Genomic DNA, 43,778 nt, shown 5'->3' with positions numbered 1-43,778 from the left:
CGTGATCGCCGCCGTCAGCGTCGTCTTGCCGTGGTCAACGTGACCAACAGTCCCGATGTTCACGTGCGGTTTGCTGCGTTCAAACTTTTCCTTTGCCATCCTTCGGACGCCTCGTGGTTTGGGGGGCACGCCATGGCCCGGTTCATACTCCGCGCGGCATTTATTGGCTTGCGCGGGGAAAATCAAGCATTGATGGGCTATCCCTCGCTTTCCGTGACCTCGTCGCCCGCATCGGCGGTTTCGGGTGCTTCAACGCTGTCGCCAGCGCCACCGAACCAGCCTTTTTCCCGCTTCATCCTGATCATGTAACTCTGGATCTGCTTTGCCGCGTTGCGGCTGAGGTTTTGCAGCTGCTGTTCCTTGGTTTGCGTCAAGCCCGAGCTCAACAGGGTCTCGCCCGACATGCTTTCGAAAACGGTGATCTGCTCGACTTCTTCGTTCAGCTTCTTGCCGGCGGCGTCATCCCAGATCGTCAGGTTGAAAATCAGGATCGACTTGGGGTTGGCCACCACCGGAATCCCCGGCTGGGCCAGCACGTACCCTTCGACCGAGATGCCGAAATGATACAGTTTCTCGCCCTCGTAGCGATCGAACCGTTCGCCCAGGGCGTCCAGCATCGCCTTTTCCCATTCTTCCGCATCGGCCTCGCGCGACAGCGGGCCCTTTGTCAGATTGGGGGAAACGACAACCCTGTGACCCAGTTGGAAATCACCGAGATCCGCGGCCGGGCCGGCAAGGTCATTGGCGTTTGTGCACGCAACAAGCGTGACAAGACCGGCGATCAGCGCAAGAACTCTGAACATCTGAAATTCCCCCAAGACATGCAATACGTCCTCGGCATAGCCCAGCAACACGACCGGCGCAATCTGACGGCGGGGAATTGTCGATCGGGGCCCGGCGCCCTACCTTGAACCGGCAGGAGGTCGTCCGACATGCATCCCGATACTCTACCCGTCCATGTACCCCTGGTGCGCGAGCCCTGGGGGATCTTGAAAAGCCTTAACGCTGCACGCCAGAACGTGTTGTCGATCATCCCCGAAATCGCCACGCGACAACCGATGGTGTCGGGCAAGACCGGCAAGCGCTGGCACATGGTCATGGACCCGGACGCGATAAAGCACATCCTGCTTGAGGCGTTGGATGACTACCCGAAATCGGACGTCACCAAGAACCTGCTACGCCCGGCAATCGGCGAGTCGCTGTTCATTGCCGAAGGCGCGCATTGGCGTTGGCAACGGCGTGCGGCCGCACCGGTGTTTTCCCATCGCAACGTGATGAACCTTGCGCCGATCATGACCCACGCCGCCGAAGCGGCAAGCGCACGGGTGGCCGCGGCCGGCCCGCGCGCGGTCAACATGGCCGAAGAAATGGTCCGCGCCACATTCGACGTGATTTCAGACGTGACCTTCTCCGGCGATGGCGGGTTCGACCGCGACGCCGTGCATGGTGCGATCGACGCCTATATCGCCGAGGCCGGCAAGATCAGTCTGTTCGACATACTGGGTTTTCCCGACTGGGTGCCGCGTCCGGGGCGGATGGTTTCGGGCGCGGCGCTGCGTGAAATGAAAAAAGTGGCCGACGACGCGATCGACGCGCGGCGCGATGGGTCGGGCGACGGCGTGCCCGACCTGCTGGACCTGTTGCTTGAAGGCGAAGACCCCAAGACCAAGCGCCGGATGGACACGGGCGAGTTGCGCGACAACCTGCTGACCTTCATCGTCGCGGGGCACGAAACCACCGCGCTGACATTGGCCTGGTCGCTATACCTGTGCGCCTTTGACCAGGTCGTGCAGGATCGCGCCCGCGCCGAAGCCCACACCGTGCTGGGCGACCGTGCGGCCACGGGCGATGACGTGGCCCGCCTGCCCCTTGTCAGGCAGATCGTGGACGAGGCGCTGCGCATGTATCCGCCCGCCGGCATCATCAGCCGCACCGCGCAGAAACATGATGTTCTGTGCGGGCGCGAGGTTCGCCCCGGCGACACGATCATGATTCCGATCTATGCGCTGCATCGCAACCACCTGCTGTGGGACGCGCCCGACACCTTTCGCCCCGAGCGCTTCGCCGACCCGAAAGCGATTGATCGTTATGCCTACCTGCCGTTCGGCGACGGGCCGCGGATCTGCATCGGGGCCAGCTTCGCGTTGCAGGAATCGGTGATCATTCTGGCGACGCTGCTGGCGCGCCACCGCTTCACGCCGGTGCCGGGAAAAGACCCAAGGCCGGTGATGATCCTGACCCTGCGCCCAGAGGGCGGCGTGTGGCTGGAGGCCGAGCCGGTCGCGGCGCCTGCCGCCCCATCCGGCCGAGCGCAGGGCGCGCCCGTTACGTGAACCGGTTGTCCCTTGGAAAACCGCGCGGGGCCATGCGGCCCGCGCTGGCGCGCTTGCCCGTCCATTCGGTCAATTCCGTTTCGGTGCGGGTGCGCCCGGCCGGGTCAAGCCAGCTAAGCCCTTCGGCTCGGGCAAAGGTGCGCGCGTCGGACAATCCGCCATCCTTGTATTTCTGCAAGCGAACGCCCTTGCCGCGGGTCATTTCCGGCAGTTCGTCAAGGTCAAAGACCAGCACCTTGCGGTTCTCGCCCACCACCGCCACGCTGTCGCCGGAAACCGGGGTGCAGACGCGGGCGCGCACGTCACCCTTGACATTCAGCACCTGCTTGCCGCTGCGCGTCTGGGCCACGATCTCGTCTTCGGGCACGATGAAACCGTCCCCCGCCGACGACGCGACCAGCAGCTTTCGGCCCGGACGATGGATGAACAGGTCGATGATCTCGACCTCGTTGGGCAGGTCCACCATCAGGCGGACCGGCTCGCCCATGCCCCGCCCTCCGGGCAGGTTGACGGCTTGCAGCGTGTAGAACCGCCCGTTCGAGCCAAAAACCAGCAGCCGGTCGGTGGTTTCGGCGTGAAAGATGAACCGAGGGCCGTCACCATCCTTGAATTTCAACTCGCGCGAAAGGTCGATATGGCCTGTCATCGCGCGAATCCAGCCCATCTGCGAACAGACGACGGTGATCGGCTCACGTTCGATCATCGCTTCGATCGGCACCTCCTCGACCACGCCCGCCTCGGCGAACCGGGTGCGGCGCGCGCCGCTTTCGGATTTGGCGCCGAATTTCTTGCGCACTTCGCGCAGTTCTTCGGCCACGCGGGACCATTGCAGGCTGTCGTCTTCCAGCAGGTCCATGATGTCGGCGCGTTCAGCCATGAGCTTGTCCTGCTCGGCGCGCAGTTCCAACTCTTCAAGCCGGCGCAGGCTGCGCAGGCGCATGTTCAGGATCGCCTCGGCCTGGATGTCCGACAGCCCTTCGTCGCGCCGGTCAAAACGGTAGGGCACGCCACGGGGCACATCGCTGTCATCGGTCAGCGCCTCGGGAAGAACGGCGCCGGGGTCGCTCACCAGCGTCAAGGCCTCGCGGTCGACCCCCAGCAATGGCGAGACGTAATCGGCCTCGGACGTGGCGCGGCGGATCGTGCCCTGATGCGCGGTCGACCAATCCTCGTACATCAGCGCGGCCTTGGGATCTTCGTCATAGCGGATGATGTCGATCACCCGGTCGAGGTTCAAAAAGGCCACCATCAACCCTTCGAGCACCTCAAGACGGTGGTCGATCCGCGCCAGCCGGTGGCGGGCGCGGCGCATCAGAACCTCGCGCCGATGATCGAGGAAGGCACGCAACACCTGTCTCAGGCTGCAAACCCTTGGCGTGACCCCGTCGATCAGCACGTTCATGTTCAGGCTGAACCGAGTTTCCAGGTCGGAATTGCGAAACAGCGTGCCCATCAAAACATCGGCGTCGACATTTTTCGAGCGCGGTTCCAGCACGATACGAATGTCATCGGCGCTTTCGTCGCGCACATCGGCCAGGATCGGCACCTTCTTGGTCTGAATGAGCTCGGCCAGTTTTTCGATCAGCTTGGATTTTTGCACCTGGTAGGGAATTTCGGTGACGACAATCTGCCATTGACCACGGCCCAGATCCTCGGTTTCCCACTTGGAACGCAGGCGAAAGGCCCCACGGCCAGTGCGATAGGCCTCGGCGATGTTCTCGGGCGGTTCGACGATGATGCCGCCAGTTGGGAAATCGGGGCCGGGTATGTATTGCAACAGCGTGTCATCGCGCGCATCGGGCGACTTGATGAGGTGGAGACAGGCGCCGATCAACTCGTCGATGTTATGCGGCGGAATGTTGGTTGCCATGCCCACCGCGATGCCGCTGGCACCATTGGCCAGAAGGTTGGGGTAGGCTGCCGGCAACACGGCGGGTTCGGTCAAGCGGCCATCGTAATTGGGCCTGAAATCGACCGCGTTCTCATCAAGCCCCTCAAGCAGCGCCTCGGCCATCACGGTCATCCGGGCCTCGGTATAGCGGCTGGCGGCAGGGTTGTCGCCGTCGATATTGCCGAAATTCCCTTGCCCGTCGACCAGCGGATAACGCACGGCGAAATCCTGCGCCAGGCGCGCCATCGCATCATAGATCGCGGCATCGCCATGCGGGTGGAAATCGCCCATCGTGTCACCGCTGATCTTGGCGGATTTGAGGAACCTTCCATTTGCCGACAAGCGCAGGCGGCTCATCGCGTAAAGGATGCGCCGATGCACGGGCTTCAGCCCGTCGCGCGCATCGGGCAGCGCGCGGTGCATGATCGTGGACAGCGCATATGTCAGGTACCTGTCGCCGATCGCACGGCGCAGAGGTTCAGACATCGCGGGCAGGCCGCCCTCGGGGGTGTCGGTGGTGTCGGTCATTCCCAAGCTGATAAACGGCGCACGAATCTGCGTAAAGCGATTTGCAGGTAATTTCGCGGGAAATCCCCTGCGACACACGCGAATCGTGTATAAGGAACATAAGCGGATTTTTGCTGCCGCGTGTTTGTGTGTTTCTTTGCCTGGGGGCGGTATGTGGCGCTTGATATTGGTGACGTTCGGTTTTCTGGGGTGGAGCTTTTACGAGCTTAGCGGAGGTGGCGATTACGCGCCGCGTAGCGGCTCGTTGCAGGCCGGGGGGTTCTCGGTGTTTGCCCCGGTCGCGCCCGCCGCCACGATCAATCCCGCGCCACCGTCATCCGGCGACGAGGTGGCGCGTGCCGCATTCGACCCCGGCGAATTGCCCCGTGTGAATGTCAGCCTGCCCAGCATTGCCGCACCAGACAGAACCAAGCCCGTTTTCGAAAAGGCCCGCGTGGTAAGCGCGGCCACCACGCCCACCGCCCCTGCCCCCGAAGCGGTTCCCGCGCCCGAACCGCAATCCGACCTGCGCGAAATCTCGGGGAACGTGGTCAACATGCGGATGGGGCCGGGCACGAAATTCAACGTCGCCACGACATTACGCCGTGGCGACCTGGTCGAGGTGCTGGATGACCCTGGCACCGGCTGGCTGAACTTGCGGGTCGTTGATACCGGGCGCGTCGGCTGGATTGCCGATTTCCTGGTCACGGCGGGCTTAGACTGATTGCCAAAGCGCGCGGTTTTCCCCACTAATCGCGCGCATGAAACCATCCATCCTGATCACCGGCTGCTCCAGCGGCATCGGATACGACGCGGCGCATGGCCTGCGCAGCCGGGGGTGGCGCGTATTCGCTGCCTGCCGCCAAGCCGCCGACGTGGCACGGTTGGCCGACGAGGGGTTCGAGGCGGTGCAACTTGATTATGCCGCGCCCGACAGCATCGCCCAGGCTTTGGACGAGGTTCTGGCCGCGACGGGTGGCACGCTGGATGCGCTGTTCAACAACGGCGCCCATGCCTGCCCCGGCGCGGTCGAGGATCTGCCCACCGGCGCGCTGCGCGAGATATTCGAGACCAACCTGTTTGGCTGGCACGACCTGACCACCCGCGTGATCCCGGTGATGCGGGCGCAGGGACACGGGCGAATCGTCAACTGTTCGTCCGTTCTCGGGCTGGTGGTGATGCCGTGGCGCGGCGCCTATGTCAGCACCAAGTTCGCGCTTGAAGGCCTGACCGACACGCTGCGCGTCGAAATGCGCGACACCCCGATTCATGTCAGCCTGATCGAGCCAGGGCCGATCACCTCGAAGATCAGAGTGAATTCGATCCCGTATTTCGAACGATGGATCGACTGGGAGAACAGCCCGCGTGCCGCGCAGTATCGTGGCAAGCTGCTGAAACGGTTATACGAATCGCGCGGCCCCGACAGGTTCGAACTGCCCCCGGGCGCGGTCACCGCGAAATTGTTGCGCGCGCTTGAGGCAAAAAACCCCCGCCCGCGCTACTACGTGACGACGCCCACGTATATAATGGGCGCTCTACGACGCGTGCTGCCGGCCCGCGCGCTTGACTGGATTCTCGCCAAGGGGTGAATTTCCGGTTCGCTTTTTGCGCACAGGCCCCTACATGGCCCAGCACTGAACAAGAGGGACGAACAAGCAGATGATGAACGATCCGCTGTTTTACGTGGTTGCCGCCGCCTGCCTGGCCGTGCTTGGCATACTGGTGCTGGGTATTTCCAACTTCGGCAAGGGCACGCTTGAGGCCGCCAAGAAATCCAACCGGATGATGAAACTGCGAATCGTGGCGCAATTCATCGCGGTTGTTCTGCTTTTGCTGTTCGTCTGGCTGCGTAGCGGGGGATAAGACATGGTCGTTCTTAACAAGATCTACACGAAAACCGGGGATCACGGGGAAACCGCCCTTGGCAATGGCACGCGGGTGGCCAAGCATGCGCTGCGGGTCACGGCATATGGCACCTCGGATGAGCTGAATGCTTTTGTTGGCGTGGCGCGGCTACATGCCGACGGCGAGATCGACGCCGGCCTGATGCGCATCCAGAACGACCTGTTCGACCTGGGCGCCGACATGTGCACCCCCGACATGCACAAGGATTCCGAGCGCGAATATCCACCACTGCGCATGGCCGCCGAACAGGTGGCGCGGCTGGAATCGGAAATCGACGCGATGAATGCCAAGCTTGAACCCCTGCGCAGTTTCATCCTGCCCGGCGGATCGGCGCTGGCCGCGCAATTGCACGTGTGTCGCACGGTAGCGCGCCGGGCCGAAAGGCTGACGGTTGAGCTTGCGACCATGGAAACGGTCAACCCCGAGGCGGTGAAATACCTCAACCGCCTGTCGGATTGGTTCTTCGTGGCCGGCCGCATCGCCAATAACGACGGCAAGGACGATGTCTTGTGGGTTCCGGGCGCGAACCGCTAAGCTGCGAACTAGCGCGGCGTGGCATGGTGAGAATTGCGGCAAAACGCGGCGTCGCAACGCCGCAACATGACGTTTTTGCCCTGTTTCCCGCGCGCTCAAGAATATATCAAGCGCCAGAGAGCATTTGGGGGAGTCGACCTCGGCGCCCCGTAACCTAATAGGGAGACCACGCCAATGAAGGTACTTGTGCCTGTTAAGCGCGTGATCGACTACAACGTGAAGGTCCGCGTCAAGGCGGATGGCAGCGGTGTCGATCTCGCCAACGTCAAGATGTCGATGAACCCCTTTGACGAGATTGCCGTCGAAGAGGCGATCCGCCTGAAGGAAAAGGGTGTCGTCGAAGAGGTTGTCGCCGTGTCGATCGGCGTCAAGCAGGCGCAGGAAACCCTGCGCACCGCGCTGGCCATGGGCGCCGACCGCGCGATCCTGGTCGTTGCCGCCGATGACGTGCACCAGGATATCGAACCGCTGAGCGTCGCCAAGATACTTGCCAAGATCGTCGAGGAAGAGCAGCCCGGCCTGGTAATCTGCGGCAAGCAGGCGATCGACAACGATATGAACGCCACCGGACAGATGTTGTCGGCGCTGATGGGCTGGAGCCAGGCAACGTTTGCCTCAGAGCTGGACATCGACGGGGACAAGGCGGTTGTCACCCGCGAGGTCGATGGCGGCCTGCAGACCATCAAGGTGTCGATGCCCACCGTTGTCACGGTCGACCTGCGCCTGAACGAGCCGCGTTATGCCACGCTGCCGAACATCATGAAGGCCAAGAAAAAGCCGCTGGATGAAAAGACGGCCGAAGATTACGGCGTCGATGTCAGCCCGCGCCTGACGATCGTCAAGACGTCCGAGCCGCCCGAGCGCGCCGCCGGCGAGATGGTAGGGTCGGTCGACGAGCTCGTGTCCAAACTCAAGGAAAAGGGGGCGGTGTAATGGCTGTTCTTCTGCTTGCCGAAGTGAACAATGGCGAATTGGCGATGGATGCCACGGCCAAGGCCGTGACCGCGGCAAAGACGCTTGGCGACGTGACCGTGCTGTGCGCGGGCGCATCGGCTGCGGATGCCGCGAAAGAAGCTGCCACCATCGATGGCGTCGCCAAGGTTCTGGTTGCCGAGGATGAAGCACTGGGCCATCGCCTGGCCGAATCCACCGCTGACCTGATCGTGTCGCTGGCCGGTGATTACGATCACATCGTCGCCCCTGCCACCACCGATGCCAAGAACGTGCTACCGCGCGTGGCCGCGCTGCTGGATGCGATGATGCTGACGGATGTGTCTGGCGTCGTCGATGCCGACACGTTCGAGCGCCCTGTCTATGCCGGCAACGCGATCCAGACGGTGAAATCGTCGGATGCGAAGAAAGTGATCTCGTTCCGCACGGCCAGCTTCGACGCGGCAGGCACCGGCAACTCGGCCACGGTTGAAACGACAAACGGTGCCAAGGCATCGGGCCTGTCGGAATGGGTCGAGGACAAGGTTGCCGAGAGCGACCGGCCTGAACTGACCTCGGCCGGCGTTGTCGTATCGGGGGGCCGCGGTGTCGGCTCGGAAGACGATTTCGCGCTGATCGAGAAACTGGCCGACAAACTGGGCGCCGCCGTGGGCGCATCGCGCGCGGCAGTCGACTCGGGCTTTGCCCCGAACGACTGGCAGGTGGGCCAGACCGGCAAGGTGGTTGCACCCGACCTGTATATCGCGGTCGGCATCTCGGGCGCGATCCAGCACCTGGCCGGCATGAAGGATTCGAAAATCATCGTCGCCATCAACAAGGACGAAGAAGCCCCGATTTTCCAGGTGGCAGATTACGGCCTGGTGGCTGACCTGTTCGACGCCGTGCCCGAACTGATCGAAAAACTGTAAGCGCCCCGTGCGACAACAGCGAAAGGCCCGCCCTTCCGGCGGGCCTTTTTCGTTCAGGCATAGGCTGTCAAGGCAGGCAAAAGCCGCGCGGCGACCTCAAGATGGGCTTTGGGGCCGGGCAAAGTGGCGGCGGCGGCCTGTTCGCCTGCGGGGAAGATCATGCCATCGGTCCCCGCGGCCTTCACGGCGGCGCTTGTCGCCACTTCGACAATATCGGCCACGTCGGGGCGCAGGCTCTCGATCATTTCGCGCGTAATGAATAACGGGTCCGGGCCCAGTCCCGGCACGCTGTCGGACAGGGGTGGATACCGGTCGGCGAACCACAGCAGGATAACCCGGCCGTCCAACCGATCGGCCAACAGTCTAGTGCGCGCAACCCAGGCGTCTTGCAACTCGTCGCGGAGCATTTGAAAACGGGCCGGTGCGAATTGCGCCAGGCTTTCCAGCATGTGCCGCGTAAAGATAAACTCGGTGAAGTCGACATCGCGAAATATCTGGCGCATCAGATTGGATGCCTTGACGAAGCGATCGTTGCGCCTTGGATGAACCGTGTAATAGCGGTTCGACATGTTCTGCGCCCCACCGATCTGCAGCACGCAGACCCGCGCGCGGCTGACGATTTCCATGATGCTGGGATCATGAAGATAAAGATCGTGACCGGCATTCACGCAGCCGAGGTTCACGCAGGACAGGGCCAAACGGTCACGCAGCAACGCGGGAAATGGCCGCTCGATGAACTTGCCATAGGTTTCCGTGCCACCCAAAAATGCCGCGTAAGGCCTGTGCAGCGACTGCGCGGGGCCCCGAAAGGTCACCCGCGAAGCCCCGTAACGGCACGGCTCGTAGTCGAGGCCAAGCGGCCCCGTCATCTGGAAAGACATGGTTCCCACCAATCGTTTCGTTACTCACCCATGCCAAGATTCGGACAAAGCCATTTACAATGGCTTAAACCCGCAATTCTCAGAGAATTGCGCGGGCCTCCGGGCCTTGCAGCCGGTCGCAGGGCGTGTCTATGGTGCGGGCGCATAGCAGGATAGGAGAGCGTACATGGAGATTCAGACCATCGGCGTCGTGGGCGCAGGACAGATGGGCAACGGGATCGCCCATGTCATGGCGCTGGCCGGATTTGACGTGCTGATGAGCGATATCAGCAAGGAAGCGCTGGATGCCGCCATCGCCAAGATTGACAAGAACCTGTCCCGCCAGGTCAGCCGCGAAAAGATTGGCCAGGCCGAGAAAGACGCCGCGATGGGCCGGATCAAGACAACGCTGACACTGACCGACCTGGGCCCATGCGACCTGATCATCGAGGCCGCGACCGAACGCGAAACCGTGAAACAGGCGATCTTCGAAGACCTGCACCCGCATCTCAAGCCGCATACCATCCTGACTTCTAATACCTCGTCTATTTCGATAACCCGCCTGGCCAGCCGCACGGACCGGCCGGAAAAGTTCATGGGTTTCCATTTCATGAACCCGGTACCGGTGATGCAACTCGTGGAACTGATCCGGGGCATCGCCACCGATGAAGAGACCTACAAGGCCTGCCTGGCGGTGGTGGAAAAGATCGGCAAAACGGCGTCGAGTGCCGAGGACTTCCCGGGTTTCATCGTCAACCGCATCCTGATGCCGATGATCAACGAGGCCGTCTATACCCTGTACGAGGGGGTGGGCAACGTGCGCTCGATCGACGAGGCGATGAGGCTGGGCGCGAACCACCCGATGGGGCCGCTGGAACTGGCCGACTTCATCGGGCTGGATACCTGCCTGGCCATCATGAACGTGCTGCATGACGGGCTGGCCGATACGAAGTATCGCCCCTGCCCGCTGCTGACAAAATACGTTGAGGCGGGTTGGCTGGGCCGCAAGACGCAGCGCGGTTTCTACGACTACCGGGGCGAGGTTCCTGTTCCGACGCGCTGAAGCGCGGGCACGCCCGCGCTGGGGGGGGGCGCTGCCCCCCGGCACCAATGGTGCCTCCCCCCGGGGTATTTGCAGCAAGAGGAAGATCAGGCCGCCAACGCGCGAGCCAGACGGGTCTGACGTTCGACAACGGTTGGCAGGTCGATCGTGGTGATCTGCCCGTCACGCACGATTTGGCGACCTTCGACAAACAGGTGTTTGACGCGGCTGGGGCCGGCCAGCAGCAGCGCGGCTTTATCCCAACTGCCGGCGCTTTCTATCCCGCTCGTGTCCCAGATCGCGATATCGGCGCGTTTTCCCGGCTCAAGCCGTCCGCAATCTGGCCGGCCCAGTATGTCGGCCCCAGCTCGGGTGGCAATTTCCAACGCTTCACGCGCGCTCATGGCATCCGCGCCTTGGGCCACGCGCTGCAAAAGCATGGCCTGCCGCGCCTCGGCGATCAGGCTACCTGCGTCGTTGCTGGCCGAACCATCCACGCCCAGCCCCACGGGCACGTCGGCATCACGCATCGCGCGCAACGGGGCGATTCCGCTGCCCAGGCGACAGTTGGAACAGGGGCAATGGGCCACGCCGGTGCGGCTGCGCGCGAACAGGTCGATCTCGGAGCCGTCCAGTTTCACGCAATGGGCGTGCCAGACATCGTTACCCGTCCAGCCCAGGTCTTCGGCATATTGACCGGGCCGACAGCCGAATTTTTCCAGGGAATAGGCGATATCCTCGTCATTCTCGGCCAGGTGGGTGTGCAGCATCACGCCCTTGTCGCGCGCCAGGGTCGCGGTTTCACGCATGAGCGCGCGAGTGACCGAGAAAGGCGAGCATGGGGCCAGCCCGACGCGGCACATCGCGCCTTCGGCCGGATCGTGGAAGGCGTCGACCACGCGGATCATGTCGGCCAGGATCGCCTCTTCGCGTTCAACCAGGCTGTCGGGGGGCAGGCCACCCGCGCTTTCACCAATGCTCATGGCACCGCGGGTGGGGTGGAACCGCAGCCCCGTTTCGGCGGCGGCATGGATCGTGTCGTCGAGCCGTGCCCCGTTGGGAAAAAGATACAGGTGGTCCGAGGTCAGGGTGCAGCCCGACAGCGCAAGTTCAGCCAGACCCGCCTGCGCGCTGGTGAACATGTGCTCGGGAGTGAACCGGGCCCAGATCGGGTAAAGCGTTCGCAACCAGCCGAAAAGCAAGGCATCCTGTGCCCCGGGCACCGCGCGGGTGAGCGTCTGGTAGAGATGGTGATGGGTGTTGACCAGGCCGGGAGTAACGACACCCCCGGTCGCAAGGATCGTTTCACCCGTGCTTTCCAGACCTTGCCCGATCTGGGCGATTACCCCGTCACGTATAAGAATGTCGGCACCTGACAATTCACGGCGGTCTTCATCCATTGTCAGGATGGTGTCGGCATTACGGATCAGAATTTCTGTCATGGTTGGCCCCTCGGCAGATCACCCCCTCGGGACAACGGGGCGCGCCGGAAAGGGGCAAGAGACGCGCGGGGCATTTTAGCATGCCGTTTGCGCCGCGCAAAATTCCATCACGGAAATTCAGCAACCGATCAGGGCGCGCGGGACAGAATGGCCAAAGCGGCATCGTGCTGCTGACGACCGGCCGCGGCAATCACGCGGCCACCTTGATGGGCCGGGCCACCCTGCCAGTTGGTGACGATGCCTCCCGCGGCTTCGATAACCGCCATCGGTGCCTGGATATCGTAATTGGAAAGGCCCGCTTCGATCACCAGGTCGATCTGGCCGGCGGCGAGCAGCGCATAGGCATAACAATCCATGCCATAGCGGGTCAGCTTGACCAGGCGGGCCACTTCGGCAAAAGCGGCCGCTTCACGCGTCGTTCCCAACTCGGGGAAGGTGGTGAAAAGCACCGACTGGTCAAGCGGCCTGTCGCCGCGCACGGCCAGATCACGCGCGCCCATCGGGCCGTGCATGGCGGCCTGCCCGAAACCGCCCCAGAAACGTTCGCCGATGTAAGGCTGATCAACGATGCCAAAGATGGGAACACCGTCGCGGGCTGCCGCGACCAGCACGCCCCAGGTGGGCGTGCCCGACATGAACCCGCGCGTACCATCTATCGGGTCAAGCACCCAGGTGATACCGCTTTGGCCGGGTGTATTGCCGAACTCTTCGCCAATGATGCCGTCACCAGGGCGCCTTTGTTGCAAGACGGCGCGCATGGCCTGTTCCGCCGCGCGGTCGGCCTCGGTCACCGGATCGAACCCCGAGGCGTCCTTGTTTTCGGTCGCCAGGTCGGCACGCCGGAAATATGGCAGGATCGCCCTGCGGGCAGCGTCGGCCGTCGCATGGGCTGTCTCGATGATCGCTGCGTCCTGTGTCGCCATGACCGGGCCTTTCCAAGGGAAGTTGCCTGCCCCTACCCCAGTGCGCGGCGGGCCTCAAGCCACGTCGGACAGCACCCGCGCCAGTTCGAACAGCCGGCGTCGCTGGTTTTCCGGTATCGCGTAATAAGAGCGGACGAGGTCCATCGCTTCCTTGTCGCCGATCAGATCTTGAGGCAGATCGTGCGGCGCACCCTCGGTGCCAGCCCCCTCGTTGCCATGTTCGGTGTTGAGCCCTTCGAAGAAAAAGCTGACGTCGACGTCCAGCGCCTCGGCAATGTCCCAAAGACGCGAGGCGCTGACGCGGTTGGCCCCGGTTTCGTATTTCTGGATTTGCTGGAACTTGATCCCGACGCTTTCCGCCAGTTTCTGCTGTGTCATCCCAACCAGCCAGCGACGCTGACGAATGCGTTTTCCAACGTGAACATCCACCGGATGCGCCATTTTTCCACTCCAATCAATTTGCTTCAGAAAAGCCCGGCCCCGGCCAATCGAATAGAAAGGCCAGGCCAACCTCTTGGCCTGGCGGCCATATTGATACCATTTCTGCCACACGATCAACGGGTTTTACACGCCTTTTGGGCGACCCTATACCTTTGCACCACAATTTATGGGTGATTGCCCTTCATCGCGCCGTTTGACACCATGCCTGCACCTGCGCATCCTGCGCCAAAGACCCGTTCAGGAGAAGCAGATGCGTGCATTCACGGTGCCCGGCACGGGGGCGATGGCCTCGGTCACTGACAGGCCCGTGCCCCGGCCCGGCCCCGGTGAGCTGCGCCTGAAGATCGAGGCATGCGGGCTGAACTTCGCCGATCTGCTGATGGAGCAAGGCAAGTACCAGGACATGCCCGAGCCACCCTTTACCCTTGGCATGGAGGTGGCGGGCGTGGTCGACGCGCTTGGGCCCGATGTCGAAGGACCATCACCGGGCACCCGCGTGGCGGTTTTCGGCGGACAAGGCGGTTTGGCCGAATTTGGCTGTTTTCCCGCCAAACGGACCGTGCCCCTGCCCGATGGCATGAGCGCGACGCACGCCGCCGCTTTCCAGGTCGCCTATGGCACCAGTCACGTGGCGCTGCACCACCGCGCGCAGATGCAGCCGGGCGAAACCTTGTTGGTGCTGGGCGCGGCTGGCGGTGTCGGGCTGACCGCCGTCGAGGTGGGCAAGCTGATGGGCGCCACGGTGATCGCCTGCGCGCGCGGGGCCGACAAGCTGGAAATCGCGGCCAAGGCTGGGGCCGACCACGTGATCGACGCGACAAGCGATGATATCCGCGCCCGCGTCAAGGCGCTGGGGGGCGCAGATGTGGTGTATGACCCGGTGGGCGGAGAGCAATGGCAAGCGGCCTTTCGCGTCTGCAAGCCCGAGGCGCGGCTGCTGCCCATCGGCTTTGCCAGTGGCGAGGTGCCGCAAATCCCGGCCAATCACCTTATGGTCAAGAACCTGAGCGTGCTGGGCGTCTACTGGGGCGGTTACCTCAAATTCCGCCCCGAGGTCGTGACAGACAGCATCCGCACGCTGCTGGGCTGGTATGCCGAGGGTCGGCTGAAACCCCATGTAAGCCACGTTCTGCCGCTTGAACGCGCGCGTGACGGGCTGGAATTGCTGCGGGCGCGCAAATCCACCGGCAAGGTGGTGATCACCCCGTAAGGCGCAGATCGTCGGGTTTTGCGGCAAAGGCCTTGCGCAACGACTGTCGCAGTTCATCGATTATGCCCCCCCGATCAACGCCCGGCGCGTACATGTTGATCTGTTGCACACCCAGGTCGGGCAGGCTGCCACCATGAGGCACGGCCTCTTGATGCGGGGGGATGCTGCCTTCCAGCAGGGCGCCGATGGCAAGATCGGCGCTTATCAACGCCTCGACCGAGCGGTCGTCATTGGAATCGACAGTCATTTCCCAATCGATCCCGGCGGCGTCCAGCGCCCGGATCGCCTGCGGACGAAAGGCGCACTTGGTACAAAAGGCCAGCCGCAACGGGCGCAAACGCCAGCTTTGCCCGCCCTTGGCCCCGGCCCAACGCAGCGGAACATGCGCCAGCGTTTCGCCCCCCGGCCGCGGAGCCGATTCCGTGGTCAGGATCAGGTCGACCTGACCGTGGTCCAGCGCATCATGAAGCTCGACCGTGCTGGACGAGCGCAGCGTGACCTTGACCCGCGGGAACGCCACGTTGAACGATTTCAGCACCTGCGGGATCACCGGATAGACGATGTCATGCGGGGCGCCCAGGATCACCTCGCCTTCAAAGGCCTGGTCGGTCAGGCGCATCATCACCTCGTCATTCAATTGCACCATGCGCCTGGCATAGCTGAGCATCTGTTCACCGTTCTGCGTCAGCGCGATCCGCCGCGCGGATCTGTCGAACAGGGCCAGCCCCAACAGGTCTTCCAGCCGCTTCAGCTGCATGGACACCGCCGATTGCGTCAGGTTCAGATGCGCGGCGGCGCGTGTGACACCGCGCAGTTCAGCTACCGCGACGAACGAGCGGAGCGTGGTGATGTCCATGTTTCTCATATCACGAATCCTGATGACGAAGTGCAAAAACATTCGTTTTTCAAATTAGACCATCTGGCGTATCAGATCAACAGAACTGATGGAATCGCACCGTGCATCACGAAAGGAAAATGAATGACCACGCTGCAACATACCGCAAGCCGGCGGCTTGCCGGCCTGCCCCGCCCCCGCCGCAGCCTGGCACAGTTGTTCGACCTCTATCGCCAACGTCGCGCGCTGGCCCAGCTCGACGATGCAGCCCTGCGCGACATCGGCAAAACCCGTGCCGAAGCCCGCGCCGAGGCACGCCGGCCCGTCTGGGACGCACCCGCGCATTGGCGCTGATCGGGCATCACCGCCAATTCATGACCATAACAGTCATATTAAGCGCGCAAGACACTTGAAACAGAGCGCCACCCGACCGATATTCGAGGCAAGACCCGACAATCCGTCCGGGTCAAAAAGTTCCGCATCGGAGGGATGAATGGCTGAATATGAAACAATCCGGACGGCAGCTGGTAGCCGCACCGCCCAGGTTGACGAGGGCCTGCGCGCCCACATGAACAAGGTCTACGGCACGATGTCCGTAGGCATGCTGGTGACATTTGCCGTGGCTTGGGCCGTCGGCACCAGCCCGCAATTGCTCAGCGTGTTCCGCGATCCGGTCACGCTTAGCCCGAATATCCTGGGCTGGATCGTGATGTTTGCCCCGCTCTTGATGGTGTTCGGCTTCGGCGCGGCCATCAATCGCCTGTCGGCGGCTGGCGCACAGCTGTTCTTTTACGTCTTCGCAGCCGTCATGGGCCTGAGCCTGTCGTGGATTTTTGTGGCCTTCACCGGCTTTTCCATCGCGCAGGTGTTCCTCGTGACGTCGATCGCCTTTGCCGGCCTGTCTTTGTGGGGATATACCACGAAGAAAGACATTTCGGGCTGGGGCAGCTTCCTGATCATGGGCGTGATCGGCCTCATCGTGGCGTCGATCATCAACATCTTCCTCGGCTCGCCCGCGATCATGTTCGCGATCTCGATCCTGGGTGTCCTGATCTTTGCCGGCCTGACGGCCTATGACACGCAGGATATCAAGAACGAGTACCTGGCCCATGCGCAGCATGGAGACAGCGAATGGCTGGGCAAGTCCGCGATCCTGGGTGCGCTGCGCCTGTACCTGGACTTCATCAACATGTTCATGTTCCTGCTGCAACTGCTGGGCAATCGCGAATAATCCAGCGAAAGAAGCAGTCATGCGAAGGGCCGGTCATTTGACCGGCCCTTTTTCATTTACTCTGACACCAGTGTGCCCCACATCCCGATACACCCGCGCCACACGCGAAAAAGCCGCGCAGGCGGGGCCAGCGCGGCTTTCATTCTGATCGGGTCAGGCGATCTTACTTGATCTTGCCTTCCTTGTATTCGACATGCTTGCGCGCGACCGGGTCATACTTGCGAACGGTCATTTTCTCGGTCATCGTGCGCGCGTTTTTCTTGGTCACGTAGAAGTGGCCCGTGCCCGCGGTCGAGTTCAGGCGGATCTTGATTGTGGTCGGCTTCGCCATTGTCGCTCTCCTGCACAGGGCGGAGTGCTGCCGCCCGTGAAATCCTTTGAAGCCCGCCTTTTACCCGTGCCCGCCGCAGAGTCAACACCGAAACCCGGTGTGAGGCCGAGAATTTGCGCACGGCCGTCACAGCGGCGGGCGGCCCATGCCCCGGTGCAGCGCGCCAATCGTATCATCATCAAGCTGCAACGCCTGCGCCAAACCCCGCAGATAGGTGCGTTCGCCTTCGGTATCGGCGGAAATGGCCATCAGCGCGGCGGAATAGACCTGGGCGCGCATCGCGTCGCCGGTATCGCGTGCCAGCGCCATCGGATCGACAGGCGCATCCAGTGCCGTCTCGACAAAGGTAATCTCGTCTACGCTTGCATCCGACAGATGATCGAGGATTTTCTTGCGTTCATCGGCATCAATATCGCCATCGGCCTTGGCGGCCTGTATCATGGCGCGGATCATCAGGCGGGCGTTTTCCTCGCTCGCGGCGCCTGCCGCGGTGCCTTGGGTCAGGGTTGCCATCATGTCTGACACGCCGCGGGCACCCGCGCCGGCGGCACTCGTCATCGCACCCATCAAGCTGGCCAGTCCCTGTTCCGTGGCATCCGTTGCCTCGGCCGCCTGCCCACCGAAGCGGTTGAACATGTCTCGCATGTTCTCCTGTTTGACGGGCATCCCCATTTTCCCGGCCATCTCGGCCATCTGGTCGGCCATGCCGCCGGGTGCCCCGGCGCTGCGCATCGCATCCTTGACGCCCGAAAGGCCGCCCATTTCCTTGACCTTTTGCACACCGCGCGCGGCGGCGAACCCCACGGTCAGCGCGGCCAGTGTCTTGACGAAGCTCATGATCTGTTCCTCCTTGTTGGAGGCAGTCTAACACGCCTTTCACAACAGTCACTTCAAGACACTCGGCGCGACCCGGCCTCCAAGCCGAGCGAGGAAACCGCTAATGCAGGCAGACAGATACGCGCGGAGGGCCTGTAAGCCGGATTTTGTCCAAGGGGTGACCCTTTGGATGACCATTCATCTACGGGCACCGTTACCGGGGCCCTTCAGCTGCCAACCCGATCCCCTGGGTCGAGACGTACCCTGCGGCGATATCGGTTGCCCGATCAGCCCGCGCGGAGATCCTATTCGGCATTGCTCCCGGTGGGGCTTGCCATGCGGAGGCTGTTGCCAGCCTCCCGGTGGGCTCTTACCCCACCGTTTCACCCTTGCCCGCCGCGTGGACGGGCGGTTTATTTTCTGTGGCGCTTTCCGTCAGGTTGCCCTGCCCGGGCGTTACCCGGCACCGTTGTCTCGTGGAGTCCGGACTTTCCTCGGACGTTGCCGCCCGCGGTCATCCAGCCCTCCGCGCGTGGCCCAGATAGGCGCTTTACCCGGTCAGGTCCATAGCGCAGGCTGGTCTAGCGGCGAAAAATCGGCAGGCACCAAGGGCCCTCGCGCTCCAGGCCGGTAGCGCAAGCGCACGGCCTGCAGCAGGGTCGCGTCATCCACATCGGCCGTGTAACCCACCTCCGCGGCCAGGCGACGAAACCGCTCCGGATCTGGGGTTTCGGGCGGGGCGCCCGTGCCGCGGGCTGCGGCCAGACCCAGCCGCTCCAATCGCGCCCAATCGAACCTGGGACCGGGGTCGTGCTTGCGACCCGGGGCCATGTCGGAATGGCCGATCACACCATCGACGGGAATACCCCACCGTTCAAGGATCGTCGGCAACAAGCCTTCCAGCGTGTTCATTTGAGGGGCGGAAAACGGATGATCCCCGCAATTGTCCAACTCGATTCCGATCGAGCGGGAGTTCACATCAACGATGCCCCGCCATTGGCCCGCGCCCGCATGCCAGGCGCGCATGGTTTCGTCGACCATTTGCCAAAGCGTGCCGTCGGCGCCTATCAGGTAGTGAGCCGAAACTTCGGCCGTCGGGTCGCATAAACGGGCAAGGGCTGCATTGGCGCCATCCATCGCGGTGTAATGAAGCACGACCAGCTCAGGCAATGCCCCATCGCGCCTTGGCCCGAAATTGGGCGACGGATGCCAGATTGCGCGCGGCAGGGGAATTAGCCTCCGCGCACCATGCGGAACGGCGTCGGATCCCAAGAACAGGCAAACCCGTCACCATCGGGATCAAGCCCCAAACGGTCACGCTGCGGGCCGCCACGGGCCAGAAAATCTTCTTGTGCGCGGTCGGACGACGCGTATTTCGCGCAATTGCGCTCATAACGGGCCTGGCTGTTCAGCCCGGAGCGACGATACAGCGCCGTGCCCTTCGGGTTGGTAGTGCGCAATGCGAAATCGACGATATTCGGCCCGCGCGACCCGGGGCGGCTCGGCAGGGCCTCGGGTTGAACAACCTGGTACTGGGCACGGTTTCGGGCAAGGCGCTGTGCATCGCTTTCGATGCTGCGTAGGTTCGAAACGTTCTCGAAATCGTTTTCCTCGCTGATGCCGGCATCGTTCACGGCCTCGGGTGGCGGATTCGACGGGTCAGCCTGAACCGGGGTCACCCCGGAATTGAGCAACGCTGCCGTATCGGCGGCCAGGCGCTCGGCCTCGGTCGCTGCCTCGGGTCGCGCCTGCGTGGCGGGTGCAGTGCCCTGGGTGACCTGGGCCTGCGCTTGCGGCGTGTTGCGCCCGGTGCCGGGCACCTCGTCGGAAATGACGCCTGCCGGCGGGGTGGCCGTGCCAATCAGGGCCGCGTCGCGCGCGGCTTGCTGTTGCTGGTATTCACTGTAGTCGCCGAATCCGACGCCCGCGCCGCTATCGGGAACGGCGGTCATACAGGCGGAAAGCGAAAGTGCCGCCGCACAAAAAAGAAAAACACGCATTGTCTGCATCCTGCCTGACCTGATTTTCAGGCGGTTTACCACCATTTCGCGGGCTTTGCCACAAAGCCGGCCGCACGTTCCAGTGCATAGGCGGTATTGAGCAGATCGCCCTCTTCCCACGGCCGGCCGATCAGTTGCAGCCCCAGCGGCAAACCCTGCTTGTCAAGCCCGGCTGGCAAGCTGACACCCGGCAGCCCCGCCAGGTTGACCGTCACGGTAAACACGTCATTCAGATACATTTGCACAGGGTCTGCCTGCGCCATCTCGCCCAGGCCGAAGGCTGCGCTGGGAGTGGCTGGCGTCAGGATGGCGTCGATGCCGCTGTCGAAAACCTGTTCGAAATCGCGCTTAATCAACGTGCGAACCTTACGCGCGCGATTGTAATAAGCGTCATAAAAACCTGCCGACAGAACGTAAGTGCCAACCATCACGCGGCGCTGCACCTCGTGGCCAAAGCCTTCGGCGCGGGTTTTCTCGTACATCTCGGTGATACCGTCGCCCTGCGCCAGCTTGGCGCGGTGGCCATAGCGCACCCCGTCATAGCGTGCGAGGTTCGAAGACGCCTCGGCCGGGGCGATCACGTAATAGGCGGGCAGCGCGTATTTCGTGTGCGGCAAGGAAATGTCGCGGATCTCGGCCCCGGCATCTTTCAGCATCGCGGTACCATCAGCCCAGAGCTTTTCGATCTCTTCGGGCATGCCATCCATGCGATATTCGCGCGGAATCCCGATGACCTTTCCCTTTACATCGCCTGTCAGCATCGCCTCGAAATCGGGCACGGGAATGTCGGCGCTGGTCGAATCCTTCGGGTCATGCCCGCACATCGCCTGCAACATGATCGCGGCGTCGCGCACATCCTTGGTCATCGGGCCGGCCTGGTCGAGGCTGGAAGCAAAGGCCACGATGCCCCAGCGCGAGCAGCGGCCATAGGTCGGCTTGATACCCGTGATGCCGGTGAAGGCGGCAGGCTGGCGGATCGAACCGCCGGTATCGGTGCCGGTTGCCGCAAGGCACAGATCGGCCGCCACGGCCGCGGCCGAACCACCGGACGAGCCGCCGGGCGTCAGCGCGCGGTCATCGACTTTCCAGGGGTTCACCACGTTGCCGTAAACGCTGGTTTCGTTCGAGCTGCCCATGGCGAATTCATCCATGTTCAGCTTGCCCAGCATCACGGCGCCATCGTCAAGCAACTGCTGACTGACGGTGGATTCGTATTCCGGCTTGAACCCTTGCAGGATGCGACTCGCGGCCTGGCTGTCGACACCTTTTGTGCAGAACAGATCCTTTATGCCGATGGGCAAGCCGCACATGGCGGGCGCGTCGCCCTGCGCAATGCGGGCATCGGCGGCGCGGGCGCGCTCCAGCGCGATCTCGGGTGTCTTGTGCACGAAGGCGCCCAGCGCATCGGCGCCCTCGATTGCATCGAGGCAGGCCTGCGTCAGCTCGACGCTGGTCACGTCGCCCGCGCGCAGTTTGTCACGCGCCTCGGCCAGGGTCAGTTTGTTCAGCTCAGTCATGGCTTACTCCATCACCTTGGGCACCGCGAAGAAGCCTTCGCGGGCATCCGGTGCATTCGACAGGATCTTTTCGGGCATGTGGCCATCGGTCACCACGTCCTCGCGCCGCTTCAGGCGCTGGGGGGTGACGCTGGTCATCGGTTCGACACCGTCCACATCCACCTCGTTCAGTTGCTCGATGAAACCGAGGATGGTGTTGAATTCATCCGCCAGCGCCGGCAGCGCATCGTCCTCAACCTTGATGCGGGCGAGCTTGGCCACCTTGGCGGCTGTTTCGAGGTCGATCGACATGGGTGATCTCCGGGGTTTTAAAGGTCACACCGCGTTTAGCGCCGTGCGCCTGCGCCCGCAAGCATGTGGCGGCGATAAACCGCGATCATCCAACCCAGCATGGTGGCATTCAGGACGTGCCACAGGAAATGCGTGCCCGTGGGTACGGCGCGGCAGACCTGCATATCGATCGTTCGGAAAAACAACGACACGACCAGGATACCCGCCCCGATGGCCAAGCCACGCGAAACCCGTGGCAGGCGGCGGCGCAGCAGAAGCGCGTAGACCAGTATCAGCAATGGCACAGGCGCATACCCCGCCGAGCTGCCCAGCCCCGGCACCATCTGGAACAATGGCACCGTGACGGCTGCATAAGGAAAGAACAGCGCGGTCAGACCAAGCGCGGGCCAAGGGCGCAGGCCCCAATAGGCGCGGTTGGCGGTGTAAATATATAACAGGATGAACCCCAGGATCGGCAGCACATCGGCCATCGCCGCCCAGGCGGTGGCGTGGGTGTGAAACAACCAGCTTCCGACCCCGATGACCGCCAGCACGGCGCACAACGCGCGCGCCAGCGGCAGGCCCCGCACCTGCGGCCAAAGGATGGCCGCGGCAATGATAAAGGCCAGGTTGGTCAGCGCGTTTACCGGCTCGGCCCAGTAGTCGGGGCCAAGTCTTTCGCAATAGCTGTCGATCTGCCGCGTCCAATCCATCACACTCCTCCGCCCGCCAGAGATACGCCGCCACGCCCACCGTTCAATGCCCCTTTTCAGCGCGGCCTGCCGTGTTACCCTTTCGCCGACAAGACAACGCGAGGGAGACAACACGATGAATATCACATGGCTGGGGCACGGCTCGTTCCGTATCGAGATCGCGGGGCAGGTTCTGCTGGTCGACCCATGGCTGAGCGGCAACCCGATGCTGCCCGAAGATCAGCACGAGGCCGCGGTGCAAGGCGGCACGCATATCCTGCTGACGCATGCGCATTTCGACCACATCGTTGACGCGCTGGCACTGGCGCGCAAGCTGGGCGTGCCTGTCGTGGGCCAGTATGATCTGATGACGCACTGGGAAGAGCACGAAAAGATCGAGACCATCGGCTTCAACAAGGGCGGAACGATCGACCTGGGTGGGCCCAAGGTGACGATGGTGCACGCGGTCCACTCTACCTCGATGGCCACGGACGATGGGCCAAAGGTCGTCGGCACCGAATGTGGTTTCATGATCGAGGGCGACGGCCACACCATCTACCTGTCAGGCGATACCGACGTGATGGCCGACATGAAGGTGTTCAACGACCTGCACAAGCCAGATATCGGCATCCTGTCCGCAGGCGGACATTTCACCATGGACATGAAACGCGCAGCCTACGCGGCCAAGACGTTCTTTGACTTCAAGACGGTGATCCCCTGCCACTACAAGACGTTCCCCTTGCTGGAACAGTCGGCCGACGCGATGAAAGAGGCGCTGCCGGACGTCGACGTGATAGAGGCCGAAGTGATGAAACCCATCAGCTTCTGATCCGGGTCGGGCACGCATGGGCGCGTGCCGGGCAGCGTTACGGGCGCGCCATCCTTGCCGGCGCGCCCGGCCCACCGTCAGGGCCGCAGGTAGGCGTAACCGTCGTATTGCAGCTCCATCAGGCGCACTGCGCCCGAGGCAACCTCGGTCGCTTCGTCGACCAACGGTACGTCCTTTTGCAGTTTCTGCTTCATCGCCTGCACCGTGTTCAGGCAGGCAGAAAACTTGATATTGTCCATTTCCAGAGACATCATCGAAATCCGGTCTTTCACCGGCGAGGTGTCCTCGCGCAGCATGTGGACGCCGGGGCCGTAGGTGACGATCTCGATCACCACGTCCTGGCCCATGCTGTTATAGTGCTTGGCGATGTTGGCCGCATTGTTCAGCGCCATGTTCATGGTCTTGACGTTATCCTCGTCCACGTGGATCGCCACCTTGGCTGCCGGTTCGGCCCAGGCCAACGTGGCCGAAAGCGTCAACGCCGCTGCGGCGAGGGTCGCGCGTTTCTTCAGTGACATTATAGGTTCCTCCCTTGGTCAGAAGGTCATGAAACCTGCAGATGGCGGTTGGGGCAAGCCTTCATTGTCGGCGCGACTTGAAGAACGCGCGCAAAAGCGCCTCGGCCTCGGTCGAGCCGATCCCGTCATAAACCTCGGGTGCGTGGTGGCACTGGGCGTGCGAAAACACCCGTGCGCCATGGGCCACGCCCCCCGATTTCGGGTCGTTTGCCGCGTAGTAAAGCCGCCGGATACGCGCAAAGGATATCGCCGCGGCGCACATCGGGCAGGGCTCCAGCGTGACATAGAGGTCATGCCCCGGCAGCCGTTCCTGGCCCAGCGCGGCACAGGCCGCGCGGATGGCCAGCACCTCGGCATGGGCCGTCGGGTCGTGCAACGTGCGTGTGCGGTTGCTTGCCCGCGCGATCACCTGCCCGCCCGGCGCCACCACGACGGCCCCCACCGGCACCTCGCCCCGGTCGGCGGCGGCGCGCGCCTCGTCCAACGCGGTCTGCATGTGGCTTGCGAACTCCATCCCTTGCACATGCCGTGCAAAGGGCGCTTTCGCAAGGCTGCGCTTTGCGGCATACACCGCGCATGAACGACACAAGCAAACAGGGCGAACGCATCGCCAAGGTCATCGCCCGTGCCGGCCGCGCCAGCCGGCGCGAGGCCGAACGCCTGATCGCGGAGGGCCGCGTCACCGTCAACGGCAAGACGATCGACAGCCCCGCGCTGAACGTCGGAGCCACCGACGCGATCACCGTGGACGGCCAACCCCTGGCCGCGCCCGAGCCGCCGCGCCTGTGGCTGTATCACAAGCCGACGGGCCTGGTGACGACCACGAGCGATGAACAGGGCCGCGAAACGATTTTCGACAAACTGCCTGCCGACATGCCCCGGGTGATGAGCGTTGGCAGGCTTGACCTGAATTCCGAAGGGCTTTTGCTGCTGACCAACGATGGCGGAATCAAGCGCCAACTGGAATTGCCCAGCACGGGCTGGCTGCGGCGCTACCGCGTGCGGGTCAAGGGCCGGGTGGATGATGCCACGCTGGAGCCCCTGCGCCGCGGCATCGAGTCCGATGGCCAGACCTTCCAGCCGATGGAGGCATCGCTTGACCGCCAGCAGGGCGCCAACGCATGGCTGACCGTGGGCATCCGAGAGGGCAAGAACCGCGAGATCCGTCGCGCGATGGAGGCGGTGGGCCTGACCGTGAACCGCTTGATTCGCGTCTCTTACGGGCCATTCCAACTGGGCAAGCTGGCGCGTGGCCAAGTCGAAGAGGTGCGCCGCCGCATCCTGCGCGACCAGTTGGGCCTGACGCCCGAGGACATGGGCGAAACGCAACCCGAACGCAGCGTGCGGCGGGGCCCGCGCAAGCCGGGCAAGCCTACGCGCGGCGCCGCAGACCCGTCGCGGCGCCTGTCACGGCCGGGCCGAAAATCGGACAAAGGCCGCCGCTAATGGCACCTCCGCTATCTTCCCCCTAGCAAGCGTGGCATCCATCCCCTACCTTTTGGTAACGTTCACGCCAAAGGGGGGCGCATGTCCGACACCGGGTTGCAGAAGCTTTCATATGTTCTGCTTGTCATATTGATCCTCTATGCCGCCCTTGCAGGAGGCGCCTGAGTTCATGGCACAACGGTTTGGTGGAAAATACAGCCCCGACGGCACCCCGAACGCACCGGGCAATTATCGCGGCTCCAACCCGACACGTGCAGGCGCGCGAGTGAACATGATGTTCATCGTGCCGTTGCCGCTGATCTGGACGGCCTTCACCTCGCCACCCGTGCAAATGGCGCAATACCTTGGTGCGCTGGCGCTGCTGCTGCTGGCGGCTTGGATGACGCGCGAGGGAATCCTGGCGCAAGAGGCCTATGATGCACGCAAGGTCGCGCGCCGCCCCGGCGCGCCGCGCAAGCTGTTTGGTTCGGCCCTAACAGGGCTGGGGCTGGGGCTGGCCGGAATCGCGGGTTTCGGCGTGATCGAAGCGATTATCTTTGCCCTGCTCGGCGCGGGGTTGCACGCGTTCTCGTTCGGGCTAGACCCGATGCGCGACAAGGGCATGGATGGCATCGACCAGTTCCAGACCGACCGCGTGGCCCGCGCCGTGGACGAGGCGGAAAAACACCTTGCCGCGATGACGGATGCCGCGAAGCGCGCAGGCGACCGCGGTGTCGCCGACCGCGTGGCGCGTTTCCAGGCCGTGGTGCGCGACATGCTGCGCACTGTCGAGGATGACCCCCGTGATCTGACTGCCGCGCGCAAATACATGTCCGTCTATCTGATGGGCGCGCGCGACGCGACGATGAAGTTTGCCGATATCTACGCGCGCAACCAAAGCACGCAGGCGAAATCTGATTACTTGATGCTGCTGACCGACCTCGAAGAACAGTTCGGCGCGAAGACCAAAAGGCTGCTGCTTGACGATCACAGCGATCTGACCGTGGAAATCGAGGTTCTGCGCGATCGTCTACAGCGCGAAGGAATGCGGTCAGATTGACCGCCAGCAACACGTGAGGGAAAGCCCATGTCTACCGAAACACAACAAAAAGCCGAGGAAACGCTGACGATGGTCGACGAGGTCAACGCCGTCATACTGCCAGATCCCGGCCAGGCCGATGAAATCGTGCCGCTCGCCAAGGCGGACGCCCAGCAAAGCGCCGAAATCCGCCAGCGGATGGGCGAGATCGACATGGCCGACACCAATTCGATCGTCGCCTTCGGCTCGGCCGCGCAGGCAGAGTTGCAGGAAATCAGCCAATCCATGCTGCAAGGGGTGCGCAACAAGGATGTGGGCCCCGCCGGCGACAGTTTGCGCGGTATCGTCACCACGATCCGCGGTTTTTCCGTCAGTGAGTTGGACGTGCGTCGCGAACGTTCGTGGTGGGAAAAGCTGCTGGGCCGTGCCGCGCCCTTTGCCAAGTTCACCGCGCGCTTCGAAGAAGTGCAGGGCCAGATCGACCGCATCACCGAAGACTTGCTCAAGCACGAACACACGTTGCTGAAAGACATAAAGTCGCTCGATATGCTCTATGAAAAAACGCTTGCCTTCTATGACGAGCTTGCGCTTTACATCGCGGCAGGCGAGGCCAAGCTGGCCGAACTGGACGAAACCGACATACCCGCGAAAGAGGCCGAGGTGCAGGCCGCGCCCGAGGACGACCAGGTGATGAAGGCGCAGGAACTGCGCGACCTGCGCGCCGCCCGCGACGACCTGGAACGCCGGGTGCACGATCTGAAACTGACGCGCCAGGTGACCATGCAGTCGCTGCCCTCGATCCGGCTGGTGCAGGAAAACGACAAATCGCTTGTCACCAAGATCAACTCAACCCTGGTGAACACCGTGCCGCTGTGGGAAACCCAGCTGGCGCAGGCCGTCACGATCCAGCGCAGCGCCGAGGCCGCCGCAGCCGTGCGCGACGCCAACGACCTGACCAACGAGTTGTTGACGGCCAATGCCCAGAACCTGCGCGAAAGCAACCGCATGATCCGCCAGGAAATGGAGCGGGGTGTCTTCGACATCGAGGCGATCAAGCAGGCCAATGCCGACCTGATCGGCACGATCGAGGAATCGCTGCAGATCGCCGATGAAGGCAAGGCCCGCCGCGCCAAGGCCGAGGAAGAGTTGAAGAAGATGGAATCCGAGCTGCGCGATACGCTGGCCGCGGCCAGCTCGCGTCGCGATGGCGTGGGCGACAACGCCGGCACATCCGTGCCCGGGGCCTGATCCGTCATGCGGCAAGGTGTGCTGGCGACCATAGCTCTGGCCGGGGCCCTGGCCCTGGCCGGCTGTAATGACACGACACGGCAAACATCGGTCCGTCCGGAACTGCGGCCCGAGAAACGCGTTGCGGCACGCCCGCCCAGTGAAACGCAACCGTCGGCGGCCAGCAACGCGCTGACGCGTTATTACAGGAAGGTGCAGGCCGATCTGTTGGCACAGGGGTTGCTGCGCACCGATGGCGGTGGCGTCGACACGCCCTATGACGCCGAAACACTGATCCGCAATTTCGAGCGTCTGGCCTTCTACGACGAGTACGAACGCGGGCGCGGTCTGATGTCAGCCCGTAACACGCCCGGCCATTTACGCCGCTGGACCGAGCCCGTGCGCCTGACGGTCGAATTCGGCGCCAGCGTTCCGCCCAAGCAACGCAGGGCGGACCGTATGATGATAGAAGACTACGCCGGCCGTTTGTCGCGGATCACGGGCCACCCCATCAATGCCAGCTCAAACGGCAATTTCCATGTCCTGGTTTTGGGTGAGGATGACCGCCCCGCCGCCATGTCGCGCATCCGGCAACTGGTGCCCAACATCAATTCCACGTCAATGGGCGTGATCCGGAATATCCCCCGCTCGATCCATTGCCTCGTGGTCGCTTTCTCGGATGCCGACAACGATCACGTCTATCGCCGCGCCATTGCCATTGTGCGGGCTGAACACCCCGATCTTTTGCGCCGCTCCTGCGTGCACGAAGAGCTGGCACAGGGGTTGGGCCTGGCCAATGACAGCCCGCTTGCGCGGCCTTCGATCTTCAACGATGACGACGAATTCGCGCTGCTGACGACGCATGACGAGAAGCTTTTGAAAATGCTATACGATCCGCGCCTGTCACCCGGCATGACGCCGGAACAGGCGCGCCCGATCTTTTCCGCGCGTGCGCGCGCCCTGGCCGGCGGGCCATCGTAATCAGGCACGCCCGCCAGGGCGGCAAGAAAAGGACGACAAGAATGGGTATTCTGGATTTTCTCAGCGGTGAATTCATCGACGTCATCGAATGGACGGATGACAGCCGCGACACCATGGTCTGGCGGTTCGAGCGCGAGGGCCACGAAATCAAGTATGGCGCCAAGCTGACCGTGCGCGAGGGGCAGTCGGCGGTCTTTGTCCACGAGGGCCAGTTGGCCGACGTGTTCACACCCGGGCTGTACATGCTGGAAACCAACAACATGCCCGTCATGACCACGCTTCAGCATTGGCATCACGGGTTCAAATCGCCCTTCAAGTCGGAAATCTATTTCGTGAACACCACCCGGTTCACCGATCTGAAATGGGGCACCAAGAACCCGATCATGTGTCGCGACCCCGAATTCGGCCCGGTGCGTTTGCGCGCCTTCGGCACCTATGCCGTCAAGGTGAACGACCCGGCGCGCTTTCTCGTGGAAATCGTCGGCACCGACGGCGAATTCACGATGGATGAAATCAGCTACCAGATCCGCAACATCATCGTGCAGGAATTTTCGCGCGTGATCGCGGGCAGTGGTATTCCGGTGCTCGACATGGCCGCCAACACCCGCGAGCTGGGCAAGCTGGTCGCGACCGAGCTGTCCTCCAAGGTAGCCGAATACGGGCTGACCACGCCCGAATTCTATATCGAGAACATCAGCCTGCCGCCCGCCGTCGAACAGGCGCTGGACAAGCGCACCAGCATGGGGCTGGTGGGCGATCTGAACAAGTTCACCCAGTATTCCGCGGGCGAGGCAATGGCCCGCGGTGGCGAGGCAGGCGCCGGCATGGGTGCGGGCCTTGGCATGGGTATGGGTATGGCGATGGCCAACCAGATGGCGCAGCAGGGCCCCTGGGGTGCTGCCCCCGCACAGGCCGGCGCCCCCGCAGCCCCGCCGCCCCCGCCGGTAGAGCATGTCTGGCATATCGCCGTGAAAGGCGAGACAAAGGGCCCGTTCTCCAAGGCCGATATGGGCAAGATGGTCGGCCAGGGCGAGCTGACGCGCGACACCTATGTGTGGACACCCGGCCAGGATGGCTGGCTGCGGGCCGAGGACGTGGCCGAGCTGGCACAATTGTTCACCATCCTGCCACCGCCCCCGCCGCCCGGCGCATGACGCGAGTACTTGGTGCCACGCGCGCAGTCGGGGCTGCGGCGTGGCGGGCCTATCGTCACCGGGGATCATGGTGGCTTTTGCGGGCCCGGCCCTTTTCCACCGCGCCGCATCGTGCAATCCACCTCTTGCGGCACCTTGGGCCACAGCGCCCCACTCCCCCGCACGCGCGACACATATACCTTTAGGCTCATGACCGACACACCCGCCTCTGCCCCGCTCCAAGAGCACCGGTTTCCATGCGACCAATGCGGCGCCGACCTTCGGTTTGATCCGGCTGCCGGACGGCTGGTCTGCGACCATTGCGGCGCCAGCCAGGAAGTCACCAACCACGGCCCGTGGCGGGGCGGCATCCGCGAGCTGGATTTTCAAAAGGCGATCGACGAACAACTGCCCGCCCAGGAGATCGAGGAAACCCGTGTCACCACCTGTCCAAACTGCGCGGCCCAGGTCGAGTTTTCGGAAACCGTCCATGCCAAGGAATGTCCGTTCTGCGCGACCCCCGTTGTCACCGATACCGGCACGCACAGGCATATCAAACCGCGCGGTGTTCTGCCCTTTGCACTGGACGAACGGGCAGCGCATGATGCAATGAAAACCTGGCTGGGCGGCCTGTGGTTCGCGCCGAACGGTTTACAGCAATACGCGCGCAAGGGCCGAAAGATGAATGGCATCTACGTGCCTTACTGGACGTTCGATGCCCAGACCCGCAGCCGCTATCGTGGCGAACGCGGCACGATCTATTACGAAACCCGCCATATCACCGTGAACGGCAAGCGCCAGGCACAACGCGTGATGAAAATCCGATGGTCACCCGCCTCGGGCCGGGTACAGCGGTTTTTCGACGATGTTCTGGTGTTGGCCTCGCGCAGCCTGCCCAAACGCTTTACCGACGCGCTCGAACCCTGGGATTTGGCGGCGCTGGAACCCTATCATCCCGAATTCCTTGCAGGTTTCCGCGCCGAAGGCTACGCCGTGGGCGTTGAAGAAGGCTATGGCGAAGCGCGCCGGACCATGCATCGCGTGATCGAACGCGATGTTCGTTTCGACATCGGCGGCGATCGCCAGCGCGTGCACGATATCGACACCGATGTCAGTGACGTGACGTTCAAACATATCCTGCTGCCGGTGTGGCTGGCCGCCTACAAGTATCGCGGCACCACCTATCGCTTCGTCGTGAATGGCCGCACTGGCCGGGTGCAGGGCGAACGGCCCTGGTCGACGTGGAAAATCGCGGTCGCCGTGTTGGCCGGGCTGATCCTGGCCGGGGCGGTGGGCTATCTCGTGGCGTTGAACCAGGGGGCGCTGTAATGCGATGCGTCCGCTTTGGCAGGCTCCCCCGGCAGGGCCGCGCCATCCCGAACGGGCTGGCCTAAGTCCTCCACGCTTCCCATCGCCCAAACCCACCACCGCAAAGGAAACCATATGACCGCAGCTCACGCCACGCTTCTCGACCTGCTGAGCCAGCGCCACAGTTGCCGCGGCTTTCGCCCGGACCCGCTGCCGGCGGACACGATCACCCGCATCGTTGAAACCGCCCAGCGAGTGCCGAGCTGGTGCAACGCCCAACCGTGGCAAGTCAGCGTGACCCAACCACCTGCCACCAAAAGACTCAGCACCGCATTGCTTGAGGCAGTGGAACACGAGGCGCCAAAGCCCGATCTCGACTGGCCCAGCCAATACACCGGCATCTACCAGGAACGTCGCCGCACCTGCGGTTTTCAGCTTTACGAGGCAGTGGGGATCGCGCGTGACGACCGTGCCGGGCGCACGCAACAGATGCTTGAGAATTACCGTTTCTTCAACGCACCCCACGTCGCGATCATCTCGTCCGAGGCCGATCTTGGCGCCTATGGCGCGATGGACAGCGGCGGCTTCGTCGCGGCCTTTACCCTTGCCGCGCAGGCCCTTGGCGTAGCCACGATCCCACAAGCCGCCATCGCCGCATACGCCCCCACCGTTCGGGCCGTGCTCAACATTCCCGACACGCGCCTCATCCTGTGCGGCATCGCACTGGGTCTTGAAGACCCAGACCACCCGGCCAACACCTTTCGCACCGAGCGCGCCGACCCTGCGCAGGTTATCGATTGGGTTGAAAACTGATCATCGTCTTTCACACGAAAAGCCCGCTACGGGCCGCAGCGGGCAGAATCCCGTCCAGCAGCCGCAGGTAACGCACCCGCCCGCCTGCGGTTGCGGGGTGCGCGGGCGGGCGCGACCTCAGGCGGGCACCGCGATGTCAGGCGCGGTTGATCTTCACCTTGGTGGCCTTGCCGGCCGCGGGCGCCTTGCGCCCCACCTCGATCAGCAGAACGCCGTCTTTCAGTTGCGCGGCAACCTTGGCCTCATCCGCATCTGCAGGCAGGCGAAAACTGCGGCTGAAACTGCCATATTGCCGTTCGCTGAAATACCAGGTGTCGCCCTTTTCCTCGCGGCTGTCCGTCTTTTCGCCTTTCACGGTCACCATCCCGTCATGCACCGATAGGTCGATATCGTCCTCGCCGACGCCCGGCAATTCCATCGTGATGCGATAGATGTTGCCATCGGTCGAGGCATCCGACGCCGGCGACAGCCACTCGGCCAGCTTGTGGCCCATCTGCCGAAGCGGATCGTAAATCGCGGGCCAAAGGCCCCCGGACTGATTCTTTTCAACCATTCCAAAGCCTCCTTTCTGCTTTCACCTAATGCGGGAATCATAGCTTCATGCAGCGCAACGCACATTGACCAGGGTCAATATCGCGCCGCCAAAAGCGCCGCCGCGCCCGCGCCATTGGCGTGGGTGATTCGCCCGCCCGCCATGGTCAGGCAGACGCGCCCGGCCCTGTCCAGCACCACCAGGTCGGCACGCAGCCCGAGCGCGATCCGGCCCCGGTCGGGCAGCCCAAGCAACCGCGCGGGCCCGTCCGATACCAACGCCCAAGCGCGTTCAAGGCCGATCTCGACTGCCATGATCTGCGCCGCCCGTAGCGGCGCGGGGTAAAAGTAATCCGATGCCAACGCATCGCACAGGCCAAGACCGATCAAGTGGCGGGCCGACACCTTGCCGGCATGGCTGTTGCCGCGCATCACGTTGGGCCCACCCAAAACGATACCGTCATCGCCCGCCCGTGCGGCATGCGCGGCCTCTTCGGTTTCGGGAAACTCCGACAGGGTCACCCCCCGTGCACGCCACCACTCGCGCGTTTCGGGAAGGGCGTCATCATGGCTGCCCAAAATCACCCCGGCCGCACCCAGCCGCGCCGCCAGCGCGGCCACGGCATCCGGCACCTCGGCGCCGCGTGCGTGCAGGCCCTGCATCATGGCCAGATGCGCATCGGGGTTACGCCCCGATTTCAGCGCCTGGCCAGTCAGGCGCGGCGGCCGCTTGCCCTTGTTCAACGCGTCATGCGGCAGATGGTCGTTGAACACCACCTGCCCCACGCCAAAGCGCGCGACGGTTTCGTGCAGCGCGGTGTAATCGTCCAGCATATGGGTCTCGAACCGCAACTGCGCGCGCATATCGGTGCCAAACCCCTGATATGCGTTCAACGCCTCCAGGAAACGAAGGGCGAAATCAGGGCTGCGCAACCCGCCTTCCCAACTCCAGAATTGCGCCAGCATGGCGGTCGTGATGCCATTGGCGGCCAGTTCGGCCTCGACCGCGGCCAGCCCGACGCCCATGTCGGTCATCGCCCCCCGGCGCGGGGCCAGGTGACGCTCGAACCCATCGCCGTGGATATCTACCATGCCGGGTAGAACCGTGCAGCCGGGCATGTTGACAACGGCGCCCTCGCCCCGGTCGGCGATCACGCCGTCGGCAACCCCGACAGGCGCATCGCTCATCCCGTCCGGGCGCAGCACCTGCGCCCCGGTGATGGTCAGGTGCGGCGCGCTCATTCCTGCCGCCCCATGTACTCGACCGCGGCGGCAAGCGTCATGTCCGGGTCAAATGCCCCTTGTTCAAGGAAATACATCACCTGAGCGATAACCAGTGGGCTGTTCATCATGAATGTATGCGTCACCGGCAAGACCAGGTGGTCGGCCATGCCCGCCACCCGCGTCGACGAGACGCCCACCTTGCCATCGTCCGGCCCCTCGATCATCATCGAGAAGAACGGGTTGAGCGACCGATCCCCCGCGATCACGCCAAGGTCGAAATCCACCGGCGGCAGATGTGCCGGCATACCCTTTTCGTCGCTGCGCAATTGCTGGCCCGCCGGTCCGTTCATCCAGCCGAATGCCTCGATTTCACCCAACGCATCCACGATTTCAGACCCCTTGTTGGGCGGCGACAGCATCACAACGCGGCCCAGATTGTCCGGTCGGTTCCCGATCAGCCAATAACGCGTCAGGATACCGCCCATCGAATGGGTCACTATATGCACCCGGTCGTCACCGCATTGCGCCACCGCCTGCGGCAGGGTGTTGATCGCCAGGTTGGCAATCGTCTCTTCCGTCGACGGATAGCCGGGTGCAACCACCGTGTACCCACGCCGTGTCAGCGATTCCTCCATCAAAAGGAACGACGACTGCGTGCGTGCCAACCCATGCAGGAGAACGACGCACTCTCCCGCGGTGGCGGGCAATGGCATCAGCATCAACAAAAGGGTGGCGAGGCGTTTCATGCACTTGAGATAGCGGGCCATGCGTGCCTACAAAAGCCCTGTTCTTGCGAAAGGCGCTCATATGCCCCCGCCCCGCATCGCCGTACGCGCTGTGATACTCGACCAATCCGACCGGTTGCTACTGGTCAATGCCTGGCCAGATGGGCTGTCGGACCTGTGGTGCGTGCCCGGAGGGGGCGCGGAGCGGGGCAGTTCGCTGCCCGACAACCTGGTCCGCGAGGTGTACGAGGAAACCGGCCTGCGCATCGCCGTGGGCGCACCCTGCCTCGTGAACGAGTTTCATGACCCATCGGGCGATTTTCACCAGGTCGATATTTATTTTCGCTGCTCCGTTACAGGTGGGCAACTTGACGAGACCTGGAAAGACCCAGAGGGCATTGTGACGCAACGGCGCTTTTTCACGCGCGACGAAATGGCCGGTATCCGGTTCAAACCCGACAGCCTGCCCGAAGTCGCCTGGGGTGATGGGCTGCTTTACGATCCGCTGGAACCGATCCTGCGCTAGTGGCGCTGTCCCGGCGCGTGCGGGCTTTTCACCCGGCGCGCGCGCAAGCCCAACGCCACCCCGCCCAGAACCAGGGCCGCGGCAAGCGCAAAGCGCAGGCTCAATGGTTCCGACAGGAAAAGGCTGCCACCGGCCTGCGCAATCACCGGCACGGTAAGTTGCGCCAAGGCGGCCGTGCTGGCCGCGATGCGGGGCAATACCTGGTACCAAAGGGCGTAGCCTAGCCCCGACATGACGGCCCCCGACAGCACTGCAAGGATAAACCCACGCGATGTCATGCCATCCGGCCAGGCCAGGAACAGGGCGACGCCTGCGGGCACGGCCCAGACGAAGCTCCATGTCGTATCGACCAGCGGATCTGCCACGCCCTGCCCGCGCAACGAGTACATGCCCCAGCCAAGCCCCGCCGCCGCCATCATCGCCGTGCCCAGCGGGTCGGGCGCGGCCACGCCTTGCGGCCAGACCAGCACCGCCAGCCCCGCCATGGCCAACACCGCCCCGGCATAGCGCAGCGGCGCAACATATTCGCCGCGCATCAGCGCGCCCGCGAACATCACAAGTTGCACCACGCCGAACAAGACAAGGGCACCCAGCCCTGCATCAAGCCAGCGATAGGCCAGTGAAAACCCCACGACATACAGCGCCAGCATCGCCGCGCCGGCCGGGCGCCACCGGGGTTGCAGATGGCGCCTGTTGCGCCACCCCAAAAGGATCAGCAAGATCGCCGCGCCTGCCATCAGGCGCACCATTGCAAAACTTGACGGCCCCGCGTCACCCGCAGCCACCGCCACGCGAGTCAGCACCGAGTTTCCGGCAAAAGCCAGCATTGTCACGGATATCAGCAGGAAAAGACGCATACCCGCCGTTGTGACCACCCCGCGCGACAAAGGCAACGGCCAAAAGAAAGGGCCGCCCTCTGCAAGGGAGCGGCCCGAACTTTCACGCGATTGGCGCGGCTGATTACATCATGCCGCCCATGCCGCCCATGTCGGGCATGCCGCCACCGGCGCCTGCACCCTCTTTCTGGGGCAGGTCGGCAACCATCGCTTCGGTGGTGATCAGCAGACCGGCGATCGAGGCCGCATCTTCCAGCGCGGTGCGCACAACCTTGGCCGGGTCGATCACGCCGAACTTGAACATGTCGCCATATTCATCGGTCTGGGCGTTGTAGCCGAACTTCAGGTCGTCGCTTTCGCGGATCTTGCCCGCCACGACCGAGCCGTCCACACCGGCGTTCTCGGCGATCTGACGCAGCGGTGCTTCAAGCGCCTTGCGCACGATGGCGATGCCGGCGTTCTGGTCGCTGTTGGCACCAGTCAGGCCGTCGAGCGCCTTCGCACCCTGCACCAGCGCGACGCCGCCGCCGACCACGATGCCTTCCTGAACCGCGGCCCGGGTCGCATTCAGCGCGTCATCGACGCGGTCCTTGCGCTCTTTCACCTCGGTTTCGGTCATGCCGCCAACGCGGATGACGGCCACACCGCCGGCCAGCTTGGCCACGCGTTCCTGCAGCTTCTCACGGTCGTAGTCGCTGGTGGTTTCCTCGATCTGGGTACGAATCTGCGAAACGCGTGCCTCGATCTCGGACTTTTCGCCATGACCGTCGACGATGGTGGTTTCGTCCTTGGTGATGGTCACCGTCTTGGCGGTGCCCAGCATGTCCATGGTCACGTTTTCCAGCTTCATGCCAAGGTCTTCGCTGATGACCTGACCACCGGTCAGGATCGCGATGTCCTGCAGCATGGACTTGCGACGATCGCCAAAGCCCGGCGCCTTCACGGCGGCGATCTTCAGGCCACCGCGCAGCTTGTTGACCACCAGGGTTGCCAGGGCTTCGCCTTCGACGTCCTCGGCAATGATCAGCAGCGGCTTCTGCGACTGGATCACCTGCTCGAGCAGCGGCACGAGCGGCTGCAGCGACGAGAGTTTCTTCTCGTGCAGCAGGATCATGCAGTCATCCAGCTCGGCAATCATCTTGTCCGGGTTGGTGACGAAGTAGGGCGACAGGTAGCCACGGTCGAACTGCATACCTTCGACCACGTCGGTCTCGGTTTCCAGGCCCTTGTTTTCCTCGACGGTGATGACACCCTCGTTGCCGACCTTCTGCATCGCATCCGCGATCTGCTGGCCGATCTCGGCTTCGCCGTTGGCGGAAATGGTGCCGACCTGCGCAACTTCGGCGCTGTCGTTCACTTCGCGGGCGGCATTCTGGATGTGCTCGACCACTTTCGAGGTGGCCAGGTCGATCCCGCGCTTGAGGTCCATCGGGTTCATGCCGGCGGCAACCGCCTTCATGCCCTCTTTCACGATGGCCTGGGCCAGCACGGTCGCGGTTGTGGTGCCGTCGCCGGCTTCGTCATTGGTGCGGCTGGCGACTTCTTTCACCATCTGCGCGCCCATGTTCTCGAACTTGTCTTCCAGTTCGATTTCCTTGGCAACCGACACACCGTCTTTGGTGATGCGCGGCGAACCGAAGGATTTGTCGAGAACCACGTTACGGCCCTTGGGGCCCAGTGTCACCTTGACCGCATCGGCCAGGATGTTGACACCCTTGAGCATACGGTTGCGGGCATCGGTATTAAACTTGACGTCCTTGGCAGACATTTTTGTCTCTCCTGAACTTTATTTGGTTTGGGAAAAGCGGTTCATGGGGTCGTCCTGTGGCGCTTGGCCTCAGGCGATGATGCCCATGATGTCGTTTTCCTTCATGATCAGCATCTCTTCGCCGTCAATGGTGACCTCGGTGCCCGACCACTTGCCGAACAGCACCTTGTCGCCTTCCTTGACGTCCAGCTTGATACGATCGCCGTCATCGTCCTTGGCGCCAGCGCCAACCGCAACGACAACGCCTTCCGCAGGCTTTTCCTTGGCGCTGTCGGGAATGATCAGGCCGCCTGAGGTTTTCTCTTCGCTCTCTACGCGGCGAACAAGCACGCGGTCATGAAGCGGTGTAAATGCCATCTCTGAGGCTCCTTGGCTCAAAGTTTCTCTCTATAGGCCCCTCGCTCCCCGAAGGACCGTTATCACTCGCACTAGACGAGTGCTAACAGCGCATAGCTAGGGACAAGCATTTTCCAAGTCAACATGCGTATGCAAAAATTTTGGGCCGAATTGATACCACCCGTTCCGACCACTAGGTTGCAGATGGATCATAGAAAAGGACCGCCCATGCGCCTGCTGGTTGGATTGTTGTTATTTCTGGGGTTGGCCGGTCCGGCCCTGGCCCTGTGCGAGGGCAGCGACCTTATCGCCGAACTGCCCGCGGAAACGCGCGCTTCGCTGGATGCGGCGGTGGCCGAAACGCCTTATCCAGAAGGCCTTTTGTGGCAGGCCACCCGCGGGGATACGCGTCTGACGATCTTTGGCACCTACCATATTCGCCATAAGCGCACCGAAGCCCACGCGAACGCGCTGGCCCCCGTGATCGCGCGGGCCGATGCCGCCTATTTTGAAATGAACCGGGATGACAAGGCGCGCACCCAGCGCGCTTTTGGCAGCGACCCGTCACTAATGTTCATAACGCAGGGGCCCACCCTGCCCGACCTGCTGAGCGAAGCGGAATGGCAGCTTTTCAAGACCCAGATGGAAGCACGCGGTTTTCCCTCTTTCATGGCCGCTAAGATGAAGCCGATCTGGGGTTCGATGATGCTGGGAATCGGGCCATGCCAGGCGCGTAGCGGCGCTCTGGATGCCGAAGGCATAGACATGGCACTGGCCGAATCCGCCGCAACCCAAGGCGTGCCCGACCTCTCGCTTGAGGATTGGCGCACGGTCATGACCCTGACCGATGGATATGACATGGACGAACAGCTTGAAATGCTGCGCCTGTCTTTTGCCTTTGCCGATCACGCCGACGACCTGCAGCATACCTTGCTGCAACGTTACCTGTCGGGCGAGATCGCGCTGCTGTGGGAATATTCGCGCCTGCTTTCCGTCGAACAGGGCGGCAAGACGGCCGTTGAGGAGTTCGCCCAGTTCGAAGATATCTTGCTGACACAGCGCAACCGCGCCTGGGTTGAGTTGCTGCAGGAACAGTCGGGCGATATCTTCATTGCCGCCGGCGCAGCGCACCTGCCGGGCGAAAACGGCGTTTTGCAGCTTTTGGAGCAGCAAGGTTTCGATATCGCACCGCTGCCTTTCGACCCGTGATCGCACGGAAGCCCGGCTAGGCGTCTTTCGGCAAAGGGAACACCCGGTCATAGGTCAGGTTGAAAAGAAAAGCGTAGACCAGGTAGAAAGCCACGAAGGAAAAATCCATCAGGAAGGCCTGCCACAGGCCAATACCCAGGTACCAGGCGAAAAACGGCAGCGTGGCAATCAACAACCCGCATTCGAACAGCACCGCATGGACAACCCGCAGGCCGTAGGTTTTGTGAACGCTGCCCCGCAGACGCTTCATCGCCCGGTCGAACCAGATGTTGTAGAGGTAGTTCCATACCGTTGCCATGCTGGCGGCAAAGACGGCGACAACCCCCAGGTCGGTTGCGGGCATCCCGAACCCGGCCGCGCCAAGGGGCACGACCAGCGCAAGGCCCAAGATTTCGAAACTGATTGCATGACGAATACGGTCGCGTCTGGTGCGCATCTTGGTCCCATCCTGTTTGGCCGGGCCGTCCCGAAATGATACCCGGATGGGGGAGGTCGTCCTCGCTCCGCCCAACCTAGGTATCGGTGGACGCGCTGTCCATACGCGCCGGTGCGTCAGCCATCGCTCGCCCCGTCTCGGTCAGTTCGTACACGCCGACGCGCAAGCGCCGGAACCAGCCATAATGGTTGTCGGCCATGATCCGCGTGGCGTTGGGCACCCCGGTTGCCCGCGCCACATCGGCGCCCTTGGATGGCCCTGCATCGGCAAGGTGCATCGCCACCGCGCGCGCATCCTGGCGATAGGCGGTCATCACACGCCCCCGCGTGCCGCCCAGGTTCGGGTCGCCGTCAAGCCGCGCGAAATCGCGCAACAACCGCGCGGTCCTCGTCTTGTTGCGGCGTGGGGCGTATGGGCCCGGTTCGACATGAACCTCGACCAGGCCATCCCGCGGCCGCACCGTTATCACCCCCAGCCCCAACCTGCGGCACAGCTTGATATTTGCCTTCAGTGCCGACCAGCTTGCCCGCCCCGTGCGACGCGGCACGCAGACGTAAACACGCTCGGTCAGCGCCAGCCGGTCACAGGCCTGGTGCAGCAGCACCAGTGAAAAACCCGCCTTCAGTTCGACGATCACGGGTGGCTCGTCGTCGCGGCAGGCCATCACGTCCACGCCGCCTACCTCGGCCTTGACGGCAAAGCCCCGGCTTTCCAGGAATGCCTTGACCGGCGCGTAAAGATCGGTTTCCGCCATTTGCCCCATCGGCCAATCATGCCCTGCCCGCGCGCTGATGCAAATCCGCCATGCGTTGCGTCTTCGCCGCATTGCAGCAGGTGACAAAGCCCGGACGCAACCCTATAAGGCGCGCGAAATCACATTTTTCGAACGAGGCATCCGCAATGACCACGCTTGTTTTCGGGCACAAGTCACCCGACACCGATTCCACCGGCTCGCCCATCATCTGGGCCTGGTACCTGAACGAGATCAAGGGCGAGGCGGCCAAGCCCGTTTTGCTGGGCGAACCGAATACCGAGGCCGCGTTCGTGCTGGAGCGCTGGAACCTGGAAAAGCCCGAGATCATCGCCGATGTCGAGGCTGACGCGCCCGTCGTGATCGTCGACACCAACAACCCCGCCGAACTGCCCGCGAACGTGAACAGCGCGGATATCCGCGCCATAATCGACCACCACAAGCTGGTAGGCGGGCTGGAAACCAAGGGGCCGATCGACATCACCATGCGCCCGTTGGCCTGCACTGCCACCATCATGATCGACCTGATGGGCGATGACGCGGCCAAGATGCCCGAGGCAATCAAGGGCGCGGCGCTGTCCTGCATCCTGTCGGACACGCTGGAGTTCCGCAGCCCCACCACCACCGACCATGATCGCGCCGTGGCCGAGAAACTGGCCGGTGAGCTGGGCGTGAGCCTGGCCGACTACGCCGCCGAGATGTTCGCCGCGAAATCCGACGTGTCGGCCTTTTCCGACGCCGAGCTGATCCGCATGGACAGCAAGGAATACGAGGTTGGCGGCACCAAGTTCCGCGTTTCGGTGCTGGAAACCACCGCACCCGCGATCCCGCTGGATCGCAAGGCAAGCCTGATGGACAGCTTCAAGACCGTCTGCGCCGAGGACGGCGTTGACGAGGTGCTTTTGTTCATCGTGGACATCATCAAGGAAGAGGCCACGCTGCTGGTGCCGAACAAAACGGTGAAAACACTGGCCGAGAAATCCTTTGGGGCGACCGTCACCGGGGACACCGTGGTGCTGCCGGGTGTGATGAGCCGCAAAAAGCAGATCATCCCGGTTCTGACGCTCTGATCCGGGACGCGACCTTGGTTTGGGAAGGGCACCGTTCGCGGTGCCCTTTTTCGTGACAAGGCGCAGAGCCTCCCATATTTGCACATCAGCGGTGCTATTCGGCATCTTTTCCGCAAGACGGCGCAGGGGTATCTTTCCATCCAAAGGAGACACGCCTTGCCCCAGACAGCACACCCTGACACTCGAATCGGCCATGTTCACCTGAAAGTGGCCAACCTTGATCGCGCCATCGCCTTTTACAGCGACGTGATGGGATTCGAACTGCAACAACGATATGGTAGCCAGGCCGCGTTCTTGTCGGCTGGCGGCTATCACCACCATATCGGCCTGAACACCTGGGAAAGCCATGGCGGCACGCCGCCCGCGCCACACCACACCGGGCTTTACCATGTCGCATTTCTCTATCCCGACAGACCGGCATTGGCCGATGCCCTTGCCCGCGTCGTGAAGGCGGGAATCGAGATTGACGGCGCCGCCGATCATGGCGTGTCCGAAGCTATCTATTTCCGCGACCCCGACGGCAACGGGATAGAAATCTACCGCGACCGCCCGCAAGCCGACTGGCCTCGCGACGCCGAGGGCATGTTGAAGATGAGTAACGCGCCGCTTGATCTTCGCGCGCTTCTGACCGAAGCCGCCTGACAGGCACAAGCAAGCTGTGGCCAATCCGGCGCGGGCGATGCATATAGCACGTGTTTGTCTTTTGCATGGACTCCATAGTGCCAGAAAGGGCCCGCCATGACCCAGATCATCGAATCGCTTGCCGATATCTCTGACCGTTACGACGCGATGTTCGTCGATCTTTGGGGGTGCGTGCATGACGGGGTGCAGGCCATCCCTTCGGCCGTGGCGGCGTTGCAGGGCTATCGCCAAAGGGGCGGCACGGTCGTGCTGGTCACCAATTCGCCCAAGCCCCGCAAGGGCGTGGAAGAGCAATTGCACATATTCGGCGTGCCCGACGATGCATGGGACACGATCGCCACCAGCGGTGACAGCGCACGCGCCGCGATGTTCCGTGGTTTTGTCGGTGAAAAAGTTTGGTTCATGGGCGAATGGGAGCGTGACCAAGGTTTCTTTGCGCCTATGGAGATCATCGAGGATCCTGTCGATATCCAGATGGTCGACCTGAAAGATGCGGAAGGTATCGTTTGCTGCGGACCTTTCGACCCCATGGCCGACCCGGATGTGAACCGCCCCCAGTTTCTGTACGCAAAGCAGAAAGGGCTTAAGCTGCTTTGTGCCAATCCCGATATCGTTGTCGACCGGGGCGAGGTGCGCGAATGGTGCGCCGGGGCGCTGGCCCGGCTTTATACCGAGATGGGGGGCGAAAGCCTTTATTTCGGCAAGCCGCATCCGCCCATCTACGACCTGGCGCGCCGCCGCCTGACCGCCCTGGGGCGCGACGTGCGCAACGGGGCGATTCTGGCCGTGGGCGATGGTATCGCCACCGACGTTCAAGGGGCCATGGGCGAGGATATCGATTCCCTGTTCATCACCGGCGGGCTGGCCAGGGCGGAAACCAAAACCGCGCAGCAGCCTGACCCAGACGCGTTAAATGCCTATCTGGAAAATGAAATGTCCAGCCCGACCTATGCCATCGGGCAGTTGCGCTGATATATTTAACGCTTGATTTTCTGCGCCTGCAAAGAAATAAAGTTGCCGCATGGGGCGAATTGTCGTCCGAAAATTACCTGAACGACCAGACGGAGGGTCGGATGTTGGACAACCTGCCGCGCGGAACCATCACGATCGAGGAGATCGAGATGGGAATGGTGCGCCACCTGCGCAAAACCATCACCGACGAAGATATCGAAATGTTCGCCCGGGTATCGACCGACCGCAACCCGGTGCATATGGACGCCGATTACGCCAGCGAAACGATTTTCGAAGGGCGTATTGCCCACGGGATGCTGACGGCCGGCCTGATCTCGGCAGTGATAGGCGAGCAACTGCCGGGCCACGGCACGATCTACATGGGCCAGTCCCTTACATTCCTGGGCCCCGTACGCCCCGGCGACACCGTTCTGGCCGAGGTCGAGGTGATCGGCATTGACCACGCCAAGCGTCGCGTGCGCCTGGAAACCCGCTGCACGGTCGATGGAAAGAAAGTGCTGATCGGCGAAGCCACCGTGCTGGCCCCCTCGGGCAAGTTCGACTAGGCAACTTTCGCCGCTTGCACCATCTTGCACGCGCGGCTAACCCTGCGCCCATGCGTATCATCCGCGACTATACATTCGTGGCCGAGGAAGACCGGGGTGCCAGCGCAGCCATCGGTAATTTCGACGGCGTGCACATGGGCCACCAATCGGTGATAGACCAGGCCCGCGCCGCCGGCGATGCCATCGGCGCACCGCTGGGCGTGATGACGTTCGAGCCACACCCGCGCCAGTATTTCGCACCCGATGCCCCGCCCTTTCGTCTGATGGGCCCCGAGGCCCGCGCACACCGGCTGCA

The 43,778-nt window shown here is 63.0% G+C and carries 51 protein-coding genes and 1 other RNA gene (1 of these 52 only partly in view); 26 read left to right on the top strand and 26 right to left on the bottom strand.

Translation table 11 applies throughout. The annotated features are described in order from the left end of the window. Together M8744_RS11265 and M8744_RS11260 are read right to left on the bottom strand one after the other, a co-directional pair. The coding region (locus M8744_RS11265) for a GTP-binding protein (RefSeq protein ID WP_251415865.1) at positions 1–99 on the bottom strand (99 nt) is incomplete at its 3' end. Between the two features lie 98 nt (positions 100–197). Beyond that, on the bottom strand, positions 198–803 hold the full coding sequence (locus tag M8744_RS11260; protein WP_251415787.1) for a hypothetical protein: 606 nt from the start codon (positions 801–803) through the stop codon (positions 198–200). A 129-nt stretch (positions 804–932) separates the two neighbouring features. Here M8744_RS11260 and M8744_RS11255 point away from each other — a divergent pair, with 129 nt between their 5' ends. After that, complete coding sequence (locus tag M8744_RS11255; protein WP_251415784.1) at positions 933–2,333, top strand: cytochrome P450; 1,401 nt, start codon at positions 933–935, stop codon at positions 2,331–2,333. On the opposite strand, the gene M8744_RS11250 is transcribed toward M8744_RS11255, so the two are convergent. Further along, the gene (locus tag M8744_RS11250; protein WP_251415781.1) at positions 2,326–4,752 is read right to left on the bottom strand and encodes a DNA topoisomerase IV subunit A; all 2,427 of its coding nucleotides are present in this window, start codon (positions 4,750–4,752) and stop codon (positions 2,326–2,328) included. The genes M8744_RS11255 and M8744_RS11250 overlap by 8 nt on opposite strands. 169 nt (positions 4,753–4,921) lie before the next feature. On the opposite strand from M8744_RS11250, the gene M8744_RS17835 reads away from it, so the two are divergent. The 6 genes from M8744_RS17835 to M8744_RS11220 all read left to right on the top strand — a co-directional run bounded on the left by M8744_RS17835 (position 4,922) and on the right by M8744_RS11220 (position 9,029). Next, positions 4,922–5,455, top strand: a complete 534-nt coding sequence (locus M8744_RS17835) for an SH3 domain-containing protein (protein WP_251415778.1) — start codon at positions 4,922–4,924, stop codon at positions 5,453–5,455. 37 nt (positions 5,456–5,492) lie between these two features. Then, on the top strand, positions 5,493–6,320 hold the full coding sequence (locus M8744_RS11240) for an SDR family oxidoreductase (protein WP_251415760.1): 828 nt from the start codon (positions 5,493–5,495) through the stop codon (positions 6,318–6,320). A 70-nt stretch (positions 6,321–6,390) separates the two neighbouring features. Then, positions 6,391–6,594 carry a twin transmembrane helix small protein gene (locus M8744_RS11235; protein ID WP_251415757.1) on the top strand — a complete coding sequence of 68 codons (204 nt, stop codon included), beginning with the start codon at positions 6,391–6,393 and terminating at the stop codon, positions 6,592–6,594. A gap of 3 nt (positions 6,595–6,597) precedes the next feature. Continuing rightward, the gene (locus M8744_RS11230; RefSeq protein ID WP_251415753.1) at positions 6,598–7,170 is read left to right on the top strand and encodes a cob(I)yrinic acid a,c-diamide adenosyltransferase; all 573 of its coding nucleotides are present in this window, start codon (positions 6,598–6,600) and stop codon (positions 7,168–7,170) included. A 174-nt stretch (positions 7,171–7,344) separates the two neighbouring features. Further along, a complete protein-coding gene (locus M8744_RS11225; RefSeq protein WP_251415733.1) occupies positions 7,345–8,103 on the top strand; it encodes an electron transfer flavoprotein subunit beta/FixA family protein in 759 nt (252 codons plus the stop codon). Further along, a complete protein-coding gene (locus M8744_RS11220; RefSeq protein ID WP_251415730.1) occupies positions 8,103–9,029 on the top strand; it encodes an electron transfer flavoprotein subunit alpha/FixB family protein in 927 nt (308 codons plus the stop codon). Before M8744_RS11225 ends, M8744_RS11220 begins: the two co-directional genes overlap by 1 nt. Before the next feature lie 53 nt (positions 9,030–9,082). Here M8744_RS11220 and M8744_RS11215 read toward each other — a convergent pair whose 3' ends face one another. Next, a complete protein-coding gene (locus tag M8744_RS11215; RefSeq protein WP_251415727.1) occupies positions 9,083–9,910 on the bottom strand; it encodes a DUF6473 family protein in 828 nt (275 codons plus the stop codon). Between the two features lie 166 nt (positions 9,911–10,076). Here M8744_RS11215 and M8744_RS11210 point away from each other — a divergent pair, with 166 nt between their 5' ends. After that, a complete protein-coding gene (locus M8744_RS11210) occupies positions 10,077–10,952 on the top strand; it encodes a 3-hydroxybutyryl-CoA dehydrogenase (RefSeq protein WP_251415724.1) in 876 nt (291 codons plus the stop codon). Positions 10,953–11,038: 86 nt separating this feature from the next. Here the strand turns inward: M8744_RS11210 and M8744_RS11205 are convergent, their stop codons facing one another. The 3 genes from M8744_RS11205 to M8744_RS11195 all read right to left on the bottom strand — a co-directional run bounded on the left by M8744_RS11205 (position 11,039) and on the right by M8744_RS11195 (position 13,737). After that, a complete protein-coding gene (locus M8744_RS11205) occupies positions 11,039–12,373 on the bottom strand; it encodes an 8-oxoguanine deaminase (protein ID WP_251415707.1) in 1,335 nt (444 codons plus the stop codon). Positions 12,374–12,501: 128 nt separating this feature from the next. Beyond that, complete coding sequence (gene hisN / locus M8744_RS11200) at positions 12,502–13,296, bottom strand: histidinol-phosphatase (RefSeq protein WP_251415691.1); 795 nt, start codon at positions 13,294–13,296, stop codon at positions 12,502–12,504. A 54-nt stretch (positions 13,297–13,350) separates the two neighbouring features. After that, positions 13,351–13,737, bottom strand: a complete 387-nt coding sequence (locus M8744_RS11195) for a helix-turn-helix domain-containing protein (RefSeq protein WP_251415677.1) — start codon at positions 13,735–13,737, stop codon at positions 13,351–13,353. 250 nt (positions 13,738–13,987) lie between these two features. Here M8744_RS11195 and M8744_RS11190 point away from each other — a divergent pair, with 250 nt between their 5' ends. After that, positions 13,988–14,947, top strand: coding sequence for an NADPH:quinone oxidoreductase family protein (locus tag M8744_RS11190; protein ID WP_251415674.1), 960 nt, complete (start codon positions 13,988–13,990; stop codon positions 14,945–14,947). Here M8744_RS11190 and M8744_RS11185 read toward each other — a convergent pair. After that, positions 14,937–15,812: a LysR family transcriptional regulator gene (locus M8744_RS11185; protein WP_285813427.1), complete on the bottom strand. Its 876-nt coding sequence runs from the start codon at positions 15,810–15,812 to the stop codon at positions 14,937–14,939. The genes M8744_RS11190 and M8744_RS11185 overlap by 11 nt on opposite strands. 114 nt (positions 15,813–15,926) lie before the next feature. Between M8744_RS11185 and M8744_RS11180 the strand changes: the two genes are divergently transcribed. Together M8744_RS11180 and M8744_RS11175 are read left to right on the top strand one after the other, a co-directional pair. Then, positions 15,927–16,136, top strand: a complete 210-nt coding sequence (locus M8744_RS11180) for a YjiS-like domain-containing protein (protein WP_251415671.1) — start codon at positions 15,927–15,929, stop codon at positions 16,134–16,136. 139 nt (positions 16,137–16,275) lie between these two features. Further along, positions 16,276–17,013 (top strand): Bax inhibitor-1/YccA family protein, encoded by a 738-nt coding sequence (locus tag M8744_RS11175; RefSeq protein WP_251415669.1) that lies wholly within the window; start codon positions 16,276–16,278, stop codon positions 17,011–17,013. A 163-nt stretch (positions 17,014–17,176) separates the two neighbouring features. Here the strand turns inward: M8744_RS11175 and rpmG are convergent, their stop codons facing one another. The 8 genes from rpmG to M8744_RS11135 form a co-directional block, all read right to left on the bottom strand. Continuing rightward, positions 17,177–17,344, bottom strand: a complete 168-nt coding sequence (gene rpmG, locus M8744_RS11170) for a 50S ribosomal protein L33 (protein ID WP_005630270.1) — start codon at positions 17,342–17,344, stop codon at positions 17,177–17,179. Positions 17,345–17,470: 126 nt separating this feature from the next. Continuing rightward, on the bottom strand, positions 17,471–18,181 hold the full coding sequence (locus M8744_RS11165; protein WP_251415666.1) for a DUF533 domain-containing protein: 711 nt from the start codon (positions 18,179–18,181) through the stop codon (positions 17,471–17,473). Positions 18,182–18,300: 119 nt separating this feature from the next. Then, an RNA gene (rnpB, locus tag M8744_RS11160) (RNase P RNA component class A) lies at positions 18,301–18,690 on the bottom strand. A 28-nt stretch (positions 18,691–18,718) separates the two neighbouring features. Continuing rightward, positions 18,719–19,432 carry an N-acetylmuramoyl-L-alanine amidase gene (locus M8744_RS11155; RefSeq protein WP_252409435.1) on the bottom strand — a complete coding sequence of 238 codons (714 nt, stop codon included), beginning with the start codon at positions 19,430–19,432 and terminating at the stop codon, positions 18,719–18,721. Continuing rightward, entirely contained in the window at positions 19,393–20,112 is a 720-nt protein-coding gene (locus tag M8744_RS11150) for a hypothetical protein (protein WP_251415646.1), read from the bottom strand. Before M8744_RS11150 ends, M8744_RS11155 begins: the two co-directional genes overlap by 40 nt. 83 nt (positions 20,113–20,195) lie before the next feature. Further along, complete coding sequence (gene gatA / locus M8744_RS11145; RefSeq protein ID WP_251415642.1) at positions 20,196–21,677, bottom strand: Asp-tRNA(Asn)/Glu-tRNA(Gln) amidotransferase subunit GatA; 1,482 nt, start codon at positions 21,675–21,677, stop codon at positions 20,196–20,198. A gap of 3 nt (positions 21,678–21,680) precedes the next feature. After that, positions 21,681–21,968 (bottom strand): Asp-tRNA(Asn)/Glu-tRNA(Gln) amidotransferase subunit GatC, encoded by a 288-nt coding sequence (gene gatC, locus M8744_RS11140; protein WP_251415627.1) that lies wholly within the window; start codon positions 21,966–21,968, stop codon positions 21,681–21,683. A gap of 35 nt (positions 21,969–22,003) precedes the next feature. Further along, positions 22,004–22,660, bottom strand: a complete 657-nt coding sequence (locus M8744_RS11135; RefSeq protein WP_251415624.1) for a ceramidase domain-containing protein — start codon at positions 22,658–22,660, stop codon at positions 22,004–22,006. 115 nt (positions 22,661–22,775) lie between these two features. On the opposite strand from M8744_RS11135, the gene M8744_RS11130 reads away from it, so the two are divergent. Beyond that, a complete protein-coding gene (locus M8744_RS11130) occupies positions 22,776–23,468 on the top strand; it encodes a metal-dependent hydrolase (RefSeq protein WP_251415609.1) in 693 nt (230 codons plus the stop codon). A gap of 77 nt (positions 23,469–23,545) precedes the next feature. Here M8744_RS11130 and M8744_RS11125 read toward each other — a convergent pair whose 3' ends face one another. Both M8744_RS11125 and M8744_RS11120 read right to left on the bottom strand, forming a co-directional pair. Then, positions 23,546–23,986, bottom strand: a complete 441-nt coding sequence (locus M8744_RS11125; RefSeq protein WP_251415607.1) for a DsrE family protein — start codon at positions 23,984–23,986, stop codon at positions 23,546–23,548. A 61-nt stretch (positions 23,987–24,047) separates the two neighbouring features. Next, positions 24,048–24,500, bottom strand: coding sequence for a nucleoside deaminase (locus tag M8744_RS11120; RefSeq protein ID WP_251415604.1), 453 nt, complete (start codon positions 24,498–24,500; stop codon positions 24,048–24,050). A 62-nt stretch (positions 24,501–24,562) separates the two neighbouring features. On the opposite strand from M8744_RS11120, the gene M8744_RS11115 reads away from it, so the two are divergent. The 7 genes from M8744_RS11115 to M8744_RS11085 all read left to right on the top strand — a co-directional run bounded on the left by M8744_RS11115 (position 24,563) and on the right by M8744_RS11085 (position 31,912). Further along, complete coding sequence (locus tag M8744_RS11115) at positions 24,563–25,432, top strand: pseudouridine synthase (RefSeq protein WP_251415601.1); 870 nt, start codon at positions 24,563–24,565, stop codon at positions 25,430–25,432. A gap of 169 nt (positions 25,433–25,601) precedes the next feature. After that, complete coding sequence (locus M8744_RS11110) at positions 25,602–26,471, top strand: 5-bromo-4-chloroindolyl phosphate hydrolysis family protein (RefSeq protein WP_251415598.1); 870 nt, start codon at positions 25,602–25,604, stop codon at positions 26,469–26,471. Positions 26,472–26,498: 27 nt separating this feature from the next. Next, positions 26,499–27,698: a toxic anion resistance protein gene (locus M8744_RS11105; protein WP_251415595.1), complete on the top strand. Its 1,200-nt coding sequence runs from the start codon at positions 26,499–26,501 to the stop codon at positions 27,696–27,698. A 6-nt stretch (positions 27,699–27,704) separates the two neighbouring features. After that, complete coding sequence (locus tag M8744_RS11100; protein WP_251415592.1) at positions 27,705–28,658, top strand: DUF2927 domain-containing protein; 954 nt, start codon at positions 27,705–27,707, stop codon at positions 28,656–28,658. Positions 28,659–28,699: 41 nt separating this feature from the next. Continuing rightward, positions 28,700–29,812, top strand: coding sequence for an SPFH domain-containing protein (locus M8744_RS11095; RefSeq protein ID WP_251415590.1), 1,113 nt, complete (start codon positions 28,700–28,702; stop codon positions 29,810–29,812). Positions 29,813–30,001: 189 nt separating this feature from the next. Continuing rightward, entirely contained in the window at positions 30,002–31,120 is a 1,119-nt protein-coding gene (locus M8744_RS11090) for a TFIIB-type zinc finger domain-containing protein (protein WP_251415586.1), read from the top strand. A 114-nt stretch (positions 31,121–31,234) separates the two neighbouring features. Beyond that, on the top strand, positions 31,235–31,912 hold the full coding sequence (locus M8744_RS11085) for a nitroreductase (RefSeq protein WP_251415583.1): 678 nt from the start codon (positions 31,235–31,237) through the stop codon (positions 31,910–31,912). A gap of 136 nt (positions 31,913–32,048) precedes the next feature. On the opposite strand, the gene M8744_RS11080 is transcribed toward M8744_RS11085, so the two are convergent. The 3 genes from M8744_RS11080 to M8744_RS11070 form a co-directional block, all read right to left on the bottom strand. Beyond that, a complete protein-coding gene (locus tag M8744_RS11080; RefSeq protein WP_251415580.1) occupies positions 32,049–32,465 on the bottom strand; it encodes an Hsp20/alpha crystallin family protein in 417 nt (138 codons plus the stop codon). Positions 32,466–32,539: 74 nt separating this feature from the next. After that, complete coding sequence (locus tag M8744_RS11075; protein WP_251415577.1) at positions 32,540–33,685, bottom strand: alpha-D-ribose 1-methylphosphonate 5-triphosphate diphosphatase; 1,146 nt, start codon at positions 33,683–33,685, stop codon at positions 32,540–32,542. After that, entirely contained in the window at positions 33,682–34,413 is a 732-nt protein-coding gene (locus M8744_RS11070) for an alpha/beta hydrolase (protein ID WP_251415574.1), read from the bottom strand. The genes M8744_RS11075 and M8744_RS11070 overlap by 4 nt, the downstream gene beginning before the upstream one ends. Before the next feature lie 61 nt (positions 34,414–34,474). Between M8744_RS11070 and M8744_RS11065 the strand changes: the two genes are divergently transcribed. Next, positions 34,475–34,918, top strand: coding sequence for an NUDIX domain-containing protein (locus M8744_RS11065; RefSeq protein ID WP_251415571.1), 444 nt, complete (start codon positions 34,475–34,477; stop codon positions 34,916–34,918). Here the strand turns inward: M8744_RS11065 and M8744_RS11060 are convergent. From M8744_RS11060 to groES, 3 genes are all read right to left on the bottom strand, one after another. After that, a complete protein-coding gene (locus tag M8744_RS11060) occupies positions 34,915–35,775 on the bottom strand; it encodes a DMT family transporter (protein WP_251415568.1) in 861 nt (286 codons plus the stop codon). The genes M8744_RS11065 and M8744_RS11060 overlap by 4 nt on opposite strands. Positions 35,776–35,878: 103 nt before the next feature. Further along, positions 35,879–37,522, bottom strand: a complete 1,644-nt coding sequence (gene groL, locus M8744_RS11055; protein ID WP_251415565.1) for a chaperonin GroEL — start codon at positions 37,520–37,522, stop codon at positions 35,879–35,881. A 69-nt stretch (positions 37,523–37,591) separates the two neighbouring features. Continuing rightward, complete coding sequence (gene groES / locus M8744_RS11050; RefSeq protein ID WP_251415562.1) at positions 37,592–37,879, bottom strand: co-chaperone GroES; 288 nt, start codon at positions 37,877–37,879, stop codon at positions 37,592–37,594. A 207-nt stretch (positions 37,880–38,086) separates the two neighbouring features. On the opposite strand from groES, the gene M8744_RS11045 reads away from it, so the two are divergent. Beyond that, positions 38,087–39,067 (top strand): TraB/GumN family protein, encoded by a 981-nt coding sequence (locus M8744_RS11045; protein WP_251415559.1) that lies wholly within the window; start codon positions 38,087–38,089, stop codon positions 39,065–39,067. A gap of 16 nt (positions 39,068–39,083) precedes the next feature. On the opposite strand, the gene M8744_RS11040 is transcribed toward M8744_RS11045, so the two are convergent. Both M8744_RS11040 and M8744_RS11035 read right to left on the bottom strand, forming a co-directional pair. Beyond that, positions 39,084–39,503: a PACE efflux transporter gene (locus M8744_RS11040; RefSeq protein WP_251415556.1), complete on the bottom strand. Its 420-nt coding sequence runs from the start codon at positions 39,501–39,503 to the stop codon at positions 39,084–39,086. 76 nt (positions 39,504–39,579) lie between these two features. Then, positions 39,580–40,257, bottom strand: coding sequence for a DUF2161 domain-containing phosphodiesterase (locus M8744_RS11035; RefSeq protein ID WP_251415832.1), 678 nt, complete (start codon positions 40,255–40,257; stop codon positions 39,580–39,582). A gap of 146 nt (positions 40,258–40,403) precedes the next feature. Here M8744_RS11035 and M8744_RS11030 point away from each other — a divergent pair, with 146 nt between their 5' ends. The 5 genes from M8744_RS11030 to M8744_RS11010 form a co-directional block, all read left to right on the top strand. Then, positions 40,404–41,324, top strand: a complete 921-nt coding sequence (locus M8744_RS11030; RefSeq protein ID WP_251415540.1) for a manganese-dependent inorganic pyrophosphatase — start codon at positions 40,404–40,406, stop codon at positions 41,322–41,324. A 156-nt stretch (positions 41,325–41,480) separates the two neighbouring features. Next, on the top strand, positions 41,481–41,966 hold the full coding sequence (locus M8744_RS11025; RefSeq protein ID WP_251415537.1) for a VOC family protein: 486 nt from the start codon (positions 41,481–41,483) through the stop codon (positions 41,964–41,966). 96 nt (positions 41,967–42,062) lie between these two features. Continuing rightward, positions 42,063–42,938: a TIGR01459 family HAD-type hydrolase gene (locus M8744_RS11020; RefSeq protein ID WP_251415522.1), complete on the top strand. Its 876-nt coding sequence runs from the start codon at positions 42,063–42,065 to the stop codon at positions 42,936–42,938. 101 nt (positions 42,939–43,039) lie between these two features. Then, the gene (locus M8744_RS11015) at positions 43,040–43,483 is read left to right on the top strand and encodes a MaoC family dehydratase (protein ID WP_251415519.1); all 444 of its coding nucleotides are present in this window, start codon (positions 43,040–43,042) and stop codon (positions 43,481–43,483) included. A gap of 50 nt (positions 43,484–43,533) precedes the next feature. Then, a protein-coding gene (locus M8744_RS11010) for a bifunctional riboflavin kinase/FAD synthetase (RefSeq protein ID WP_251415516.1) crosses the window boundary here: on the top strand, positions 43,534–43,778 show its 5' end (the start). The gene runs 694 nt beyond the window's last position; the window shows 245 of its 939 coding nt (coding positions 1–245); its start codon is at positions 43,534–43,536; its stop codon lies beyond the right edge, outside the window.

Source organism: Lutimaribacter degradans (assembly GCF_023703375.1).
In the GTDB taxonomy this organism is placed as follows: domain Bacteria; phylum Pseudomonadota; class Alphaproteobacteria; order Rhodobacterales; family Rhodobacteraceae; genus Lutimaribacter; species Lutimaribacter degradans.
This window is presented reverse-complemented; position numbering and strand designations above follow the sequence as displayed.

What these genes read in the sequence shown, in the direction of transcription:
- M8744_RS11110 (WP_251415598.1), top strand. Translation starts at nt 25,602, where the DNA reads ATGGCACAACGGTTTGGTGGAAAATACAGCCCCGACGGCACCCCGAAC.
- M8744_RS11195 (WP_251415677.1), bottom strand. Translation starts at nt 13,737, where the DNA reads ATGGCGCATCCGGTGGATGTTCACGTTGGAAAACGCATTCGTCAGCGT.
- M8744_RS11260 (WP_251415787.1), bottom strand. Translation starts at nt 803, where the DNA reads ATGTTCAGAGTTCTTGCGCTGATCGCCGGTCTTGTCACGCTTGTTGCG.
- M8744_RS11190 (WP_251415674.1), top strand. Translation starts at nt 13,988, where the DNA reads ATGCGTGCATTCACGGTGCCCGGCACGGGGGCGATGGCCTCGGTCACT.
- M8744_RS11175 (WP_251415669.1), top strand. Translation starts at nt 16,276, where the DNA reads ATGGCTGAATATGAAACAATCCGGACGGCAGCTGGTAGCCGCACCGCC.
- M8744_RS11075 (WP_251415577.1), bottom strand. Translation starts at nt 33,685, where the DNA reads ATGAGCGCGCCGCACCTGACCATCACCGGGGCGCAGGTGCTGCGCCCG.
- M8744_RS11015 (WP_251415519.1), top strand. Translation starts at nt 43,040, where the DNA reads ATGTTGGACAACCTGCCGCGCGGAACCATCACGATCGAGGAGATCGAG.
- M8744_RS11085 (WP_251415583.1), top strand. Translation starts at nt 31,235, where the DNA reads ATGACCGCAGCTCACGCCACGCTTCTCGACCTGCTGAGCCAGCGCCAC.
- M8744_RS11165 (WP_251415666.1), bottom strand. Translation starts at nt 18,181, where the DNA reads ATGAGCTTCGTCAAGACACTGGCCGCGCTGACCGTGGGGTTCGCCGCC.
- M8744_RS11185 (WP_285813427.1), bottom strand. Translation starts at nt 15,812, where the DNA reads ATGAGAAACATGGACATCACCACGCTCCGCTCGTTCGTCGCGGTAGCT.
- M8744_RS11045 (WP_251415559.1), top strand. Translation starts at nt 38,087, where the DNA reads ATGCGCCTGCTGGTTGGATTGTTGTTATTTCTGGGGTTGGCCGGTCCG.
- M8744_RS11255 (WP_251415784.1), top strand. Translation starts at nt 933, where the DNA reads ATGCATCCCGATACTCTACCCGTCCATGTACCCCTGGTGCGCGAGCCC.
- M8744_RS11030 (WP_251415540.1), top strand. Translation starts at nt 40,404, where the DNA reads ATGACCACGCTTGTTTTCGGGCACAAGTCACCCGACACCGATTCCACC.
- M8744_RS11210 (WP_251415724.1), top strand. Translation starts at nt 10,077, where the DNA reads ATGGAGATTCAGACCATCGGCGTCGTGGGCGCAGGACAGATGGGCAAC.
- M8744_RS11090 (WP_251415586.1), top strand. Translation starts at nt 30,002, where the DNA reads ATGACCGACACACCCGCCTCTGCCCCGCTCCAAGAGCACCGGTTTCCA.
- gatA (WP_251415642.1), bottom strand. Translation starts at nt 21,677, where the DNA reads ATGACTGAGCTGAACAAACTGACCCTGGCCGAGGCGCGTGACAAACTG.
- M8744_RS11120 (WP_251415604.1), bottom strand. Translation starts at nt 24,500, where the DNA reads ATGGAGTTCGCAAGCCACATGCAGACCGCGTTGGACGAGGCGCGCGCC.
- M8744_RS11240 (WP_251415760.1), top strand. Translation starts at nt 5,493, where the DNA reads ATGAAACCATCCATCCTGATCACCGGCTGCTCCAGCGGCATCGGATAC.
- M8744_RS11235 (WP_251415757.1), top strand. Translation starts at nt 6,391, where the DNA reads ATGATGAACGATCCGCTGTTTTACGTGGTTGCCGCCGCCTGCCTGGCC.
- M8744_RS11220 (WP_251415730.1), top strand. Translation starts at nt 8,103, where the DNA reads ATGGCTGTTCTTCTGCTTGCCGAAGTGAACAATGGCGAATTGGCGATG.
- M8744_RS11135 (WP_251415624.1), bottom strand. Translation starts at nt 22,660, where the DNA reads ATGGATTGGACGCGGCAGATCGACAGCTATTGCGAAAGACTTGGCCCC.
- M8744_RS11080 (WP_251415580.1), bottom strand. Translation starts at nt 32,465, where the DNA reads ATGGTTGAAAAGAATCAGTCCGGGGGCCTTTGGCCCGCGATTTACGAT.
- groL (WP_251415565.1), bottom strand. Translation starts at nt 37,522, where the DNA reads ATGTCTGCCAAGGACGTCAAGTTTAATACCGATGCCCGCAACCGTATG.
- M8744_RS11105 (WP_251415595.1), top strand. Translation starts at nt 26,499, where the DNA reads ATGTCTACCGAAACACAACAAAAAGCCGAGGAAACGCTGACGATGGTC.
- M8744_RS11035 (WP_251415832.1), bottom strand. Translation starts at nt 40,257, where the DNA reads ATGGCGGAAACCGATCTTTACGCGCCGGTCAAGGCATTCCTGGAAAGC.
- M8744_RS11180 (WP_251415671.1), top strand. Translation starts at nt 15,927, where the DNA reads ATGACCACGCTGCAACATACCGCAAGCCGGCGGCTTGCCGGCCTGCCC.
- M8744_RS11150 (WP_251415646.1), bottom strand. Translation starts at nt 20,112, where the DNA reads ATGACCGCCGTTCCCGATAGCGGCGCGGGCGTCGGATTCGGCGACTAC.
- M8744_RS11130 (WP_251415609.1), top strand. Translation starts at nt 22,776, where the DNA reads ATGAATATCACATGGCTGGGGCACGGCTCGTTCCGTATCGAGATCGCG.
- M8744_RS11205 (WP_251415707.1), bottom strand. Translation starts at nt 12,373, where the DNA reads ATGACAGAAATTCTGATCCGTAATGCCGACACCATCCTGACAATGGAT.
- M8744_RS11250 (WP_251415781.1), bottom strand. Translation starts at nt 4,752, where the DNA reads ATGACCGACACCACCGACACCCCCGAGGGCGGCCTGCCCGCGATGTCT.
- rpmG (WP_005630270.1), bottom strand. Translation starts at nt 17,344, where the DNA reads ATGGCGAAGCCGACCACAATCAAGATCCGCCTGAACTCGACCGCGGGC.
- M8744_RS11060 (WP_251415568.1), bottom strand. Translation starts at nt 35,775, where the DNA reads ATGCGTCTTTTCCTGCTGATATCCGTGACAATGCTGGCTTTTGCCGGA.
- gatC (WP_251415627.1), bottom strand. Translation starts at nt 21,968, where the DNA reads ATGTCGATCGACCTCGAAACAGCCGCCAAGGTGGCCAAGCTCGCCCGC.
- groES (WP_251415562.1), bottom strand. Translation starts at nt 37,879, where the DNA reads ATGGCATTTACACCGCTTCATGACCGCGTGCTTGTTCGCCGCGTAGAG.
- M8744_RS11100 (WP_251415592.1), top strand. Translation starts at nt 27,705, where the DNA reads ATGCGGCAAGGTGTGCTGGCGACCATAGCTCTGGCCGGGGCCCTGGCC.
- M8744_RS11225 (WP_251415733.1), top strand. Translation starts at nt 7,345, where the DNA reads ATGAAGGTACTTGTGCCTGTTAAGCGCGTGATCGACTACAACGTGAAG.
- M8744_RS11020 (WP_251415522.1), top strand. Translation starts at nt 42,063, where the DNA reads ATGACCCAGATCATCGAATCGCTTGCCGATATCTCTGACCGTTACGAC.
- M8744_RS11115 (WP_251415601.1), top strand. Translation starts at nt 24,563, where the DNA reads ATGAACGACACAAGCAAACAGGGCGAACGCATCGCCAAGGTCATCGCC.
- M8744_RS11070 (WP_251415574.1), bottom strand. Translation starts at nt 34,413, where the DNA reads ATGAAACGCCTCGCCACCCTTTTGTTGATGCTGATGCCATTGCCCGCC.
- hisN (WP_251415691.1), bottom strand. Translation starts at nt 13,296, where the DNA reads ATGGCGACACAGGACGCAGCGATCATCGAGACAGCCCATGCGACGGCC.
- M8744_RS11065 (WP_251415571.1), top strand. Translation starts at nt 34,475, where the DNA reads ATGCCCCCGCCCCGCATCGCCGTACGCGCTGTGATACTCGACCAATCC.
- M8744_RS11040 (WP_251415556.1), bottom strand. Translation starts at nt 39,503, where the DNA reads ATGCGCACCAGACGCGACCGTATTCGTCATGCAATCAGTTTCGAAATC.
- M8744_RS11125 (WP_251415607.1), bottom strand. Translation starts at nt 23,986, where the DNA reads ATGTCACTGAAGAAACGCGCGACCCTCGCCGCAGCGGCGTTGACGCTT.
- M8744_RS11230 (WP_251415753.1), top strand. Translation starts at nt 6,598, where the DNA reads ATGGTCGTTCTTAACAAGATCTACACGAAAACCGGGGATCACGGGGAA.
- M8744_RS11215 (WP_251415727.1), bottom strand. Translation starts at nt 9,910, where the DNA reads ATGTCTTTCCAGATGACGGGGCCGCTTGGCCTCGACTACGAGCCGTGC.
- M8744_RS11095 (WP_251415590.1), top strand. Translation starts at nt 28,700, where the DNA reads ATGGGTATTCTGGATTTTCTCAGCGGTGAATTCATCGACGTCATCGAA.